At 68.9% G+C, this 54,962-nt stretch carries 53 protein-coding genes and 3 pseudogenes; 36 read left to right on the top strand and 20 right to left on the bottom strand.

Annotated elements, in window-relative coordinates:
* Positions 1-710: 710 nt before the first annotated feature.
* The 4 genes and pseudogenes from FVE89_RS23775 to FVE89_RS23760 all read left to right on the top strand — a co-directional run.
* Positions 711-896: pseudogene (locus tag FVE89_RS23775) on the top strand (hypothetical protein); the annotation flags it as partial.
* Between the two features lie 95 nt (positions 897-991).
* Positions 992-2,359, top strand: a complete 1,368-nt coding sequence (gene guaD, locus FVE89_RS23770) for a guanine deaminase (protein WP_160536740.1) — start codon at positions 992-994, stop codon at positions 2,357-2,359.
* Positions 2,360-2,455: 96 nt separating this feature from the next.
* On the top strand, positions 2,456-2,701 hold the full coding sequence (locus FVE89_RS23765) for a hypothetical protein (RefSeq protein WP_160536739.1): 246 nt from the start codon (positions 2,456-2,458) through the stop codon (positions 2,699-2,701).
* A 38-nt stretch (positions 2,702-2,739) separates the two neighbouring features.
* Positions 2,740-2,946 carry a hypothetical protein gene (locus FVE89_RS23760; RefSeq protein WP_160536738.1) on the top strand — a complete coding sequence of 69 codons (207 nt, stop codon included), beginning with the start codon at positions 2,740-2,742 and terminating at the stop codon, positions 2,944-2,946.
* Positions 2,947-3,481: 535 nt separating this feature from the next.
* Here FVE89_RS23760 and FVE89_RS23755 read toward each other — a convergent pair.
* From FVE89_RS23755 to FVE89_RS23740, 4 genes are all read right to left on the bottom strand, one after another.
* A complete protein-coding gene (locus FVE89_RS23755) occupies positions 3,482-4,669 on the bottom strand; it encodes an NAD-dependent formate dehydrogenase (RefSeq protein WP_160536737.1) in 1,188 nt (395 codons plus the stop codon).
* Between the two features lie 488 nt (positions 4,670-5,157).
* Complete coding sequence (locus FVE89_RS23750; RefSeq protein WP_160536736.1) at positions 5,158-6,075, bottom strand: LysR family transcriptional regulator; 918 nt, start codon at positions 6,073-6,075, stop codon at positions 5,158-5,160.
* A gap of 28 nt (positions 6,076-6,103) precedes the next feature.
* On the bottom strand, positions 6,104-6,472 hold the full coding sequence (locus FVE89_RS23745; RefSeq protein ID WP_210254068.1) for a hypothetical protein: 369 nt from the start codon (positions 6,470-6,472) through the stop codon (positions 6,104-6,106).
* Between the two features lie 196 nt (positions 6,473-6,668).
* Positions 6,669-7,013: a winged helix-turn-helix domain-containing protein gene (locus tag FVE89_RS23740; RefSeq protein WP_160536734.1), complete on the bottom strand. Its 345-nt coding sequence runs from the start codon at positions 7,011-7,013 to the stop codon at positions 6,669-6,671.
* Positions 7,014-7,576: 563 nt separating this feature from the next.
* On the opposite strand from FVE89_RS23740, the pseudogene FVE89_RS23735 reads away from it, so the two are divergent.
* Positions 7,577-7,915 (top strand): annotated as a pseudogene (locus FVE89_RS23735) (hypothetical protein); the annotation flags it as partial.
* Here FVE89_RS23735 and FVE89_RS23730 read toward each other — a convergent pair.
* From FVE89_RS23730 to FVE89_RS23720, 3 genes are read right to left on the bottom strand one after another with little or no spacing between them, the layout of a single operon-like run.
* On the bottom strand, positions 7,864-9,045 hold the full coding sequence (locus FVE89_RS23730; RefSeq protein WP_160536733.1) for an ABC transporter permease: 1,182 nt from the start codon (positions 9,043-9,045) through the stop codon (positions 7,864-7,866). The pseudogene FVE89_RS23735 and the gene FVE89_RS23730 overlap by 52 nt on opposite strands.
* A gap of 1 nt (position 9,046) precedes the next feature.
* Positions 9,047-11,776 carry a ribosome-associated ATPase/putative transporter RbbA gene (gene rbbA, locus FVE89_RS23725; protein WP_160536732.1) on the bottom strand — a complete coding sequence of 910 codons (2,730 nt, stop codon included), beginning with the start codon at positions 11,774-11,776 and terminating at the stop codon, positions 9,047-9,049.
* Positions 11,773-12,792, bottom strand: a complete 1,020-nt coding sequence (locus tag FVE89_RS23720) for an HlyD family efflux transporter periplasmic adaptor subunit (protein ID WP_160536731.1) — start codon at positions 12,790-12,792, stop codon at positions 11,773-11,775. The genes rbbA and FVE89_RS23720 overlap by 4 nt, the downstream gene beginning before the upstream one ends.
* A gap of 455 nt (positions 12,793-13,247) precedes the next feature.
* On the opposite strand from FVE89_RS23720, the gene FVE89_RS23715 reads away from it, so the two are divergent.
* From FVE89_RS23715 to fabI, 4 genes are read left to right on the top strand one after another with little or no spacing between them, the layout of a single operon-like run.
* Entirely contained in the window at positions 13,248-15,080 is a 1,833-nt protein-coding gene (locus tag FVE89_RS23715; RefSeq protein WP_160536730.1) for an alpha/beta fold hydrolase, read from the top strand.
* A gap of 5 nt (positions 15,081-15,085) precedes the next feature.
* Positions 15,086-16,528: a bifunctional enoyl-CoA hydratase/phosphate acetyltransferase gene (locus FVE89_RS23710; protein ID WP_160536729.1), complete on the top strand. Its 1,443-nt coding sequence runs from the start codon at positions 15,086-15,088 to the stop codon at positions 16,526-16,528.
* Positions 16,525-17,730 carry an acetate/propionate family kinase gene (locus FVE89_RS23705; RefSeq protein WP_160536728.1) on the top strand — a complete coding sequence of 402 codons (1,206 nt, stop codon included), beginning with the start codon at positions 16,525-16,527 and terminating at the stop codon, positions 17,728-17,730. Before FVE89_RS23710 ends, FVE89_RS23705 begins: the two co-directional genes overlap by 4 nt.
* Entirely contained in the window at positions 17,727-18,500 is a 774-nt protein-coding gene (gene fabI / locus FVE89_RS23700) for an enoyl-ACP reductase FabI (RefSeq protein WP_160536727.1), read from the top strand. Before FVE89_RS23705 ends, fabI begins: the two co-directional genes overlap by 4 nt.
* Here fabI and FVE89_RS31355 read toward each other — a convergent pair.
* Positions 18,463-18,817, bottom strand: a pseudogene (locus FVE89_RS31355) (hypothetical protein); the annotation flags it as partial. The gene fabI and the pseudogene FVE89_RS31355 overlap by 38 nt on opposite strands.
* Here FVE89_RS31355 and FVE89_RS23695 point away from each other — a divergent pair.
* From FVE89_RS23695 to FVE89_RS23650, 10 genes are all read left to right on the top strand, one after another.
* A complete protein-coding gene (locus FVE89_RS23695) occupies positions 18,780-19,457 on the top strand; it encodes an aldehyde dehydrogenase family protein (RefSeq protein ID WP_160536726.1) in 678 nt (225 codons plus the stop codon). The pseudogene FVE89_RS31355 and the gene FVE89_RS23695 sit on opposite strands and share 38 nt — an antisense overlap.
* Positions 19,458-19,580: 123 nt before the next feature.
* The gene (locus FVE89_RS23690) at positions 19,581-19,877 is read left to right on the top strand and encodes a helix-turn-helix transcriptional regulator (protein WP_161392733.1); all 297 of its coding nucleotides are present in this window, start codon (positions 19,581-19,583) and stop codon (positions 19,875-19,877) included.
* A gap of 68 nt (positions 19,878-19,945) precedes the next feature.
* Positions 19,946-21,067 carry an alkene reductase gene (locus tag FVE89_RS23685; protein ID WP_160536725.1) on the top strand — a complete coding sequence of 374 codons (1,122 nt, stop codon included), beginning with the start codon at positions 19,946-19,948 and terminating at the stop codon, positions 21,065-21,067.
* Between the two features lie 185 nt (positions 21,068-21,252).
* Positions 21,253-21,852, top strand: coding sequence for a TetR/AcrR family transcriptional regulator (locus tag FVE89_RS23680; RefSeq protein WP_160536724.1), 600 nt, complete (start codon positions 21,253-21,255; stop codon positions 21,850-21,852).
* A gap of 348 nt (positions 21,853-22,200) precedes the next feature.
* A complete protein-coding gene (locus FVE89_RS23675) occupies positions 22,201-22,428 on the top strand; it encodes a hypothetical protein (protein ID WP_160536723.1) in 228 nt (75 codons plus the stop codon).
* Positions 22,429-22,488: 60 nt separating this feature from the next.
* On the top strand, positions 22,489-22,902 hold the full coding sequence (locus FVE89_RS23670) for an organic hydroperoxide resistance protein (RefSeq protein WP_160536722.1): 414 nt from the start codon (positions 22,489-22,491) through the stop codon (positions 22,900-22,902).
* A 128-nt stretch (positions 22,903-23,030) separates the two neighbouring features.
* Positions 23,031-24,086, top strand: a complete 1,056-nt coding sequence (locus FVE89_RS23665; RefSeq protein WP_160536721.1) for an NAD(P)-dependent alcohol dehydrogenase — start codon at positions 23,031-23,033, stop codon at positions 24,084-24,086.
* A 631-nt stretch (positions 24,087-24,717) separates the two neighbouring features.
* Positions 24,718-24,978 (top strand): hypothetical protein, encoded by a 261-nt coding sequence (locus tag FVE89_RS23660; RefSeq protein WP_160536720.1) that lies wholly within the window; start codon positions 24,718-24,720, stop codon positions 24,976-24,978.
* Positions 24,979-25,043: 65 nt separating this feature from the next.
* Entirely contained in the window at positions 25,044-25,409 is a 366-nt protein-coding gene (locus FVE89_RS23655; protein ID WP_160536719.1) for a hypothetical protein, read from the top strand.
* Entirely contained in the window at positions 25,409-25,657 is a 249-nt protein-coding gene (locus FVE89_RS23650) for a hypothetical protein (RefSeq protein WP_160536718.1), read from the top strand. The genes FVE89_RS23655 and FVE89_RS23650 overlap by 1 nt, the downstream gene beginning before the upstream one ends.
* A 242-nt stretch (positions 25,658-25,899) precedes the next feature.
* Here FVE89_RS23650 and FVE89_RS23645 read toward each other — a convergent pair whose 3' ends face one another.
* On the bottom strand, positions 25,900-26,559 hold the full coding sequence (locus FVE89_RS23645) for a TetR/AcrR family transcriptional regulator (protein WP_160536717.1): 660 nt from the start codon (positions 26,557-26,559) through the stop codon (positions 25,900-25,902).
* Positions 26,560-26,737: 178 nt separating this feature from the next.
* Here FVE89_RS23645 and FVE89_RS23640 point away from each other — a divergent pair, with 178 nt between their 5' ends.
* The 9 genes from FVE89_RS23640 to FVE89_RS23600 all read left to right on the top strand — a co-directional run bounded on the left by FVE89_RS23640 (position 26,738) and on the right by FVE89_RS23600 (position 36,167).
* Complete coding sequence (locus FVE89_RS23640; protein WP_160536716.1) at positions 26,738-28,012, top strand: HlyD family secretion protein; 1,275 nt, start codon at positions 26,738-26,740, stop codon at positions 28,010-28,012.
* Positions 28,009-29,574 (top strand): DHA2 family efflux MFS transporter permease subunit, encoded by a 1,566-nt coding sequence (locus tag FVE89_RS23635; RefSeq protein WP_160536715.1) that lies wholly within the window; start codon positions 28,009-28,011, stop codon positions 29,572-29,574. Before FVE89_RS23640 ends, FVE89_RS23635 begins: the two co-directional genes overlap by 4 nt.
* 9 nt (positions 29,575-29,583) lie before the next feature.
* Positions 29,584-31,092, top strand: coding sequence for an efflux transporter outer membrane subunit (locus tag FVE89_RS23630; protein ID WP_160536714.1), 1,509 nt, complete (start codon positions 29,584-29,586; stop codon positions 31,090-31,092).
* Positions 31,093-31,294: 202 nt separating this feature from the next.
* Entirely contained in the window at positions 31,295-32,443 is a 1,149-nt protein-coding gene (locus FVE89_RS23625) for a patatin-like phospholipase family protein (protein WP_246731159.1), read from the top strand.
* Positions 32,440-32,871: a hypothetical protein gene (locus tag FVE89_RS23620; RefSeq protein ID WP_160536712.1), complete on the top strand. Its 432-nt coding sequence runs from the start codon at positions 32,440-32,442 to the stop codon at positions 32,869-32,871. The genes FVE89_RS23625 and FVE89_RS23620 overlap by 4 nt, the downstream gene beginning before the upstream one ends.
* A 38-nt stretch (positions 32,872-32,909) precedes the next feature.
* Positions 32,910-33,341, top strand: coding sequence for a hypothetical protein (locus FVE89_RS23615; RefSeq protein WP_160536711.1), 432 nt, complete (start codon positions 32,910-32,912; stop codon positions 33,339-33,341).
* A gap of 1,304 nt (positions 33,342-34,645) precedes the next feature.
* Entirely contained in the window at positions 34,646-34,873 is a 228-nt protein-coding gene (locus FVE89_RS23610; protein WP_160536710.1) for a hypothetical protein, read from the top strand.
* Between the two features lie 675 nt (positions 34,874-35,548).
* A complete protein-coding gene (locus FVE89_RS23605; protein ID WP_160536709.1) occupies positions 35,549-35,710 on the top strand; it encodes a YqaE/Pmp3 family membrane protein in 162 nt (53 codons plus the stop codon).
* 292 nt (positions 35,711-36,002) lie between these two features.
* On the top strand, positions 36,003-36,167 hold the full coding sequence (locus FVE89_RS23600; RefSeq protein ID WP_342389759.1) for a Flp family type IVb pilin: 165 nt from the start codon (positions 36,003-36,005) through the stop codon (positions 36,165-36,167).
* 62 nt (positions 36,168-36,229) lie between these two features.
* Here FVE89_RS23600 and FVE89_RS23595 read toward each other — a convergent pair whose 3' ends face one another.
* Positions 36,230-36,481 carry a hypothetical protein gene (locus FVE89_RS23595; protein ID WP_160536708.1) on the bottom strand — a complete coding sequence of 84 codons (252 nt, stop codon included), beginning with the start codon at positions 36,479-36,481 and terminating at the stop codon, positions 36,230-36,232.
* 263 nt (positions 36,482-36,744) lie between these two features.
* Here FVE89_RS23595 and FVE89_RS30660 point away from each other — a divergent pair, with 263 nt between their 5' ends.
* Entirely contained in the window at positions 36,745-36,903 is a 159-nt protein-coding gene (locus FVE89_RS30660; RefSeq protein WP_202131034.1) for a hypothetical protein, read from the top strand.
* Between the two features lie 135 nt (positions 36,904-37,038).
* Here the strand turns inward: FVE89_RS30660 and FVE89_RS23590 are convergent, their stop codons facing one another.
* Entirely contained in the window at positions 37,039-37,341 is a 303-nt protein-coding gene (locus tag FVE89_RS23590) for a hypothetical protein (RefSeq protein WP_160536707.1), read from the bottom strand.
* Positions 37,342-37,501: 160 nt separating this feature from the next.
* Positions 37,502-37,783, bottom strand: a complete 282-nt coding sequence (locus FVE89_RS23585) for a hypothetical protein (RefSeq protein ID WP_342389760.1) — start codon at positions 37,781-37,783, stop codon at positions 37,502-37,504.
* A 517-nt stretch (positions 37,784-38,300) separates the two neighbouring features.
* On the opposite strand from FVE89_RS23585, the gene gpmI reads away from it, so the two are divergent.
* The 3 genes from gpmI to FVE89_RS23570 all read left to right on the top strand — a co-directional run bounded on the left by gpmI (position 38,301) and on the right by FVE89_RS23570 (position 42,718).
* Positions 38,301-39,806 (top strand): 2,3-bisphosphoglycerate-independent phosphoglycerate mutase, encoded by a 1,506-nt coding sequence (gpmI, locus tag FVE89_RS23580; protein WP_161392730.1) that lies wholly within the window; start codon positions 38,301-38,303, stop codon positions 39,804-39,806.
* Positions 39,807-40,062: 256 nt separating this feature from the next.
* Positions 40,063-41,478: an oligosaccharide flippase family protein gene (locus FVE89_RS23575; protein ID WP_160536706.1), complete on the top strand. Its 1,416-nt coding sequence runs from the start codon at positions 40,063-40,065 to the stop codon at positions 41,476-41,478.
* Between the two features lie 10 nt (positions 41,479-41,488).
* Entirely contained in the window at positions 41,489-42,718 is a 1,230-nt protein-coding gene (locus FVE89_RS23570; RefSeq protein ID WP_160536705.1) for a GNAT family N-acetyltransferase, read from the top strand.
* 54 nt (positions 42,719-42,772) lie between these two features.
* On the opposite strand, the gene FVE89_RS23565 is transcribed toward FVE89_RS23570, so the two are convergent.
* The 4 genes from FVE89_RS23565 to FVE89_RS23550 all read right to left on the bottom strand — a co-directional run bounded on the left by FVE89_RS23565 (position 42,773) and on the right by FVE89_RS23550 (position 47,355).
* Complete coding sequence (locus FVE89_RS23565) at positions 42,773-43,000, bottom strand: hypothetical protein (RefSeq protein WP_160536704.1); 228 nt, start codon at positions 42,998-43,000, stop codon at positions 42,773-42,775.
* Between the two features lie 365 nt (positions 43,001-43,365).
* On the bottom strand, positions 43,366-44,787 hold the full coding sequence (locus tag FVE89_RS23560; RefSeq protein ID WP_160536703.1) for a protein adenylyltransferase SelO: 1,422 nt from the start codon (positions 44,785-44,787) through the stop codon (positions 43,366-43,368).
* 141 nt (positions 44,788-44,928) lie between these two features.
* Positions 44,929-46,608, bottom strand: coding sequence for a methyl-accepting chemotaxis protein (locus FVE89_RS23555; protein WP_160536702.1), 1,680 nt, complete (start codon positions 46,606-46,608; stop codon positions 44,929-44,931).
* A 276-nt stretch (positions 46,609-46,884) separates the two neighbouring features.
* Positions 46,885-47,355 (bottom strand): tRNA (cytidine(34)-2'-O)-methyltransferase, encoded by a 471-nt coding sequence (locus tag FVE89_RS23550; RefSeq protein ID WP_160536701.1) that lies wholly within the window; start codon positions 47,353-47,355, stop codon positions 46,885-46,887.
* A gap of 177 nt (positions 47,356-47,532) precedes the next feature.
* On the opposite strand from FVE89_RS23550, the gene FVE89_RS23545 reads away from it, so the two are divergent.
* The gene (locus tag FVE89_RS23545; protein ID WP_160536700.1) at positions 47,533-48,033 is read left to right on the top strand and encodes a PRC-barrel domain-containing protein; all 501 of its coding nucleotides are present in this window, start codon (positions 47,533-47,535) and stop codon (positions 48,031-48,033) included.
* A 109-nt stretch (positions 48,034-48,142) separates the two neighbouring features.
* Positions 48,143-48,724 carry an SCO family protein gene (locus FVE89_RS23540; RefSeq protein ID WP_160536699.1) on the top strand — a complete coding sequence of 194 codons (582 nt, stop codon included), beginning with the start codon at positions 48,143-48,145 and terminating at the stop codon, positions 48,722-48,724.
* A 101-nt stretch (positions 48,725-48,825) separates the two neighbouring features.
* On the opposite strand, the gene FVE89_RS23535 is transcribed toward FVE89_RS23540, so the two are convergent.
* A complete protein-coding gene (locus tag FVE89_RS23535) occupies positions 48,826-49,437 on the bottom strand; it encodes a PilZ domain-containing protein (protein ID WP_246731156.1) in 612 nt (203 codons plus the stop codon).
* 170 nt (positions 49,438-49,607) lie between these two features.
* The gene (locus FVE89_RS23530) at positions 49,608-50,210 is read right to left on the bottom strand and encodes a PAS domain-containing protein (RefSeq protein WP_160536697.1); all 603 of its coding nucleotides are present in this window, start codon (positions 50,208-50,210) and stop codon (positions 49,608-49,610) included.
* Positions 50,211-50,543: 333 nt separating this feature from the next.
* Here FVE89_RS23530 and FVE89_RS23525 point away from each other — a divergent pair, with 333 nt between their 5' ends.
* On the top strand, positions 50,544-51,365 hold the full coding sequence (locus tag FVE89_RS23525; protein WP_160536696.1) for a rhomboid family intramembrane serine protease: 822 nt from the start codon (positions 50,544-50,546) through the stop codon (positions 51,363-51,365).
* Positions 51,366-51,496: 131 nt separating this feature from the next.
* A complete protein-coding gene (locus FVE89_RS23520) occupies positions 51,497-51,928 on the top strand; it encodes a CBS domain-containing protein (RefSeq protein ID WP_160536695.1) in 432 nt (143 codons plus the stop codon).
* Between the two features lie 96 nt (positions 51,929-52,024).
* Here the strand turns inward: FVE89_RS23520 and FVE89_RS23515 are convergent, their stop codons facing one another.
* A complete protein-coding gene (locus tag FVE89_RS23515) occupies positions 52,025-53,593 on the bottom strand; it encodes an alkaline phosphatase D family protein (protein WP_160536694.1) in 1,569 nt (522 codons plus the stop codon).
* A gap of 171 nt (positions 53,594-53,764) precedes the next feature.
* Positions 53,765-54,856, bottom strand: a complete 1,092-nt coding sequence (locus tag FVE89_RS23510; RefSeq protein WP_160536693.1) for an ISAs1 family transposase — start codon at positions 54,854-54,856, stop codon at positions 53,765-53,767.
* Positions 54,857-54,962 lie beyond the last annotated feature (106 nt).

The following is a 54,962-nucleotide window of genomic DNA, read 5'->3' as shown; positions in this document are numbered from 1 at the left end:
CGGATACAGAGCAGCAACCGTTATGCCAGGGCGCTGGCGAGCGGCGTCGACTTGAACGTGAGTCGCAAAAACACAACACCCTCGCGTGGGTGCGGACCGGTATCTTCGACCGTGCGGAAGCTGCAGGCGGCCGATTCCGTCGTCCAGCCTGTCCCCGCGGCGGCGCGCCGGTCGCGGTTCGCGCCCCAGAGGGCGGATCGATGCGGCAACCCTGACCGGTCTGAGCGATCTTGATCCCGGTGCCGGTCAGGCTGCACCGCGAATACGGTTTGCGCGCGCTCGGCGCCGGGAGCCGCGCATGGACTTTTCCGGCGGCGCCGGGATCATCCGCGCGCGGGCCTTCGGCGCGGCAGGTCTGCGGCAGGCATATTGCGTCGGGTGTCCGGCGCCGAACCGTCTGACGAGGGGGCATGGACTTCAACACGATCGAGACCGTCCTCCCGCCCCGCGGCCGGGCCGATCGGCCGGATCGGGCGGACGGCGATGCGTTCCTGGCCGGCGGGACGTGGCTGGTCCCTGTGCTGCGGCCTGGAGCATGCCGGCTCGTCGACTTGGCGGGTTCCCGGCGGGTGCCCGCACACGGTCGACGCGCATGGTCTGACGCCCGCAGCGACCTGCACGGCAGCGACCTGCACGATCGCGCGACCCGACCGGCTCGAACTGCCGGGCGACCGGATCGCCCCGCCTCTCGTCGCGCAAAGCTGCCGGGCACCCACACGGTGGCGGCGTGGGCCTGCCGCGGCTACGGCCGGAGCCAGACCATCTTCGCCCTCGCATCGGCCCTGGATCCGTTCGCGCTGCGCCGCCGGAACGCGGTGAGAACCCGGGACGCGCGGGTGGCGAGCCGCTTGAAGCCGCACGACGTCGTCGGCAGCTATGGGCTCGATCAATGCCTGACCCCGGCGGAGTTCGGCACCGGCACGGTGCATCGGCAGGGCGCGGCCGCGGCGCTGCCCGTCGCTCCGGCGTGCGTGCGCATCGTGCACGCGGCATGTCTGTGAGGCCCGACCCCACGCCCAAGCCCGCGGGATCGGCGTGCCGCGCCCTGCGCGGCCGCGCGGCGAGCCTGTCCGGAAACCCGTTCCTGGCCGAGGGATGCCTGGACCATGTCGAGGACGCGCTCATCCTGATCGAGGACGGGCGGATCACGAGTTTCGGATCTTACAGCGACACGGTCGATCGGGTTCCGCCCGGCGTCCCGATCACGCATTACGAGAATGCCCTGATCCTGCCGGGGCTGATCGACACGCATGTCCACTATCCGCAGCTGCAGATGATCGCCTCGTACGGCGAGCAGCTGCTCACCTGGCTCAGCAAGTACACTTTCCCGGCCGAGCTGGAATTCGCGGATCAAGTCCACGCGGAGCGGGTTGCGAAACTGTTCTTCCGCGAGATCCTGGGGGCGGGGACGACCACTGCGGTGGTCTACTGCACGGTCCATCCCGGTTCCGTGGAGGCCTTCTTCGCGGAGTCCGAGCGTTTCAACACACGGATGATCGCCGGCAAGGTCCTGATGGACCGCAACGCGCCGGAGGCCCTCCTGGACACGGCGCAGCGCGGCTACGACGAGAGCAAGGCGCTCATCGCGCGGTGGCACGGTCGCGGGCGGCAGCTCTACGCGGTCACCCCGCGCTTCGCGCCGTCCTGCACGGCGGCGCAGCTCGACGCCGCCGGTGCGCTCCTGCGCGAGCATGACGGGCTCTTCCTCCAGACCCATCTGTGCGAGACCACCGACGAGATTGCCTGGGTCATGGACCTGTTCCCGGACCGGGCGAGCTACCTCGACGTCTATGCCCAATCCGGCCTCGTCGGTCCGCGCAGCGTCTTCGGCCACGCGATCCACGTGAGCGAGGACGATTTCTGCACCTGCCACGCCGCAGGCGCGGCGATCGCCCATTGCCCGACCTCCAACGGATTCCTGGGCAGCGGCCTGTTCCGGCTGTTCGATGCCCTCGATCCCCGGCGGCCGGTGCGCGTCGGCCTCGGGACGGATGTCGGCGCCGGCACGACCCTGTCGCTGCTCAAGACGCTGGGCGACGCCTACAAGGTCGCGGCCCTGCGCGGGACCAAGCTCGACGCGCTGCGCGCCTTCTGGCTCGCGACGCTCGGCGGCGCCGAAGCCCTGCGCCTCGACGACCGGATCGGGCGCATCGCCGACGGCTTCGAGGCTGATCTCTGCGTCCTCGACCTCGCGGCTACCCCGCTGCTCGGATTTCGGACCGGAAGCTGCCGGGACATCGAGGATCTCCTGTTCGTGCTGATGACGCTCGGCGATCATCGGACGGTTCGGGCGACTTGGGTGGCGGGCGAATGCGTCTACGACGCACGCCGTCCGAACGATCCGCTCCGCTACCCCTGACGAAGCGCCGAGGCCCGGCCTCCCGCGCGCAACGCGGCGCCGGGCAAGCGACACTGGCGCGACGATTGCTTGGCCATAACCAGCATGCGGAGGGGTATGATGCGTCGGCTGGGTCTTGGGTTTGCTCTATCCGTTGCGCTGTCGACGACGGGTCTTGCGCAGAGCTACACCGCACCCTCTCCGACGGACGTGCCGTCCACGGGTACCAAGGAACTGAACAAAGCCGACCGCAAGATGGCCTGCACGCAGCAGGCCGACCGGCGCAATATGCACGGTCTCTCGCGCCAGCAATTCCGGGCCGCCTGCCGCGGACGTCCAATTCCAAAGCGCGTCAAGTCCTGATCACGCGTGTGCGACGAGTCGGCGTCTCGGCTACCCGGGTGCCGTCCGCCCATCTTTCGGAAGGGGGACAGGCGATCTCATCGCAGGCCGCGCAGGTGGCGAACTGGCGCAACCGGATCGAAATCCTGCGTGCCAGGATTCGCAACAGATTACGCTCGGATCCGAATGCCGCGTCGCAGAGCGTTGTTTTTGGCGGGCGCGGGCGCGAGGCGCGCATGCAGGGCAGTATCGGTTGGTCAACCTGAGCGATGATCCCGCCGGCATGTCGTCGGTCCGGCGTGAGTCGGGCCGCGATGTCATTGCCGCAACACGACACCACAGCTGATGTCCGCTTTCGAGCGTGATCGGTGGAGTTGGAGCTGACCCGGTCTCGTGGAGCCCTGCAGGCTTTCGGCACGAGGTGCGCTCCATGCCTCAGACACGCCCACCCTGCGCTCCCGAGTTCCCCCGCCCAGTGGTTGAGTTGTCCGCGCTGGACGCGACCCAACCGACCTCACCCGCGCCTTCGATCCCTCCGCCCAAGCCCGCCGCTTCATCGCGGGCATCTCAAACCCCGTGCGCCTGCCCCCCGCGCTCGGCTATCGCTCACCGGCCCGCTACGACCAGGAGAGGCTCGCCGAACCCTGACCCGCAACCGTTCCACCGCTCCACCAGAGCGGGACAACTCCAACGCCGTCCCGGCGAAGTCTTCGCGCTTCTTCGTCGGTTCCCGATCCCCGCGTGACGGTGGGGCAGCCGGCCGCCACGGCGGGCCGGCTGCTTGGCTTGGGATGCTGACCGTCAGGCCTTGGCCAACTGCTCCTTGCCGGCGTCGTTCACGCTGTAGGAGCGGGCGCCGACGCCAGCGAGCTTGCCGCCCTGAACGATCAGGTACTCGTCGCGGATGGGACGGCCCTCGAAGTAGCATTCGAGGATCTCGCGCGTGCCGGCCGCGTAGCGCGCCTGGGCGGAAAGCGAGGTGCCGGAGATGTGCGGTGTCATGCCGTGATGCGGCATGGTCCGCCAGGGATGGTCCTTCGGCGCCGGTTGCGGGAACCAGACATCGCCGGCGTAGCCCGCGAGTTGACCGGACTCGAGGGCGCGCACGATCGAATCGGTGACCGTGAGCTTGGCGCGAGCGGTGTTGACCAGGTAGGCGCCGCGCTTGAACAGCTTCAGGGTCTCGTCGTTGATCATGTGCTCCGTCTCCGGATGGAGCGGGCAGTTCAAGGTCACGACGTCGCAGACACCGTACATCTCCTCGCGGCTGGCGTGCCACGTCAGGCCCAGTTCCCGCTCGACGCTCTCCGGCAGCCGATGGCGGTCGGTGTAATGCAGGTGCATGTCGAACGGCTTGAGGCGCTTGAGCACCGCGAGGCCGATGCGGCCCGCGGCGACCGTGCCGACATGCATGCCCTCGACGTCGTAGGAGCGGGCGACGCAGTCGGCGATGTTCCAGCCGCCCTTCAGGACCCACTGGTAGGAGGGGATGTAGTTGCGGACGAGTCCGAGGATCATCATCACCGCGTGCTCGGCGACGCTGATCGAGTTGCAGAAGGTCACTTCCGCGACCGTGATGTTGTGCGCGTTCGCGGCATCGAGGTCCGTGTGGTCCGACCCGATGCCGGCGGTGACAATGAGCTTGAGCTTCTTCGCCTTGGCGATGCGCTCCTTCGTCATGTAGGCCGGCCAGAACGGCTGAGAGATTACGATCTCGGCGTCGTGCAGATGCTGATCGAGGACGGAATCCTCCCCTTCTTTCGAAGAGGTGACGATCAGCTCGTGGCCAAGCCCTTCGAGGTAGGGGCGCAGACCGAGTTCACCTGAGACGCTGCCGAGCAAGTGCCCCGGCTGGAAGTCGATGGCCTTCGGGGTCGGCAGTGTCTGGCCATCGGAGTAGCGCTCGATCTTCGGCAGGTCGTCGCGGGCGTAGGATTTCGGCATTCCATCGATGGGATCGTCGTAGAGGACGAGAACGATCTTGGCCATGATGCTTCCCTCTGCTCGAAGAAAAATGAGGACGACCGGCGAAGCGGCTTGAGGCCGCTTCTTCGCAGATTCGATGAGACCGGACTTTTCCCCGCACGCACTTCGTGAGAACGATTCTTGTCTCGACTGCAGCGGTGCAGAGACATCTGCCCGTTCGACCCAAGTCGAAGCAAATTGATTTTCCGAATTGCATGATCGAAACAGTCGATCATGCATTCCAGGCCCGGTCGGCGCCGGATGTCCGCCAATCGGGCGCGCTGCCAGACGGAATTGCGTTTGCGCTCAAGGCCTGGCCAGGGCGCGAAGATCTTGTGGTCTCGCCAGCGGATCCGCCAGATACTGTCGCCCGAGGCCGGGGCTTGCCTGCCTTCGGATCTTGAAGGCCGCATACAGGCGGCCATCATCCGGCGCGCGTCACGGTCAGGATCCTGTCCCGCACAGCCGTGATGTCGCGCTCGATCGGTTCGCGTTCGGTCTGAAGACGTCCTTCACGACGGTTCGGAGAGGTCCGCCAGGGCCATGTCGCAATCCGCATCGAGGACGATCCGAAACAGGGCGGCGGCCATGGGTGGCAGCGGGTCGCGCTCGGACAGGACGAGGCCGACCGACTGGCGGTGTGCGGGCTCGACCAAGTTGCGCATGACGAGGTCGGCCGTCCCGCCGAACAGATGGCGGAAGGTGTGCGGGACGATGCTGGCGAAGCCGCCCTGGCGCAGATGCGCGCAGATCCCGAGGAATGAATTGCTGGTCACCGCCGGCATCAGCCGAAGGCCGAGGGACGCGGCGAGGCCGTCGAGGATGCGGCGGTTCTGCATGTCCTCGCTTAGGAGGCAGAGCGTGCATCCGGCGGCATCGGCCCAGGTCACGGTTTCGCGCTGGGCGAAGGGGTGGTCGGCGCGCATGGCCAGGACGTAACCCTCTCGGTAGAGTGGGACACGCCGCACGCGTTCCAGAGGTTCGTTCTCGAGATAGGTCAGCCCGGCCTCGATCTCGAAAGTGTCGAGCGCGCGCTGGATCTCGCGCGAGGAGAGCGACCGGATCTCGACACCGGCCTCCGGATGGAATTGCCGGAACCGGACCGTGAGGAGGCCGACCGCACCCATCGCCGCCGGCACGACGCCGAGGCGCAGCACGCCGCGCAATCCCCCCCGCAGGCCGGAAAGGTCCTCGCGCAGGCTGTCGTAGTCGATCAGGATCTGCCGGGCCCAGGCGAGCAGATGTTCGCCCTCGACCGTGAGGCCGAGATAACGTTGGCTGCGCACGACCAGCGGAACCTGAAGATCTTCCTCCAGCTTTCGGATCGCGGCCGACAGGGTCGGTTGTGTGATGTTACAGGCCTGGGCGGCACGGGCGAAATGCTTCTCGCGGGCGAGCGCCACGAAGAAGTGAAGATGCCGCGCGAGCATGGAACGCCGCCTCCTCTTCCGTGCCAAGTCAGTTCACGAACTCGGCCGTCCGCGCGCTGGCGGTGAGGAATGTGCGCCCCGACTCCGCCAGCCGATCGCGCGCGAGATCGAAAGCCAGCGCCGGCGCCCCGACGCCGAAGACCGGGACGGGCCCGTCGCGCTCGTCGCCGCCGAGGGTGATGAGATCGACGGGGAGGATTCGGGCCGACGCGAGGGCCGGCGCCTGGTCCGAGCCGCGGCGAGTCAGAGCCTGTGCGCCCAACGCGATCAGCAACCCGGCCACGGATTGTACGTCGTCGCGGCACAGGACGATCGCGTTCACCTCATGATCGTCCACGATGATCTGGAGGCGGATGCGGTTTCCGTCCGCGCTCGTATCGCCCAGCACCTGCGTCACGAGCGGCATGTGACTTCCCCTCGGCCGCCGATCTCCGCCGGCACCGGCCCATGTCGAGCGGCAGATCGTCGGCAGGCGACTGGGTGATCCGGACCGCACCGATCGTTATATCCGATGTGATACATCGATCAACCATGAGGCCGGCCGAAAGCCGGCGCACGGACGGGCGTAGGGCACCGCTCGGCCGGGGAGGCGTTCAGGCCCCGCTGTGCGCCGATAGGGCGATGCGCGCCAGAAACGGCGCCGCCGCCCGCTCGGCCGCCCGCTCGATCGCGCGGTAATGCGCGACGAGATCGGCCCCGAAGGCCGACAGCCGGGCGCCGCCACCGGCCTTGCCGCCGATCTGCGCCTCGACCACGGGCTGACCAAACCCTTTGTTCATCTCCTCGATCAGCAGCCAGGCCCGGCGATACGACATGCCGAGTGCACGCCCGGCAGCGCTGATCGAGCCGTGCTCCGCTATCATCTCGAGGAGTTGCACCTTGCCCGGGCCGACGCGGTTGTCGGGTGCCAAGTCGATCCGAATGCTGAGCCGGGCCATCACGTCCTTCCTCGATCGCACCGCGTGCCTACCAACCCCCGTGCGCCACCCACATGCGCAAACGCGGTTGCCCCTCGCGGAACCGGTATATCCGATTTTATACACCGCACAGAGGCGGCGGCCTCGCGGCTTCGCCCTCGCTCCGGTCGACGATGAAAACGGGAAGACACCGAGCCATGAACGTCCGAGCCGACATTCCGACCATCCCGCCCACCATGAGGACATTTTCCGCCCGCGGCCCCCTGCTGTTCCGGATCGGAGACCTGATCCTGGAGCATGCCGATGCGCTGGCCGCGCTCTGGAGGCCATCGACAACGGCGAGCCCAAGGTGGTCGCCAAGGCGGTCGTCAAGGCGGCAGACCTGCCCCTCTCGGCCGATATGTTCCACTCCATGTCCGGCTGGGCCACCAAGATCGCGGACCGTTGCGACCCTTGATCGCTCACCTGCGCGCGCCATTCGAACCGCTCGCGCAGCGCGGGGGAAAACGGGCTCGTTCTCTTCGTCGCGGCTCCATCCTCTCAGAAATTGGAGCCTCCGGGAAACCCGGAGCGGTTCACAGACGACGATCGAGCATCACCTGACCAAGCCGCGCTGCCCATGGACGAACGGCGACGTCGAGAGGATGAGCCGCACCATCAAGGGCGCCGTGGTCAAGCGCTGCCATGACGAGCTCCCGCTGCACCTGCAACTGTTCGCGGATGCCTCCAACGCCGGCCGCCGGCTCAAAACCCTGCGCGGCCTCACACCCGACGAGTTCATTTGCCGGACCTGGACGAAAGAGCCCGAACGCTTCAGGTTCAATCCGTCACACCCCACACCGGGACCGAACACGGATTTTTCCACCCCAGGTCAGTCCCCGAAGATCACGTTGCGGAAGCGGGCGAGCGCGACCGTGAAATAGACGCTGCCCAGCGCCGCGAGGGCGAGCAGTGGCGGCCATACGATGGTGAGATCGGCGCCGCGGTAGAGCACGCCTTGGGCGAAGGCGACGAAGTGCGGCGTGGGGCTGACAATCTGCACCACATACTGAAGCCAGACCGGCATGCTTTCCATGGGCGTGCTGCTGCCCGATAGCAGTTGCATCAGCAGCAGCACGGGGATCGCAAGCAGGCCGAACTGCCCCATGGAGCTTGCGATGGTGCCGAGCAGGATGCCGAGCGCCGCCACGGCCAGGGCGTAGAGGCCGGTTCCGACCAGGAAGAGGGCGAGAGAGCCGGCAATCGGAACTCCGAGCCACCATTCCACGACGAGCACCAGTGAGAGTCCCGCCGCGACCAGGATCACGAGCCCGTTGGCCGCCACCTTGGCGAGCATGATCTCGATAGGCAGAAGCGGCATTACGAGCAGATGCTCCACGGTGCCCTGTTCGCGTTCCCGGATCAGCGCCGCCCCGGTCAGAATGACCGTGAGGAGCGTGATGTTGTTGATGACCTGCGTCACGGAGGTGAACCAGCTCGACTCGAGGTTCGGGTTGAACTTGGCGCGCATCACCACTTGCATCGGAGCAGAGATCGGGAGGTCGCGGCCGGCTGCGAATTTGGCGACCTCCTGGGCTATGATGGATTGGATGTAGACCGCGCCGTTGCCGGCCTGGGTCATGGCGGTGGCATCCACTTCGAGCTGAACGGCGGCCGGCCGGCCGGACAGAAGGTCCATTTGCAGCTGCGGTGGGAAGTCGAGCACGAAGACGATTCGGCCGGAATTCATGGCCGCGTCGACTTCGGCGGGTGCGAGGGACACGACCTGTTTGAACAGCGGCGGCCTGAGGGCGCTCGCGATCTGCCGCGACAGATCGGACCGATCCTCATCCACCACGCCGACCGTCAGGTCTCTGGCTTCCATGGGTACGTTCGAGGACACCATGTAGATGGCGAGCGAGAAGGCATAGATGACCAGGAACAGCATGACCGGGTCGGCCCGGATGCTGCGCAATTCCTTGATGACGAGGCGAACCACGTTTCCGGCATGGGTGCTGAACCGTGAGCGGAACAGCGGGGTGACGGCCGAGGCAGCCCCAGCGATCTGGGTCATCCTATGCCTCCTGCTTGCGCAGGAGGATCTGCGACAGGATCAGGAACAGAAGCGCGAAGCCTGTCAGCACCAGCATGTTGGGCCCGAGTTCCAGGAACGACAGCCCCTTGGCGAGGGTGCCGGTCGTGACCGGCTGGTACCAGGCCGGCGGCAGCCCGAGCCCGATCAGCCGCGCTCCTCCCGAGAGCGATGAGACCGGAACCAGAAGCCCGGAGAAGTTCACAGCCGGGATCACCGACAGGAGCGCCGTCGCGAAGACGGCCGCGACCTGAGTGCGCGTGAACGTCGAAATGAGTTGGCCGAAGCCGGTTGTCGCCGCGGCATAGAGGAGCGTGCCGAGAACGAGGGCGAGGAGCGACCCCTTGACGGAGACATCGAATATGAACCGCGAGATCAGCGCCAGCAGTACAAAGCTGATCATGGCGATGCCGATGTAGGGCAGCTGTTTTCCGACGAGGAACTCCAACTTGGTGACGGGCGTGGACCGGAAGTTGGCGATCGATCCGGTTTCCTTCTCGCGCACGACCGCAACGGCGGACATGACGGCGGGGATCAGGACGAGCAACAGCATGATGATGCCGGGCACCATGGCATTGACGCTTTTGAACGCTTGATTGTAGCGGAATCGCGTCTCCACGTTCACGCTGGCGCCGGCCGATCGGGTCTCCCGTCCGTCGCGGGACAATTGGTCAAGGTATTGGGTCGCCAGCCCGGTGACGTAGCCTCTGGTCGTCTCGGCCCGGAACGGCATCGCGCCGTCGAGCCAGATGGCGACGTCCGGCACCCGGCGTGCTTGGAGATCGGCGCCGAAGCGGGGGGGGATCTCCACGGCGATCTGGACGCTGCCGCTGCGGAAGCGCTGGTCGAGCTCGCCCTGACTGTGGATGAGCGGCTGCGCGCTGAAATAGCGCGAGCTGGTGAAGGCGTCGATCAAGTGCCGGCTTTCCGGACTGTTGTCTTGATCGAAAGCCGCAAAACGCAGGTTCTCGACATCGAAGGAGATGCCGTAGCCGAAGGCCAGCATCAGCATGACGGGGCCGATGAGCGAGAAGGCGATGCGGATCGGGTCGCGCAACAGCTCCATCGTCTCACGCCGCGCATAAGCCCAGAGCCGACGCGGATCGAATCCGCGCCGGTGCGGCGCGATGCGGGCCGGAGGTGGGTTGGTCGTCGTCTCGGCGGGCGCCTGCCGGTCGATGCCGGCTGCCTCGGCCAAGTAGTCGATGAAGCAATCCTCGAGCGACGCGCTGCCGCGCGCCCGGACCAGCTCGGCCGGGGTACCGACGGCCAGGACCTTGCCGGCATGCATCAGCGAGATGCGGTCGCAGCGCTCCGCCTCGTTCATGAAGTGGGTGGACAGGAAGATGGTGACCCCTTCGTTGCGCGAGAGATCGATCAAGGTCCTCCAGAACGCGTCGCGGGCGATGGGGTCGACGCCCGAGGTGGGCTCGTCGAGGATCAGCATGGCCGGCCGGTGCAGCACCGCGACCGCCAATTGCAACCGCTGCTTGATCCCGAGCGGCAGGCTCTCGGGATGCGCATGACTCACCGGGCGGAGTTCGTAGCGGTCGAGGAGCTCCGCAATCCGGACCGGGATGTCCTGCGGCGGCAGATGGTAGAGCTGAGCATGCAGCTCGAGGTTCTGCAGGACCGTCAGCTCGTTGTAGAGCGAGAAGGCCTGCGACATGTAGCCGACGTTGCGGCGTGTCTCCATGTCGGTCCCGCCGACGGGGCGGCCGAACAGGCGCGCGGTTCCCGCCGAGGCGGGCAGGAGACCCGTGAGCATCTTCATGACCGTGGACTTGCCGCAGCCGTTCGAGCCGAGGAATCCGAAAATCTCGCCACGGCCGATCCGGAAGCTGACGTCGTCCACGGCCGTGAAGCTGCCGAAGCGCCGGGTGAGGTGCTCGGCCTCGATGGCCGGCGCCGTGCCGTGTTCGGGCGGCCGCGGGCGCAGCACGACGGGCTGGTGCTGGGATTGCTTCTCGGCCGGCAGAAGCGCGATGAAGGCGGCTTCGAGATCGGGCTTACCGGTCTTGGCGAGGAGTTCCGCGGGGGTGCCGGAGGCGATGACCGTGCCGCCGTCCATGGCGACCAGCCACTCGAAGCGCGAGGCCTCGTCCATATAGGCCGTCGCGACGAGGACGCCCATGCCGGGCCGCCGCGCCCGGATCGACCCGATCAGGTCCCAGAACTGCCCCCGCGAGAGCGGATCCACCCCCGTGGTCGGCTCGTCGAGGATCAGAAGGTCGGGATCGTGGATCAGCGCGCAGCAGAGGCTGAGCTTCTGCTTCATGCCGCCCGACAGTTTCCCGGCCGGGCGATCCTCGAAGGCGCCAAGTCCCGTCGCGCTGAGCAACGCGGTGATGCGCGCGCGCCGCTCGGCCGAACCTTGGCCGAACAGCCGGCCGTGGAAGTCGATGTTTTCGAGGACGCTGAGGGTCGGGTAGAGATTGCGGCCGAGACCCTGCGGCATATAGGCGATGCGCGCGCAGGCGGCGCCGCGGTGGCGCGCCTCCGCCATGTCGCCGTCGAGCGCCAGCACGCGGCCCTGCTGGATCCGGCGCACGCCGGCGACGAGCGCCAGCAGCGTCGACTTGCCGACGCCGTCGGGTCCGATGATTCCCACCATGCGGCCGGCAGGCAACGACAGCGACACGTCGTCGAGCGCGACCGTGTCGCCGTAGCGATGCGAGACGCGGTCGAGCCGGGCGGCGGCCTCCGCCGTCATGGCAGCCTCACGGCGAGGTCGTCCGGCCATGGCACGTCGGATCGGGTCCGGACGAAGCCCATGCCGCGGACGCCCGTCTTCACGCGGTCGTGGTAGGTCTTCAGAACTTTCGGGTCGATCTGAAGCTTGACGCGGAAGGTGAGCTTCTCGCGCTCGTCCGCGGTCTCCACCGTCTTGGGCGTGAACTGGGCATCGGCCGCCACGAAGCTGATGGTCGCCGGCACGACATAGTGCGGGACCGGATCGAGGATGAGGCGGGCTTCGTCGTTCAGCTTGAGCGGGCCGGCCTGGCCCGCCGGCAGGTAGATCGTCATGTAGACGTCGCTGAGATCCAGGAGCGTCAGGATGCGGGTGCCGGCACCCACCACCTCGCCCTCCTGCGCGAGCTTGTACTGCACGCGCCCATCGCGCGGCGCCCGCAGCACGAGATCCACCAGCATGGCTTCCAGCCGCTGAACTTCGGCCTCCGCGCTCTGCACGGAGGAATCGGCCTGTTCGCGCTGCGCCACGGCTGCATCGAGCCCCGCCCTGGCGGCGTCCGCCCTGGCCTGGCGCTGGTCGAAGATCTGTTTGGTCATGAAGCCCTTGCCGACCAGCTCCTTGCCGCGATCGAGGTCGGCGGCGGCGAAGATGAGGTCGCTGTTGCGCTGAGCGATCAGAGCGACGGCTTCCGCGCGGCTCTGCTTGGCATGCAGAACCTGGGCCTGGGCGCCCCGCAACTGTGCCTCCGTCTCGGGCGCCGAGATGACGGCGACGACCTGGCCCGCCCGCACCTCGTCGCCCTCGTTGACGAGCACCTTGGACAGCCGCCCTGCATACTTCGCCGCGACGTCGACCTGGGTCGCCTCGATGCGCCCGTTGGTCTTGGCGATGCCCTCCGGCATCGTGGCACCGCGCAGCCTGTCGATCAGCTGCATGAGGCGCGATTGTCCCAAGGCGGGCAACGGGGGCGATGATGTGCCGGCGGCGACGCCGGCGGCGAGCACGATCGCGCAGAGTGGGCTGGTCCGGCTCATGCCACCGCTCCTGGTGCGCGCCGCATCGGTGGGCGCGTCGTGTGCCTCGCGTTCATGGGCTCTTCTTCGATGGGAGATGACCCGGTTCCGCCCCCGGTGCCGGCTGCGTCGATCCTTGTCAGGCCGGCGCGGTTCGCTTCATTGATCAGGATCAATCCGGCCCGTGAAGGGAGGACGCCGTATCCGCCCGCCGCACGCGCGCGTCTCTGTGCGGGAGCCGGTCCGTGCGCAGGGCCGTGGCGGTCCCGGCGGCGTTGCCGGGACGACCATCCGCGGATGTCCGACAGCGCCGCCCGCCCACGTCGCGGCGATAGCCGCCCCGCGCCTGACAGCATACGGCGCGGAGGTCCGGCAGATCGGAGGGCTCCCGAACGGGCGGCCGTTTGATCTCCGTCAAGGCTTTGCCTCGGGCGGACGCCTATCGGATCGCCGTCAGCCACGAGGGATCGCACCAGATGGACGATGGCGGCCACCCTTCCCAGCGGGATACCGCGCCGATCGAGGTCGCAGGCCCGGATGTCCCAAGGCCGCTCGGACGAGCGTTCGATGCCGCCGCTATCGCTGCGGGCATCGTGCCACCCGGCCTCGCTTCATCATGCGCCGCGTTGGACCGCCCCTTCCATGCCGCGGAGGGTCGGCTGACCCAGGGTTGCTCGCCCAACGCGCTGTGGCTGGCCTCGGTGGATTGGGCCGTGCACATGGCCAATGCCCCCTTTCACCGGGTGGAACTCGCCTCCGACGCTGCCAGAACAGTGCTGCGATTCTGGACAGGCTTGTTCGGTGACGCGGCGGTGCAGCCCGGTCCGGGCGATCACCGCTTCGCCGACCCGCAGTGGAAAGCGGCGCCCTTCGCCGCCTTGGCGCAGGCCTTCCTGCTCGCGCAGGGCTGGGTGGAACGAGCCACGACCGGGCTGCAGGGGGTCAGCCCGGAGAGCGAGCGCATCGTGAACTTCGCCGCCCGCCAGTGGATGGACGTCTTCGCCCCGTCCAACCTGCCGTGGACGAACCCCGAGATCCTGACGGTCACGCAGGCGAAGCGCGGCAGCAACCTCGTGGACGGGGCCGGCAACTATCTGCGCGACCTCGCGAAGCTCTGTGGTTGGGCGGCTGAGGGCGGTGACCGCGGCCTCAAGGTCGGCCGCGACCTGGCGATCACCCCGGGCAAGGTCGTGTTCCGCAACGCGCTGATCGAACTGATCCAGTACGCGCCCCAGACGGAAACGGTTCATCCCGAGCCGGTGCTGATCGTGCCGGCCTGGATCATGAAATACTACATTCTCGACTTGTCCCCGCACAACTCTCTGGTCCGATATCTGGTCGAACGGGGCTATACGGTGTTCTGCATCTCCTGGCGCAACCCCGGCGCGGAGCTGCGCGACACGGCCTTCGATGCCTATCGGTCGAACGGCCTGATGGCGGCGCTCGACGCGGTCAGCGCGATCCGGCCCGGCGCGAAGGTTCACGCCTGCGGTTACTGCCTCGGCGGCACGCTGCTCTCTGTCGCCGCAGCAGCGATGAGCCGCGACGGTGATACCCGGCTGAAGGATGTGACTCTGTTCTGCGCCCAGACCGACTTCACGGAAGCCGGCGAGCTGCAGCTCTTCACCACCGAAGACCAAGTGTCCTTCCTGGAGGACGTCATGGGTTCCAAGGGCTACCTGGATGGCAGGCAGATGGCCGGCGCATTCGAGCTTCTGCGCTCGCGCGATCTGATCTGGTCGCGGGTCGTGAGGAGCTACTGGCTCGGCGAACAGGAGCACGCCAACGACCTGATGACCTGGAACGAGGATGCCACCCGCATGCCTGCGCGCATGCACGCGGAGTATCTTCGCAAGATGTTCCTGCGGAACGAGCTGGCCGAGGGCCGCCTGCTTGTGGCGGGTGCCCCGGTCTCCGTCGGAAACATTCGGCTCCCCTTCTTCGTCGTCGCGACCGAGACCGACCACGTCGCGCCCTGGCGCTCGGTCCACAAGATCAACCTCCTGAACGAGGGCGAGATCACCTTCGTGTTGACCACGGGCGGCCACAATGCCGGCATCGTCAGCGAGCCCGGCCACCCGCATCGGAGCTTCCATATTCAGCGGCGCCCCGCCGGTGGCCACTATGTCGGCCCCGAGCAATGGCTCGCCTCGGCCGAGCGGCGGGAGGGATCCTGGTGGCCCGCGTGGCTGGCGTGGCTCGACGCCCAGTCCGGTCCCCGAGACCAGCCGCCGCCCGCCATGGGTGCGCCGGAGCAGGGCTACGCGCCCCTTCAGGACGCCCCCGGCACCTATATCCTGGAGCGCTGAGCCTCATGACCTCCGCCGCCGATGATACTTACGTCGAGAACCATACCTTCGACGAATTGAAGGTCGGCGACAGCGCCGGCATCACCCGCACCGTCACCGCTGACGACGTGCAAGTGTTCGCCGCTGTTTCCGGCGATGTGAACCCCGCTCACCTGGATCCCGCCTTCGCCCAAAGCGACATCTTCCACCGGGTGATCGTGCACGGCATGTGGGGCGGCGCCCTGATCTCCGGCGTGCTCGGCGTCAAGCTGCCGGGGCCGGGCACGATCTACCTCGATCAGAGCCTCAAATTCAGCCACCCGGTGGACATCGGCGACACCATCACGGCCACGGTCACGGTCGCGGAGAAGAAGCCGCCCCACCAGATCGTGCTGCTCGACTGCCGCTGCACCAACCAGCGCGGCGAGGAGGTCATCAGCGGTCAGGCGGTGGTCAAGGCCCCGACCGAGAAGGTCCGCCGCCCGCGCATTGCCCTCCCGGAGGTGCGCCTGACCCGCCACGACCGTTTCCGCACCCTGCTGGCGCAGGCGCATGCCGGCGGAGCGCCGGCGGTGACGGCGGTCGTGCATCCCTGCGACGCCACGGCCATCCTCGCGGTGAGCGACGCCGCCGCGGCCGGCCTGATCGCACCCGTCCTGATCGGGCCGGAAGCGAAGATCCACGCGGCAGCCGAGGCAGCGGGCGTGGATATCGGCGCCTTCCGGCTGATCGCGACCCCCCACAGCCACGCGGCGGCGGCCCAGGGCGTGGCGCTGGCCCGCTCCGGCGAGGCCCAGCTCCTGATGAAGGGCTCGCTGCACACGGACGAGCTGATGTCGGCGGTGGTGGCGACGGAAGGCGGCCTGCGCACCGAGCGGCGCATCAGCCACGTCTACCTCATGGACGTGGCGAGCTATCCGCGTCCCCTGCTCATCACCGACGCGGCGATCAATATCGCGCCGGACCTGGAGGCCAAGCGCGACATCGTCCAGAACGCGGTGGAACTGGCGCACGCCATCGGCACCGCCACGCCGCGGGTCGCGATCCTGGCGGCGGTGGAGACCGTCAATTGCAAGATGCGCTCCACGCTGGAGGCCGCAGCTTTGTGCAAGATGGCCGACCGGGGCCAGATCACCGGCGCGATCCTGGACGGTCCCCTGGCCTTCGACAACGCCGTCAGCCCCGAAGCCGCCAAGGAGAAGGGCATCGTCTCGCCCGTGGCCGGCCAAGCCGACATTCTGCTCGTGCCCGACCTGGAGGCCGGCAACATGCTGGCCAAGCAACTGAGCTTCCTCGCGGGGGCCGATGCGGCTGGCGTGGTCCTGGGCGCGCGCGTGCCGATCATCCTGACCAGCCGGGCGGACTCGGCGCGCACCCGCATCGCCTCTTGCGCCCTCGCCGTGCTGGTGGCACGCGCCGGGGTCGCCGCCGCGCCGGGCGGCCTTCAGACCGATGCGGTCGCCGCATGAGCGACGCTGTCCTCAGCCTGAACGCCGGCTCATCCAGCCTCAAGTTCGCCCTGTTCGAGGTTGCGGCCGCCGGGGATCCCCAACCCACGGTCCGGGGTGAGATCGAGGGGATCGGCACCGCGCCGCACCTCGTCGCCCGCGACCATACCGGCCGCGTCCTGACCGAGCGGCGTTGGCCGGACGGCGCGAGCATGGCCCACGAGGCGTTCTTCGGCGCGTTGTTCGACTGGATCGAGCATCACCTGGGCGGTGACGAACTGATCGGAGTCGGGCACCGGATCGTGCATGGCGGCGCGCGGTTCGATGGCCCCGCGCTGGCCAGCGATGCGGTCATGACCGAGCTTGCCGCGTTGTCGCCCCTCGCGCCTCTCCACCAGCCGCACAACCTGGCGGCGGTGCGCGCCGCTCAAGCCGTCCGACCGCACCTGCCCCAAATCGTAGCCTTCGATACGGCCTTCCACCGCACCCAACCGGTGGTCGCCACCCGCTTCGCCCTGCCGCGCGCCCTCACGGACGCGGGCGTGCGGCGCTACGGTTTCCACGGCCTGTCCTATGAGTATGTCGCCCGCACCCTGGCGGGCCTCGATCCGGAGATGGCCCGGGGACGGATCGTCGCCGCACATCTCGGCAATGGCGCCAGCCTCTGCGCGCTGTCCGGCGGGGTGAGCCTGGACTCCACTATGGGCTTCACGGCTGTGGACGGCCTCGTGATGGGCACGCGCTGTGGTTCGCTCGATCCGGGTGTCCTCCTCTATCTGATCCAGAGCCACGGCTACTCGGGCGAGGCGATCGAGGATCTGATCTACCGCCGCTCGGGCATGCTCGGCGTCTCCGGCCTGTCCAGCGACATGCGGACCCTGCTCGCGAGCCACGATCCGCACGCCGCCGAGGCCGTCGAGCTGTTCGTCTATCAGATCGGCCGCCAGGCGGCCGCACTGGCGGGCTCGCTCGGTGGTCTGGACGGCCTGGTCTTCACGGCGGGGATCGGCGAGCACGCGGCGGCGATCCGGGCGGCGGCCTGCGCCCGGCTCTCCTGGCTCGGCGTGGAGATCGCCGCGGACGCCAACGCCGCGGGTGCGGCGGTGATCAGCGCCCCCGCGAGCCGGGTGAAGGTCCGCGTCCTTCCCACCGACGAGGAGCGGATGATCGCGATCCACACGCTCGAAATCCTCGACAACTCCGAATTGCGGCAGATCCGATGACGCCTCTGTTTGACCTCACCGGAAAACGCGGGCTGGTGGCCGGCATCGCCAACGCGCACAGCATCGCCGCCGGCTGTGCCCAGGCCTTCCACACCGGTGGCGCCCAGCTTGCGGCCACCTATCTCAACGACAAGGCCTTGCCCTATGTGCGGGCGGTCACCGATCCCCTCGGTGTGGATCTGCTCGCGCCCTGCGACGTGCGCACGCCCGGCGAACTCGAAGCCGTGTTCGCGCGCATCCGGGCGGAATGGGGCGGCCTCGACTTTCTGCTGCACGCCATCGCCTTCGCGCCGAAAGAGGACTTGCATGGGCGGGTGACGGATTGCACGGCGGCGGGCTTCGCCACCGCCATGGAGGTTTCCGTCCATTCGTTCATCCGCATGGCCAGATTGGCGGAGCCGCTGATGCCGAATGGCGGCTGCCTCCTGACTGTCACCTTCTACGGCTCCGAGCGCGTGGTCGAGCACTACAACCTCATGGGCCCGGTGAAGGCGGCCCTGGAGAGCGCCACCAAGTACCTCGCCGCGGAACTCGGGCCCAAGGGCATTCGCGTCCACGCTGTCTCGCCCGGTCCGATCCGAACGCGAGCGGCCTCGGGCATCGACCGCTTCGACGCGTTGATGGAGCGCGCTGCGGCCTCCGTCCCCGAGCATCACTTGGTGGACATCGCTGATGTCGGGGCGCTGGCCGCCTTCCTGGTCAGCGACGCTGCCCGCCGGATCACCGGCACGGTTATCCCTGTGGACAGCGGCCAACACCTGGGCGCCTGATGACCCACGGCCTCACGCCCTCGGCGGTGACGGGCGGGCCGGTGGCGCGGAGAGCGATGACCCGCTTCAGGGCGTAGGCCAGGCTGTGCGGGCTCATCCCGGTGGCCCCGTTTCTCAGGCGCCGCGTCTGGAAGTGCGTCGCGCCCATCCAGGCTTGATCGTCCCGAACACAGGCTCGACGGTTTGCCGCCGCACCCGCATCGCCGCGGGATCCACGTCGGGACGGCGTCGCGCCCTGTCCCGTGCTCCCAGCGCGTCACCCGTCGATCCGGGGCCGGCATGCCGCGCGCCTTGATCGCACACCTCCCGCAAGCCGTCTGCCGCCTCGCAACCGATCCCCGCCTGCGGCGCCTCAGCTTCACCGCGGGCTTGGCGGCCGGCAAGGAACCGACGGCGCTCTGCGCGGGCTTGATGAAGCGCATGGTGAAGGACCTCGCCGGTCATCGCCTCGTCATGGCCGACACGGATGCCGAGGCGATGGCCGCCAGCGCCGTCACTGCGCCATACCGGAATACCGGGCAGGTCTGCCTTTCGCCTGCCTGCTTCCTCGTCGAGGCGTCGGCCTATGACCGGTTCGCCAGGGTGTTTCAGGCGGCTGCCCGGACAATCGCCGTCGGCGAAGCCTTCGACGCCGGCACACAGAGGGGTCCGCTCCGGAATGGCCGCCGCGCCGCGATCGGCGCGCCCGTGGAGGAGGCCCGCGCCCACGGCACGGTCGTGGAAGGCTCTGCCCCATCCGGCCCGGGCTCCTGGCACGCATCTGCCGTCCTCACCGGGCTCGCCCCCGCTGCCCGCGGCGGGGACGCGGAGCCGTTCGGCCCCGTGGCGCTGATCGAGCCCGTCATGGATCTGGAGGCCGCCATCACCGAAGCGAACCGGCTGAGCTTTGGGCTGGCGGCCTACGCCTCGACCGGCAGCCCGCGTCGTCCGAGCCGTTATCCGACGATGGGTTTGTGAGAGGCGTTTCGGAACGCGGCTGCCCGCGAAAAAAGGCGCGTTCCGACTGGAAAGGCCTTGCTGAAGCGGCCGCAGCACGCTACCAATTCGTCAGTTCGCGAACCGGGGAATTTACGGTGCCGTTTGCTTGAGCAATTCAAAGCGCTGTCCAACGACGTAAGGCTCCAGATTCTGGAGTGGCTCAAGGAACCAGCCAAGAACTTCCCGCCGACGCATGCGCCCAATGGCTGGGTTGAAGGCGTTTGCGTGACGCATATCCAGCAAAAGGCCGGGCTGTCGCCGTCCACCGCGTCCACGCATTTGGCGGTGCTGCAGCGGGCCGGTCTCGTACAGTCGAGCCGCATCGGCGGCTGGACCTACTACCGGCGCAACGAGGAGGCGATCGCGGCGTTTGCGAACCGTGTCGGTCGCGAACTGTGACCTTTTTTCGGCTCTAAAATTTCGCAGTTTTGCGAAATAGAGAATACACGAACGATGACGAGCGAGGTATGACCTTGACCGAAGATGTCCTTTTCACGCCTGTCCAATTGGGCAAAATCGACATCCGAAACCGGGTCGTCATGGCGCCCCTGACTCGCAGCCGCGCCGACGATGCCACCGACATGCCCTCGGAATTTGCGGCCCAGCACTACGCACAGCGCGCCAGTTCCGGCCTGATCATCACCGAGGCCACGCAGGTCAGCCTCATGGCCAAGGGCTACGTCGCCACACCGGGGATCTACAGTTCCGATCAGGTTCGCGCCTGGGCGAAGGTGACCGATGCGGTTCACGCCGAAGGCGGCAAGATCGTCATACAACTCTGGCATGTCGGGCGCAGCAGCCATCCCGATGTGCTGCCCAACAAGGCCTCCCCCGTCGCGCCCTCGGCCGTTCGCGCCGAGTCGATCGTCTTCACCGCCGATGGGGCCAAGCCGTGCGCGGTGCCGGTGGCGCTCGACCATGCCGGCATCCGCGAAACGGTCGCGGACTTCGCCAGAAGCGTCGCCAACGCGCGCGAGGCCGGTTTCGACGGGGTCGAGATCCACGCCGCCAACGGTTATCTGATCGATCAGTTCATCCGCGACCGCAGCAACCGGCGGACCGACGAATACGGCGGCTCCGCCGCCAACCGCGCGCGCTTCGCGTGCGAGGTCGTCGAGGCGGCTGCGCAGGCCTGGGACGCCCAGCGCATCGGGATCCGCCTGTCGCCCTTCGGCATCTATGGCGACATGGGCGACAGTGATCCGGAGACCACCTTCAGCACCCTGATCGGACGCCTCAACGGCTTCGGCCTGGCCTATCTGCACATGGTGGAAGAATTTCCCTTCGCCAACATCCAGATGGATTCGGGCCGTCCGCCCGACGAGCGCCAGCGCGCGGTCTTCGACCGCCTCCATGCGCTGTGGAAGGGCGCCTACGTGGCCAATGGCGGCTTCACCGCCGAGAAGGCCCGGGATTATCTGCAGCGGAATCGCGCCACCGCGATCTCCTTCGGGCGGCCTTTCATCGCCAATCCCGATCTGGCGGAGCGGCTGCGCCATGGCTGGCCGCTGGCGAGCGCCGACAGCTCGGTCTACTATGGTGGCGGCGCCAGGGGATATACGGATTTTCCGACGTATTCTGCGCCGTGATGTCCGGGATCGCGCGCTGAGCGATGGCGCGGTGTTCCAAATCCGCCGACACCCGCTTTCGGGGGCGGCCGGGCACGTGCGAGCGGCTTGAGCGGTTCCGGCAAGGCCGCTCGGCTGCCGCACGGGCAATCTTGGTTTTAATGCCTGTAGACAACTCGTCCGTTCGCTGCCATCCTGTGCAGATCATGAAAAGACTGCATAGCGGCTATGATGTAAGGCAGCACATCATAGAAACAGCCAAGGAAATCATCGGCGGAAAGGGATTTTCCGCAGTCGGCTTGAACGAGATTCTCTTGTCGGCAGGTGTTCCCAAAGGCTCATTCTATCACTACTTTGCTTCGAAGGAAGCCTTTGGCGAATCGCTGCTGGAGGCGTATTTTTCGGATTACATGCAGCAGCTCGATCTGCTACTGACGCAGCCGAATCTGTCGGCTGCGGCCGGGCTGATGCGCTATTGGGAGAACTGGCGTGAGGTCCAGGGCGATTGCGATCCCAAGGGCAAGTGCTTGGCGGTCAAACTGGCCGCCGAGGTGAGCGACCTGTCCGAAAGCATGCGCGGCGTGCTCCGGCAGGGCACCGACAGGATCGTCAGGCGATTGGCCCGGTGCATTGAGGAGGGCGTGGCGGAGGGCTCCTTGCCGCCGACGCTCGAGGCCAAGTCCACCGCGGAAACGCTGTACCAATTGTGGTTGGGGGCCAGCCTGCGGGCCAAGATCACGCGCGACAGCGTCCCACTCGAGCAGGCCTTGGTGTTCACACGCCAGTGGCTGGCGATCCCGTCGTAGGGTGAGGCATGACCACAGGCGGTCTCACTGTCGGCGGGAACTATACGACCGGTCTATTTATGACCGTAACGTATTGAAGGATATGGAGTTCATGACGGCCAACACGCCGAGGTTCGTGTCGGGTGCCCAGCCGCACGGACTTGCCCGACCCGGCGACGTCCGCCTCGAAGTCGCCACCCTGTCCCGGCCTGCCAAAGGCCGGGGGACGTTGGGTCCGTTCTATCCTCCCCAGGCTTTCGGCCCGCGCCGAGATCCGGACCACGCCGTGGCTGATGCGTTCCCCATCCCCGCCGGCGCTCACGTGTTCGCCGGCGACGCTTCGGCGATCGAGCCACTACGGGCGTCGCGATGATCGACGACATGTTGATCGGCTCTTTCACCGAGGACCCGCCGGTCTGCCGTGTGGGGCATTCCAGAACGAGTGCCGACCAAGGCAGCCCGGGTTTCCGGCGCTCCGGCGATGCCGTCGAATCGGCGGCCCGGAGTTCAGATGCCGCCTTCAGCCCCGCGTTGCGCGCACCGTGGGCCGAGAGGCGCACAGCCGGTGCGGCGTGGCTCGCCGAAGGCGCGGCATGAGCTTGTCGAAAGCGGTGCGCGGTGCGCCGCCCTTCAGCACATGAGAGAGAGAACCATGCGATGAAGATCTTCTACAAGACTCGCGCCACCGCCATCGGCGGCCGTTCTGGCCGTACTGCGCTGGATGATGGCAGCTTGGCGCTGGATCTGGCTCTGCCGGGGTCCGGCAAGAGCGGCGCAAATCCCGAGCAATTGTTTGCGCTGGGCTTTGCCGCCTGCTTCGACAACGCATTACCGGTGGCGGCCAAGCAACTGAAGCTGGAACCCACCGCCACCAAGACTTCGGTCGAGGTCGGTATCGGTCAGACCGACGCCGGCGGCTATGCCCTGGACATCGACCTGTACGTGGAAGTCCGGGGCCTGAGCGAGGGCGACGCTCTCAAGCTGGTGGAGGCCACGCACCGCGTCTGCCCGTACTCCAATGCCACCCGCGGCAACGTCGACGTGCGTCTGCACACCAGCGTCGCCGCCTAGAGCCGAGCCCGATCGCGCTGCCATCCAGCGCGGCTCCAAACCTTCGTTTCAACGCGCGCTCTTGCGCCGAACCGGCCTCCGTTCCGGCAGAGAGCGCCCCAACAGCACGTCAGAGCAAGGAGAAGACCATGACCGTGAAAGCTTATGGCACCCGCGCCGCCGACACCCCGCTGGGCGCACTCGAGATCACCCGGCGCGCGCCGCGCGCGCATGACGTGAAGATCGACATCGCCTATTGCGGCGTCTGCCATTCCGACCTGCACCAGGCCCGCAACGAGTGGGCCAATACGGTCTATCCCTGCGTCCCGGGCCACGAGATCGTCGGCCGTGTCTCGGCGGTCGGCAGCGCCGTGACGAAGTTCAAGGTCGGCGATACCGTCGGCGTCGGTTGCCTGGTGGACAGCTGCCACCATTGCCCGGCCTGCAACGCCGGCTTGGAGCAGTATTGCGACGACGGTCTCGTCTGGACCTACAACGGCCCGACCGAGGATGCGCCGGGCCACACCCTGGGCGGCTACTCGCAGCAGATCGTGGTCAGAGACGACTTCGTACTGAAGATCTCTCACCCCGAGGCGCAGCTCGCCGCGGTGGCGCCGCTGCTCTGTGCCGGCATCACCACCTATTCGCCGCTGCGCCGCTGGAAAGTGGGGCCCGGCATGAAGGTGGGCGTGGTCGGCATCGGCGGGCTGGGCCACATGGGCATCAAGCTCGCTCACGCGATGGGCGCGCACACCGTCGCTTTCACCACCTCGGAGGGCAAGCGCGGGGCCGCCAAGGCCCTGGGTGCCGACGAGGTCATCGTATCGCGCAACGCCGAGGAAATGGCCGCGCATGCCAACAGCTTCGACTTCATCCTCAACACGGTCGCGGCCAGCCATGACCTGGATGCCTTCACCAGCCTGCTCAAGGTGGACGGGACCATGACCCTGGTCGGCGTGCCCGAGCATCCGCACCCGTCGCCGAACATCGCCAACCTGATCTTCAAGCGCCGTTCGATCGCGGGTTCGCTGATCGGTGGCATCGCCGAGACCCAGGAGATGCTGGATTTCTGCGCCGAGAAGGGCATCGTCGCCGACATCGAGCTGATCCCGATTCAGAAGATCAACGACGCCTACGAGCGCATGCTGAAAAGCGACGTGAAGTATCGCTTCGTGATCGATAACGCGAGCCTGGCGGCCGCTTAGAGCGGGGCCTGTTCGGTTCGCGACGCGTTCTCATCCGACGGGTCGGTGGGCTGATGAGCCTGCCGACCCGTCATCCGTGTCGATCGATCTGCGCGAGCGCGTTGCCGCAGAGTGGGCCTCCTGCCACGGCTCGGCGGCCCCGGCGAGCCGCAAGGGGAAGCTCAACGCGGTCGACCCGTCCGGGGCCTCGACGCGTGCGGCGGTGGGCAAAGGCGCCCCGCCGGTCCGAACCCGACTTCCAGGACGGTTCCCTCCCTGGCGATGCGGACGTGAACGTCGGCGGTCCGGGTTTTTCGCCTCCCCGGCACCACCCTGTCCGCCATTCATGCCCGGGCGGCGGCGACGGCCTCCCTCGCAGAGCCCGAGGTGGTCAGGCTGGCAAGGCATAGGATGACTGCCAAGGTCCGTGCCGGCTTGGGTCCGGACCCATCCTATCCGATAACCCGATCGGTTCCGCATGGCACTTCCGGGAGCGTCATCCCGGCGGGGAGGGTCGTACGTCTCGGGCCGTCCGGAGCGGTCCGCATCGGGGCCGTGGCGGCCGTAATGGAACTGTTGGTTTTCTTTAACGTTCCCGGTCAGTCCCGACCCGCGGCGAACGCCCGACCTTTCGTCAAGCAGGAACGATATAATGGCGAAGCTCCCTTTCCACTGCGGCCTGGCGCTGATCGTCCTCGGCGCCGGCCTGACCTCTGCCCAGGCCGGCGAAGAGCAGCAGGCGGCTTTGTGCCGCGACGACGTCATGCGGCTCTGCCTGACGTCGATACCGGACCGCGGTCGGATCGTGAGCTGCATGAAGGCCCAGCGGGCCAGCCTCAGCCCCGGTTGCAGGGCCGTCTTCGACGGCGGCTCGCGGGGCGGCGACGCGCGGCGCTCGGCCAGCCTGCGCTGAGTCTCCCGTCCGCCGCGTAGCCGGAGGCCCCGATCGAGTTCCGTTGATCCGGAGACAAAAAGCTGATGACCCGATTGCCCCTCGTCCTCGGACTCCTCGCGACGTTCGCGGCGCCGGCACTCGCCCGGGAGGTGCCCGACGCCGGGCGGCCGGCGCTGCTCCTGCACGGCAATTATTGCGGCCCCGGGAACAGGGCGCCCGCCGCCCCGACCGACGCGCTGGACGCGGCCTGCGCCCGCCATGACGTCTGCACGCCGGATGGGGGCCTGCCGTCGAAGGCGTGCAACATGCGGCTGCAGGCGGACGCCGAGCGGGTGGCCTCCGACCGCGACCAGCCCGAGGATCTCCGCATGATGGCCGGGCTCGTGGCTTCCGGTGCGGCCCTGATGCCGTCGGCCCCGGCCGCCCCCGTCGCGGCCGTCGGGGAGTGATGCCGACCCGACGCTCGCGGCACGGACAGGGAGCGGACGGGCGAGCCGTTCGGCGACCGGAGGCGGACGCCTACGCGCGCCGCGCCATCCGCGAGGCGCTCGAAATCGGCTTCACGACCGATGAGCTCGACCACGTCCTCGGGCCGCACGGCCTCACCGATCTGGTCCGGCCCTATCGTGGCGAGGACGTTCCGGAATACGGTCGCCGGGCCGCCGGTGAGATCATGGTCCGCTATCTCCGGTCGTGAGCGGGCCCGCACGGAGGCGAGGCCCGGTCGTGGCGCGTCCGCCGAAGCGCTCTCCGCCAAGGTGGGCACCGGTCCAGCGCAAGAGAGCGCGCCTCAAGAACTTGGAGCCGTGCCCGATTGCAGCGCGATCGGGCACGGCTCTAGAGCGATCTCCGCCGAGGTGGGCGCCGGTTCGGCGCAAGAGAGCGCGTTGAAACAAAGGCTTAGAGCCGTGCTCGATTGCAGCGCGATCGGGCACGGCTCTAAGCGCGCCCCCGGCAGGCCGCCATGAAGAAGTCGACGGACCGCTTCAGGGTCTCCCGCTTGACGTGCGACAGGCCGGGGCGCTCCAGGCCGAGCTCCGCCTTGTCGATGAAGCCGCGGAGGGTGAGGCTGACGAACATCTCGCGGGCGTGCGTGACGTTCTCGACCGCGATCTCGCCCGAGGCGTTGCCTTCCTCCAGACACCGCTCGATCAGCGGGGCGACCCGGGCGACGCCGAAATCATGAAGCAGCCGGGCAAACTCGGGGAAACGCACGGCCTCCGCGATGATGATGCGGCGCACCGCGATGCCGTCCCCCGTGAGGGCGACCTCAAGCATGGCCAGCGCGATGCGGTGGAGCCGCTCGCCGACCGGGCCGTCCTGGGCGGCTGCCTGCTCGACGGCGGGGACGTTCTCCTCGATGAACCGGACGATCACGGCCTCGAACAGGTCCTCCTTGGACGCGAAGCGCGCGTAGATGGTCTTCTTCGAGATGCCCGCCGACCCGGCGATGGCATCGATGCTCGCCAGCTCGTAACCCTCCTTCAGGAAGATGGGCTTGGCCGCCGCCAGGATGCGCAGCGTCGCCTCGCCCTCGGAGCCGCGTGGCGGCCGGCCGAGGCGGCTTGGTGGCCGCGGCGGCGTTTCCTTGCGGTTCACTGCGGCCTCGCGGCTTTTTGGAAACTCGTTCGGGCTATTATGCACGAAACCGCAGCGCGAGCATAGGCGCCGGGGATACACCCTGTGCGAACCGCCGTGACAGCGCCCGGGTCCCGCATTGCGGCCCTTCGACGAAGCATATAAGGAACTGTCCGGTTTCCTTGTTGGATCGGCCCGGATGGCACGCGCGGAAGAGGATGAGAGCCGGGCGCCAGCCGGCGGGGCCGAGCCCCAGGAGGACAGCGCTTCCGATGCGGGCCGCTCTGAGGGGGGCGAGCGATCCGGCGAGGACAGAAAGCCCTCCGCGCTGAAGAAGCCCTGGGTGAAGGGCCTGCTCGCCATAGCCGGCATCGCCGTGCTCGTCGGGGGCGGGATCTGGGGTTGGCATTACTGGACCGTCGGGCGCTTCATCCAGGAGACCAACGACGCCTACGTGCAGGCCGATCAGGTGGCGATCTCGCCCCAGGTCTCCGGGTATCTCGCGACGGTGCCGGTCGCAGCCAACCAGATCGTCGCCGCGGGGCAGGTTCTCGTGACGGTGGACGACGGGCAGTACCGTGCCAAGCTCGCCCAGCAGCAGGCGCAGGTCGACGCCCGGCAGGCCGATCTGGCGCGGGCGGAGGCCGAGGTCGTCCGCCAGCAGGCGCAGATCGACCAGGCCAAGGCCCAGCTCGCGGCCTCGCAGGTGACCGCCAAGTTCTCCGCCGAGCAGGTCAAGCGCTACAAGCCGCTGGCCGCTTCGGGCGCCGACACGGTCGAGAAGCTCGACCAGTACAAGAGCCAGGCCGAGCAGAATCAGGCTCAGGTGGAAGTCAACGACGCCCAGGTTCAGTCCGCCCAGAAGCAGGTCGCGTCCCTCAAGGCCGCCGTCGCACAGGCCAAGGCGGCCGTCGACCAGGCCCGGGCCGGGGTCGCGCAGGCCCAGCTCGACCTCGACCACACGGTCGTGAGAAGCCCCATTGCCGGCCGCGTCGGCGACCTCACCGCCCGCATCGGGCAGTACGTCCAGGCCAGCACCCGGCTGATGGCGGTGGTGCCGGTCGAGGATCTCTACATCGAGGCGAACTTCAAGGAGACCCAGATCGGGCTGATGCGGGTCGGCCAGCCCGTGACCGTCAGCGTCGACGCCCTGTCGGGCCACGACCTGAAGGGCCGCGTCGCGAGCTTCTCGCCCGGAACGGGGGCGCAATTCGCCCTGATCCCGCCCGAGAACGCCACCGGCAACTTCACCAAGATCGTCCAGCGCGTGCCGGTCCGCATCCGCTTCAAGGCCGGCAGCGAGGCGCGCAAGGTCCTGATCCCGGGCCTGTCCGTCGTCGTCTCCGTCGACACCCGCGGGGCCCGGGACGACGGCGACGGCGAGGACGAGGATGCCGACGAGCCGAAGGTCTCGGAAGCCGGACCCGGGGCCCAGCCGGTCGAGCGGACGCGCAGCGCGAGAGCCCGTCCATGAGCGCGCGCACCCCTTCCTCGCGAAAGCCGCAAGGGGGCGAGAAGGCCGACGCCGCCGCATGGCTCGCGGTCGCCGCCGGCACCATCGGCGCGCTCATGGCGACGCTCGACACCTCGATCGTCAACGCGGCGCTGCCGACCATCCAGGGTGAGATCGGCGCCTCCGGCTCGGAGGGGACCTGGATCTCGACCGCCTATCTCGTGGCCGAGATCATCATGATCCCGCTATCCGGGTGGCTGGAGAAGGTCTTCGGCCTGCGCAGCTTCCTCCTCGTGATGACGGTGCTGTTCGTCGGCTTCTCGATGCTGTGCGGCGTCTCGGGCAACCTCGGCACGATGATCGTCGGACGCGTCGGCCAGGGCTTCACCGGCGGCGCCATGATTCCGACCGCGCTCAGCATCGTCTCGACGCGGCTGCCGCCGGCGCAGCGCCCCGTCGGCGTCGCCCTGTTCGGGCTGACGGCCGTGCTCGGCCCCGTTCTCGGACCCCTGATCGGCGGCTGGCTCACCGAGAACGTGAGCTGGCACTATTCGTTCTTCCTCAACCTGCCGATCGGCATCGGCCTCGTCGTGCTCCTGCTCGTCGGGCTCCCGCACAAGCCGGCGCAGCTCTGGCGCATCGCGCAGGGGGACTGGCTCGGCATCGTCGGGCTGGCCGTCGGGCTCGGCTGCCTGACCATCGTGCTGGAGGAGGGGCAGCGCGAGCAGTGGTTCGAATCCTCCTTCATCGTCTGGTTCAGCGTCGCCTCCGCCTGCGGCTTCGTGCTGATCGTCATCGGTCAGGTGACGGCGCGCGAGCCGGTCATCGACATGAGCATCCTGTTCACGCGCAGCTTCGGCAGCGTCTTCCTGATGAGCTTCGCCATCGGCGGGGCGCTCTACGGCATCCTGTACCTGATCCCGCAGTTCCTCAGCGAAGTGCCGCACTACAATTCCGAGCAGTCGGGCTACATCGTCCTGATCTCGGGTATCCCGACGCTGGCCTTCATGCCGTTCTTCCCCCTGCTGGTGCGGCTCCTCGACATCCGGGTCGCCATCGGCTTCGGCATCCTCTGCTACGCCGTGAGCTGCTTCATGGAATCGGGGCTCACCACCGAGGATGCGGGCCAGCAATTCGTCGCCTCGCAGCTGCTGCGCGGGGTGGGTCAGGCCTTCTCCCTCCTGTTCCTCAACCAGGCCGCGGCCACCGCGGTCGAGCGCGACAAGGCCGAGGACGCCTCCGGCCTGTTCAACGGCGCGCGCAACCTCGGCGGCTCCTTCGGCCTCGCCCTGATCTCGACCCTGCAGCAGCGGCGCGACGACTTCCACAACGCCCGCCTGGAGGAATCCGTGCGGGCGAACTCGGTGATCGTCCAGGACCGCATCGACGCCATGGTCGGGTCCGGCGGCCCGGAGGCCATGCGGCTGGCGCTGCGCGGCTTGAAGCAGATGATCGGCGCACAGGCGACCGTGATGACCTTCTCGGACCTGTACCTCGTGTTCGGCTGGATCCTGCTCGCGGTCCTGCCGCTCGTCCTGTTCCTCCGCCCGTCGCCGAAGGGCGGCCCGGTGGCGATGCACTGAGGCCGCGCGATGCTCCCCCTCACGCCTCGCCCCGGCCTCGCGCTGGTGGTCGCCGGATTGCTCGGTGGCTGCGTGGTCGGCCCCGACTACGCCGGACCGCCGGTCGCCGCGCCGCGCGCCGAGACCGGTGCTCCCTTCGTCCGTGCGAACGCCACGCGCACGGTGCCGGTCGACCCGCCGGCCCGGTGGTGGACGTCGCTGCGCGACCCCATCCTCACCGAGCTCGTCGAGGAGGCCCTGGCGACCAACACGAACGTGCAGGTCGCCGCCGCCCGGCTGCGCCAGTCGCGCGCCATGCTGAGCCAGCGCACCGCCGACCTCGCGCCGAGCATCTCGGCCAATACCGTGGCCCTCAACAACCAGTTCCCGGTCAAGGACTTCATCGGGAGCGGGCTCACCCGCGGCCTCGGTGCCGCCGCGGCTTCTTCCGGCGCCGTGACGATCCCGAAATCGGTCAATACCGACCTCTACGACGCGAGCTTCGACGCGACCTGGGAAATCGACATCTTCGGCGGCAAGCAGCGGGCCATCGAGCAGGCGGCCGCGCAGGGCGAGGCCGCGGAGGCCGCGGTGGCGGACGCCCAGGTCCAGGTCGCCGCGGAGGTCGCGCAGGCCTACGTGACGCTGCGCGGCGCGCAACGCCGCCTGGCCCTGACGCTGCGCGCCGCCTCCCTCCAGCGCGAGGCCGTGAACCTCAGCCAGCAGCGGCTCGCCCAGGGGGCGGCCTCGACCCTCGACGTCGAGCGCCTGCGCACGCAGTTCGAGACCACCGCCTCCCAGGCGCCGGCCTTCCAGGCGCAGATCGACCAGTCCCTGAACCAGATCGCCGTCCTCGTGTCGCGCGAGCCGGGGGCCGTCGACGCCTTGCTGAAGCCGCCGCGCGCGATCCCGGTGCCGCCGCCCACCCTGGCCGTCGGCGACCCGGCGAGCCTGATCCGCCGCCGTCCCGACATCCGTCGCGCGGAACGTCAGGTCGCCGCCGCCAACGCGCAGGTCGGCCAGTCGGTGGCCAAGCTGTTCCCGAAGGTGACCCTGCTGGGCAATGCCGGCTGGGTGTCGCCGAACATCGGATCCATCGGCACGCTCGCGGCCTCGACCTATTCCGTCGGCCCGACCCTGTCGTGGAACATCCTCGATTTCGGTCGGACGCTGGCGCAGATCCGGCAGTCCGAGGCCGGCACCGACGAGGCGCTGGCGCAGTACGAGCAGACCGTGCTGCAGGCGCTGCAGGACGCCGAGACGGCCCTGTCGCGCTACGGACACCAGCGTGCGACCGTCGCGCGGCTCGCGCGGGCGAGCGCGTCGGCGGGCAAGGCGTCGATGCTCACCGACCAGCGCAACACCGCCGGCACGGTCAGCACCATCGACGTGCTCGACGTCGAGCGCCAGCGCCTGCAGGCCGAGCAGGGCCTCGCCCAGGCGCAGGCCGAATACACCAACGACTACGTCGCGCTCCAGAAGAGCCTCGGTCTCGGCTGGGGCCTGCCGGACGAGCGCGTCGCGATGGTCCGGCGATGAGCCGTTCCCCCGCCCCGACGAATTTCCAGGATCGCGCGAGAGTTCCCTCATCGCGCGGTGCGACGGCCGGTCCGATCCTTCCCGATCAACATCGGGCCGGCCGCTTGCCATCCGCGGGGTCTTCCCGACCCCGGCAGGACTCACGACAGGACCAGATCCGATGACGGCGCCACAGCGGTCCATCTCGCCAGCCAGGGTCTTCATGCTGGCGACGACACTGGCATTGGGCGCATGCGCCTCGGTGCCCAGGCAGGCCTACACGGCCGCGGAGGCGCAGGTCGCGGAGATACCCGGCATCCCGAATGCCCGGGTCTTCGCGGATGCATCGACGGAGGCGTTGTCTGCCCTCATAGCGGCTCCCGCCACGCGCGCCCGGCCGTTGTCGTACCTCGCCCTCTCGGGCGGCGGCGGTGACGGCGCCTACGGCGCGGGCGTCCTCCGCGGTTGGTCGGAGACCGGGACGCGGCCGGAATTCAGCCTCGTGTCGGGCGTGAGTACGGGCGCCCTGACCGCGCCCTTCGCGTTCCTCGGCCCGGCCTACGACCCGGTGCTGGAGGATATCTACACCAGCGGCGTCGCCGCCACCTTGGTGAAGGATCCGAGCCTCGTGAACGTCGTGTTCGGGTCGGGGCTGTTCGGGGACGGGCGCCTGCGCGATCTTGTCGGGCGCTACGTCACCCCGGACCTGCTGGCGGCGGTCGCGGCGGAGCACGCCAAGGGGCGCCGGCTGCTCGTCGTCACCACCAATCTGGACTCGAAACGGGCGATGATCTGGAACATGGGCGCCATCGCGGCGAGCGGCGCTCCCGACGCAGCGGCGCTGTTCCGCGACGTGCTCACGGCCTCGGCCAGCGTGCCTGCGGTCTTCCCCGCGCAACTCCTCGACGTCCAGGCGGCCGGCCACGCCTTCCAGGAACTGCACGTCGACGGCTCGGTGGTCACGCCGGTCTTCACGGTCCCGCAGGGCATGATCGCCAACGGTCGCGGCCCGAGCGCGGCGCCGCCGAAGGCCGACATCTACGTGCTGATGAACGGACGGATCGAGCCCGATTTCGAGTTGGTCCAGAACGACACCCTGTCCATCGTCGAGCAGACGGTCGCGACCGGCAGCCAAGCCCGCAGCCGCGCGAGCCTGGCCGCGACCTACGCGTTCGCCCGGGCGAACCGGATCGGCTTCCACCTCGCCTACATCGACGACACCGCCCCGCGCACGACGACCGCGAAGGGGTTCGACACCGCCTATATGCGCAGCCTCTACCGGGTCGGCTACGAAAAGGCCCGCGCGGGCGCCGCGTGGCAGGGGACGGTCCCGGTCGCGCCGGCCGTGGCGCGGACCCTCGCGTCGCGATGACCGGGGCCGGAGGCATGGGGAGGGGCCGGGCCCCCTCCCGGGCCCTGCCGGCGTTGCTCCTTGCGGGCTGCCTGGCAGGCTCCCTGGTCGGCTGCGCCGCCATCGACGAACGCACGGCGCAGGCGGCCAAGGTCGATCTCGTGGGGATGTCGGCGCTCGACGTGCAGACGTGCCTCGGCCTGCCGGACCAGCGCCTGGTGAGCGGCAAGACGACGTTGCTGACCTACTTCGCCAATTCCACGCGAACCTTCGGGATGTCGGCTGGCTTGGTCAGCCTGTCGTTCGGCGGCTATTGCCACGCGACCGTCCGCATCGAGGGCGGCCGGGTGGCCGGCGTCACCTTCAGCGGCGACACCTCCTCGCTGATGAGCCACGACGCCGCCTGCGCGCCCATCGTCCGGAGTTGCCTGCGTCGCGTGCCCGAGTAGCGGACTTCCGGTCTCCCGCACGCGAAGAGGACCCATCGATGAACGCAGGATACGTCTCCGCGCTCGCCGCACTGGCCGGCTCGGCCATCGGGGCCCTGGCGTCCTTCGCCACGACGTGGATGACCCAGCGCTTCCAGGACCGTGCCCAGCGCCTGTCGCAGACGCTCGCGCGGCGCGAACGCCTGTATGGCGACTTCATCGACGAAGCCTCCCGCCTGTTCGGCGACGCGCTCACACACCAGCTCGAGGACCCGTCGAAGATGGTCGCGCTCTACGCGATCCGGAGCAAGCTCCTGCTGTTCGCCTCGCCGCCGGTCATCACGGAGGCCGACCGGGTGATGGAGCGGATCGCCAAGGCCCACCACGCCGACCTCGACGAGCTCGCGGCGGCCGAGCAGGCCGCCCGCGACCGGCTGGACGTGCTTCGCGGATTCGCGGAAGCGTGCCGCGAAGAGCTTTCCCTGGCCTGAGCAGGGAAGGGGGCGCCATGCCGGTGACATGGACTGACGGCGGTTCGTTCGACGCCTCGGAGCTGATGCGCAACGTCGCTGACGCTCAACGTCGTCGCGACGGCGACACCGCTGGCCACGCAGATCGAGGTGCCCGATCCGGACGACAAGCTCGATCCTGCCGGTCCATCCGGGCGTGGCCGCCTAGCTTCCGGTGCTCCGCCTGCGGCCAAACCCCAGCCGGACCCGGCGGCTCGTGAGTGCCTGCGGAAAAGCCTTCGCGTTGCGGCCGTAAATCTAGACCTTCCAAAGCGCAAGACTAATGAACTGGCTCGCCACGAGGGCCATGAACAAAAACAAGAGCCCGTAAGACGCCCATACGGCCAGCCAATCAAATATATATGTCGTGACGTCGCGGGCTGTCATCAATCCGCAGGATAGACATAAGGTCGTTCCCATGTCGATTTCGCGACCGCACTCCTGACAGACACAGAGCGGCATCGATCGGCTCCGATGTATCTCCAGTGAATATAGGCTTCAGACAGGATTTTGCCCCGTCTGAAGTATGCATAATGGGGTTTTGGAGCCTTGGTCAAGCCGATAGACTGTCGATAATTGCACATTCAAAATGTTGCGCGGGCCTGGGCGGCAATCGAGCCATGCGACGCATGTCCGTTCTGATCGGAGACCGGTGAACAGGTCGATCCCTCTTGCATGTCTGCCGAACGCCCCTGCGTTCGCCCGTGCCCGCTATGGAGGTGGCGTCCGGGGCTGATCCGGTGTGGGGGGCTTGCGAAGATTTCACTCCGCCCTGTCGCTGTCCGGCAGCATATGTAACGGGCGCATCGCTGAGCGTTGAAGTCGAACCGGGATTGTTCTCGGCCGTTGCATTTTTGGTCCTGTGCAACGTGCGATTTAGTGCATTCAGTGTATGCAAAGCCGGGTCGCGGAGCGTAACTGGCTCACGGGTAACCCCATTCTCTCGCCCGCCGAAATGGTGACGCGGTCATGATCGATAAGAAGAGTCTGCCACTGATCAGGCGGCGAAGAGTGCTGCGCGCACTCTGGCAAGCGTCAGTCTCCACCATGGCGTCAGCTCCGCTAACCATTCGGTCTCTTGCTCTTATCGTTTGGACCTTAATTTTGACAGCATTCTCTTACGCTTTGGCGGTGCTTGTTCTGAATTAAAGCTATTGAATAGACCTCATAAGGTTTGAGACATCGAACTGCGCCGGGCTGAATTGCCTCTTTCCAGGCGCGTTCAGCATCCGTAGTTTCATCCCAAAATGATTCGCCCTGGGGGGGATGGGGATATGGTTTTTATCTTGGCCGCAGCGATGGGACTAATAACGGCGCGCTGGTTGGGCTGGGGCAGCGTTGTTGTCATTGCCCTCATTCTCGCCGTCGCGGTGGGTCTGGAGGGCGCAGTCGAGTCGCGAACTCTGTTCAAGGTCATGAAGCGAGGGCTGGAGATCAATTCGACCTTCCAGGGCAGCTACCTCGCGATGCTGTGCGTGCTGCACGGCAAACGGCTTCTCGATGCACGGAAGTAAGCTTGCCGGCGTGTGATAGTGAGCGTTCGCCGAAGGGCGCAATGCCGTTGCTTTCTGTCGGCCCCACCTGCTCTCGAGGCCGTGACGCCGCCCCGGTCGAACAGCGAGGCCACCGTCACGCGGACGGAAGCTTCGTGCCGCCTTCGGTGGATCCGGCGGCACTGCCGGGTTCCATGCTGGGGCCACGGCGGGTCGCCTGCTCGTGGCCCATGCCCTGGTCGAGCCCGCGGCGGCGGGGCGCCTGCGCCCGCTCATCGAACGGTTGCTGCACGAGGTCACCATCGCGCGCCGATCGTCGGGAAACGCCGGTGCAGACCGAGACCGGCCGTATCCGGGCTGTGGCCAGCGCGCGGTCATCGGCGCACAGGGCGTCCGTCCGCTGAGCCCGAACGCGCGCAGATGCGCGGTCAGGAGCGGGTGCAGCGCGCCCGCCGCGACCGCCTCCCGTGGCTCCGGGGCGCGTCGGGTGATCTCCAGCGGGAGCGGGGGGGCACCGCATGCGCGGCCGAGGGAGGCGGAGATGTGCCGCCATGTCCACGCGTCCCGTTCGACGCGATCCCCGAGCCGGGTTTGGTCGCTCAAAGATCCGGCCGGGCCGCCCCAGGCTCCTGAAACGGAGGGGCTACCGGACGTGCTGCCGGCGCCTATGTCGCTGACAAAGGAGCTGTCCCACCCATGATCATGATCATCATCTGCTTCCTGGCGCCCTGGCTTGCCATGTTCCTGCGCGGGAAGGTGCTTCAGGGCATCCTCTGCATCATCCTCCACCTGACGATCATCGGCTGGATCCCGGCGACCATCTGGGCGCTCGTCGTCACGCGGCGGGAGGCTGCCTGAAGCGCGCTCATCCGAACGCGAGGCCGGTTCGGAGTCATGGGGCGCGACGAGACGAGCCTTCGCGCCGTGCATGGCATTCAACGCGTGGTCCCGCTGTCCGACCCGGGACCACCGTACCGGTCCCGGGGAGGACGGCTTGACGGATCTTCATGCGATCAATTCCATCGCGCGCGATTTTTCTCTTGTTTTTCTGTAGCAATTTGTTTGTAAAACGAGCGGGTTATTGCCTGTCTTCAGGGTTTTTTAAGATCGGGAACTGTATTTGAGATAAGGTATGATGGGAGTTCGCGCAGTGAAAAACGCCATCCTTCGTCTGATCATCGAAGAAGACGGTGCCACAGCTATAGAATATGGAATGATCGCCGCTCTTATAGCGGTCGCCATCATCGCCTCTCTGCAACTCGTCGGGTCCTCGCTGAGCACGAAGCTTTCCGCGGTCGCCGGCAACCTGAACTGAAGGCTGTAGCCCGGTTCATCAGGACAGGGGCCGCCAGCCCGCGCGGTCGAGGGCAGCCTGTGTCAGTGGGCGCCGTGCTGCGGGCGCCCGCCGGGCAGCGCTGTGATCGAGATCATGAAGGGACAGTCCGGCTCCGGCGATCCGAGGCCGGACAGGGGCAGCGCCGCGCCATGGGCGCGCGGGTCGCGGGTCCGGCGGCCAAGGCGCTGAACCGCGATCCGGAGCGTCTCCTCGTAGGCGGCCTCCGCCGTATCCCCCGCAGACATGTCGGCGCACAACTGGGCGAAGGCGGTACGGAGATCGAGATCGGGCATGGGCACATCCAGGTGAGGCGCACATGCAGAGGAAGGCGGCGTGGTTAACGGAACGTTAATTCGCCCCCTGGGGCCGCGTGACGGCGGGCTACGCCGCGCAGGCCCGCGTTCCGCGCGCTCGGTCACCGAGTGACGCGCATCGGGGCATCGGCTCACGTGTCGCCTGCAGGCGGATCCGAAGAGTCTTTCTTAAGGGGCCGCCCACATCCTTGGCAGCCCGATGTCGTCGTGGGCGTCCCTCGGGCGCCGGAGTCTCCGACCCCATGGCCTTTCTCAGCGCAATCTGCCTGTTCTCCGGTGTGACGCTCGCCGGTATGGCCCCGCAGCGCCCGGTCCGTCAGGCGACGTTCGAGGGCGCGGGCGGCGGACTGATCATGCTGGGCCTCGTCATCATCGGCGCCGGGCTGCCGCTGTTCCGGTAACCGCACGGAACCGAATCCGCATCGCGCCCGGGAACAGGATGGAGCGTAAGCCGCACCGGGCCTGTGAGCCGGACGAGGGGCTGCAAGCCGGTTCGAAGGCCGCACGAACCGGCGCCCATTTCGGCGGAGGCCGCTCTAGCCGGTTCCCTCATCCGCGCAGGCCCGGACGGCGGCGACATCGGACCGGATACCGTCCAGCGCGCAGCGGACCTGTTCCAACGCGGAAGAGACCCGTTCGGCGGCGTGAGAATCGACGGGGTCCTGCGCCTGAAGGGCGAACCCGTCGCGCAGGTAGGGCATCATCTTGCCGTGAAGCGCCGCATAGGCGCCGGGGTTGGACAACTCGTAAAAGACCGCGAGGGCATGGTAGGCCCGGACCAGCATCTCCAGCGCGACATCCGCAATGCCTGCGGCCCCCTCACCATCGTCGCTGTTCATGTCGCGCTTGTAACTTTATTGCTGTCCAAGCGCCAGTTAACATGCCCTGTTAAGACTGTCGACGTTCCGAGCTATTGTTATTGCGGCGCTTCAAGGCGCGGGAACATTTATCGGGGGCTTATGGCTCGACTGCAACACGTGCTGATGCCCGCAGTCGATATCAAGTCACGATCTGGCTTCGCCCGTGTCGGGAGGGCCGAATCATCGTGGCGATCTTGTTCTCCGCCTCGGACAGGACGCTGTTCACAAGGTGAGCCGCACTTTCGACGGTCCCGTCGGCGAGAGTTCCGCTCCGGCTGGTTTCCTGGGCAATGCGGAAATTGTCCTCGACGAATGAGCGGATCTTTCGCTGAACATCGTCGAACTCGCCCGGGTGGGCCATTTCGTAGAGAAGTGCAAGGGCCAAGTAAGCGCGGCCGACCATGTCGAGTGCCAGATTCACGCTCGTCTCGGAACTTATGATCTCGGTCGACGCCACGGCAGATCAATCCCTGTCAAGTACATGCGCTCAGGCTAGCACAGCGTGGATGCGTTGCAATCAGCCAAGTTGTACCCTGATGGTGTTTCCTGAGATATCTTAACTCTGCCCTTGGGGTTCTGATTCCATCAGGTTGCCCACCGGCGGACGGTCGGAATGACTGGCGGGCCGTCCCCGGGCTTCGATGGCGTGGCTGTCTCGCCCACGGCATCGGCGCGGCTGCGGCCCTTGAAGGCGGGTCCCCGCGCGCCGAACCGTCACCCGCCTCGGCAAAGCGCGTCCCTGCGTCATCGACGCTGTCAGAATCCGGACGCTTTCATCGGGCCATGGCTGGATCCGTCCCCGCGGCTGTGGCCTCACGCGGCCAAGCCGACTATCGACACGCGCGAGGGGGGCGGCCTCGCCCGGCCCGCAGGATCCGACCGCGCGTCGGACGTCCAGGAGAATCAGAATCGTGCCCGACAGTACCCCGCGTCCCGTGATGCTCGTGATCCTCGACGGCTGGGGCCTCCGGGAGGAGAGCGCCGACAACGCCGTCCTTCAGGCCCGGACGCCGGTCTTCGACGGGCTGATGCGGGAGCGGCCCCGGGCGCGGCTCAGGACCTTCGGCGCCGATGTCGGCTTGCCGGAGGGGCAGATGGGCAATTCCGAGGTCGGCCACCTCAATATCGGCGCGGGCCGCGTGGTGCTGCAGGACCTGCCCCGCATCGACGCCGCGATCGCGGACGGCTCGCTGGCCACGAACCCCGCCTTGGTCCGGTTCATCGCGGCGCTGCGGGCCTCGGGCGGCACCTGCCACCTGATGGGCCTGCTGTCGCCCGGCGGCGTCCACGCCCATCAGGACCACGCGGTGGCGCTGGCGCGCGTTCTGGTCGAGGCCGGCATCCCGGTCCGGCTCCACGGCTTCACCGACGGGCGCGACATGCCGCCCCGCTCCGCCGCCGCCTGCGTGGCCGCCGTGGAGCAGGCGCTGCCGCAGGGCGCGCGCCTCGCCACCCTGTGCGGACGCTATTTCGGGATGGACCGGGACCGGCGCTGGGAGCGCGTCCGGATCGCCTACGACGCCCTGACCGAGGCGCAGGGGACCCGCTTCGACGGGGCCGGGCAGGCGGTGGCAGCCTCCTACGCGGCGGACGTGTCCGACGAATTCATGAAGCCCGCCATCGTCGGCGACTATGCCGGCATGCGGGACGGGGACGGCCTGCTGAGCTTCAACTTCCGCGCCGACCGGACCCGGCAGATCCTGGAGGCGCTCCTCGATCCGGACTTCTCCGGGTTCTCCCGTCCGCGGACGATCCGCTTCGCCGCCGCCCTGGGCATCGTCCAGTACAGCGTCGAGATCGACGCCTTCGCCGACACGCTGTTCGGCCCCCTCGACCTGCCGAACGGTCTCGGCGAGACCGTGGCGCGGGCCGGGCGCACGCAGTTGCGCATGGCCGAAACCGAAAAATATCCGCACGTCACCTACTTCATGAACGGCGGCCGCGAGGCTCCGTTCGAGGGCCAGGACGCGATCCTCGTGCCCTCGCCCAAGGTCGCGACCTACGATCTGCAGCCGGAGATGTCGGCGCCGGAACTCACCGACCGCGCCGTCGCGGCGATCGGCTCCGGGCGCTACGACCTGATCATCCTGAACTTCGCCAATCCCGACATGGTCGGCCATACCGGCAGCCTCGCCGCGGCCGTAAAGGCGGTCGAGACCGTCGATGCCTGCCTGGGCCGCGTGGTCGAGGCGGTGATGGCGCAGGGCGGGGCGCTCCTGGTCACCGCCGACCACGGCAATTGCGAGACGATGCGCGACCCCGAGACCGGCGAGCCCCACACCGCCCACACGCTCAACCCGGTCCCGGTGACCCTGGTCGGCGTCGATCGCGTGTCGCTGGCCGATGGCCGGCTCGCCGACGTGGCGCCGACGCTCCTCGACCTGATGGGCCTCGACCAGCCGGCCGAGATGACCGGCACGTCCCTGATCCGCCGGGCGGGCTGATGATCCGGCATGGCGGCTGCACCGGTCGGGCCGTCATGCCGCAGGCCCCTGCCATACGTCCCGCCGCGGGATTGGACCGTGCCAGGGCGGGGCGGGGCGCTTCCCGGTCCCGCGCTGGGTGGGGCAGAGTCTGGCTCGGTCCAGACACGCGTGCGCTCCCTCCCCCCTCTGCGGGGGGAGGGGGCGTCGCGCGTCCGGCGCTTCTGCTGATCGGGCGGAAACCTCCTCCACCCATCCGCTCGCCCCGGTGCCGGTCATGATCGCCCGGCACAGCCTGATCTATGTCGGCTCGCGCGGTTTCGCGGCTGCCCTGAACATGGCCTCGGTGGCGGTGTTCACCCGGCTCGCGCCGGCGGCGAGCTACGGCACTTACCTCTACGTCCTGTCCTGGGCGCTGGTGCTCTACGGGGCGACCTGCCAATGGCCGAAATTCGCGTTCTTCGCCCTCTACGACGAGGCCCGCGAGCCGGCCCAGGTCGGCACCGTGGTGCGCATCCTGGGGGGCACGCTGCTGCTTGCCGGGCTCGGCAGCGCGCTGGCGGCGGGGCTCGGCCTCATCCCGGGGCGGATGGCCGCCGCCATCCTGGCGCTCGCCTGCGGCACCACCCTGTTCGAGGGCGCCACCGAGATCGCCCGCACCCGCCTGCGGGTCGGGGCGGTGGCGGCCTCGGTGATGAGCCGGGCGATCCTGATCCTCAGCCTCGGCAGCCTCGCGCTGCACCTCTCGGGCGATCCGCTCGACCTCGCCTTCGCGGTGGCGGCCGCCAACGCGGTCGCCGCGCTGCCGGCCGCCGCCACCATCGCGCCGATGATGCCCGGGCGCGGCAGCCGGGCCGAGGCCCTGCGCCTGTTCACCTATGGCTGGCCGCTGGTGCTCTCCTTCGGCACCGCGGCCCTGGCCCAGAGCCTCGACCGGCTGATCATCGCCAAGACCGTGGGGCCGGCGGGCCTCGGCGCCTACGGGGCGCTCGCCGACTTCCTGCGGCAGAGCTTCATCGTGTTCGGCGAGGCGATCGCCCTGTCGCTGATCTCCCTCGCCAAGCGCGAGGCGCGCCTTGGCGGCATGCCGGCGGCCGAAGGCGTGCTGAGCGATGCCGCCCGCGCCATGACGCTGATCGCGGCCTTCGGCGCCGTGTTCTTCCTCTGCTTCGACGACCTCGTGGTCACGGTGCTGCTCGGGCCCGACTACCGGGCCGAGGCGCGCCACCTCGCCCCGGTGCTGATCCTGGCGAGCATCCTGATGATGTTCCGCGCCTATTATTTCGGGCAGGTGATCTACTTCACCCGGACCAGCGGCCTGGAGGCGGCGGCGGCCTTCGCGACGCTCGCGACCGTGGCGGCGCTCGCGCTCCTGCTGATCCCGACCTTCGGCGCCCCCGGGGCGGCGCTCGCCTTCGCGGGGGGGCAGACGACCGCCTGCCTCGTGCTGGTGTTCGGCGCCCGGCGGGCGGGCACGACGATGCCGCTGCCGCTGGCCGACATGGCCGGGATCGCGGGGATCGCGGCGGCCTGCGGCGCCGTGAATGCCGGGATCGGGCTGATGCCGGGGGGCTTCATGGTGCCGGGGCAGGTGCTGCGCATGGTGCTGCTCGCCGCCGGGGCGGGGGCGGCGGCCTGGCGCTACAACGTCCTCGGCTTCGCCGGCGCGATCCGCCACCGGCTCGCGGCCTGACGGGCTCGCCGTGCCGGAGACCGCCACGCTCCCGCAGGGCCTCGTCGCGGCCATCCGGCCCCTCGATCCGGCGGCGCCCTGGATCCCGGCCTGGCGGGCGCTGGGACCCGCCTCCGCCATCCCGAACCCGTTCTACGGGGCGGGCTACGCGCTCGCCGCCCGGGACGCGTTCGGCGCCGGGGTGCGCCTGCTGATCGTGGCCGACTCGGCTCCCGAGGCGCCGGGAACGCGGTTCCTCGCGGTCTGGCCGTTCCGGGTGTCGCGGCGGCGCTGGGGCCTGCCGCTGCCGCTGCTGATGGGCTGGACCCACGGCTACGGCCCGTTCGGCGCGCCGCTCCTCGACGGGGCCGACCCGGCGAGGGCGCTGGCGGCCCTCCTCGCGGCCCCGCGGGCGCTCGGCCTGCCGCCGCGGCTCCTGCTGCCGAACGCCCCCGCGGACGGGCTCCTGCCGGATCTCCTGGCGGCGCGGGGGATCGCCCGTGCCGCCTACTGGCCGCACGCGCGCGGCCTGCTCGACCTGAGCGCCCGCCCGCCGGAGGCGCGGGCGGGCTATCTCGGCCACCTCTCGGGCCAGCGGCGGCGCAGGCTGCGCCGCGCCCGCACGCGCCTGGGGGCGGCGGGTGCCGTGGCCTTCGAGCTGCTCGACGCGCCGGCCGATCTCGACCGGGCGCTCACCGAACACGTCGCCCTCGAAGCGGCGGGCTGGAAGAGCCGGGCCGGCACCGGGCTGGGCCAGCGCCCGGCCGAGGTCGCCTTCCTGCGCGCCGCCCTGGCCGATCTGGGGGCGGGGGGCGGCGTGCGGATCGCGCGCCTGCGCCGGGCGGGCCGGACGCTCGCCTCCCTGATCCTCCCGGTGACCGGCTCCGAGGCCTGGGTGCTGAAGATCGCCCACGACGAGGCGGAGCCCGAGGCCGCCCCCGGGATCCAGCTGGTCCATCGCCTGACGGAAGCGGTGGTGTCCGGTGAATGGGCGATCGACCGGATCGATTCCTGCGCGCCGCCGGATTTCGCCCTGGGCTCGCTGTTCTGGACCGAGCGGCGGACTATCGCCCACCTTCTGGTCGCGGCGGAGCGCGATCCCCTGTTCCCGCTCGCCCGCGCCCTGGAGCGTGCCCGGGAGCAGGTCGCCCGCATGCGCCTCGTCGGCCGGCATCTTGCCAGCCGAAGCGCGCGATCGGCGCCGGCCGCGCCTGCGTCCGCGTCCCGTCCCATGACGGCGATGCGGCCGGACAGGTCGTAGCAGGTGGGGAGCTGAGCCAGGGGAATCCCGCCGTCGCGGGCGCCCGCAGCCGCCTCAATCCCCCTCGTCGAATCGCGTGCGATAGAACACCTCGCGGCCGGCCCCGTCGATCACCCGGACGGCCGCGGCCGGCTCGCCCGCGCGCTGCGGCACCCGGGCGCGCGCGAACAGGCGCAGCGCCCGCTCCTGCGCGCTCTCCAGGCTGGCGACCCGTACCGAGATCCGCGTCTGGATCTCGTCCGGCTCCGGTCCGAGGACTTCGATGTGGAAGGTCTCGCGCAAGGGAATCCGCCTGATCGAGGGTCTTCAACCGCCGGATGATGCGTTCCGGCCCGGGCGCCATAGCACGTTCCCGCGCCGTGGCGGCCCGGTTTGCCGCGCTCCGACCGCCAGGATCGGCGCAGCACGACACCGTTATCGGAGCGAAGTCCAATTGCTCCCCGCCCGGCCGCGGCTCTATGAGGGCTGCTCCACCCGAGGAGACACCGCCGGAGAAACCCCGTGGACCCGCTCAAGGCCGCCGCCGCGACGCTGCTCTGCCTCGCCCTGTTCTGGCTGGCCTTCCGGCTGACCCGGCGGCTGGTCGATCTCGCCATCGCGGGGGGCTACGCCGAGGAGCGCCGCCGGCTCGCCGAGGAGGAGGCCGCTCAGGCCGAAGCCGTGCCGCAGGCCTCGGCCATCCGGGCCATATCGGCGAGCTTGGCCTCGAACAGGGACCAGTCGTCGGCCTCCGCGATCGGTGCCCACAGCCCTTCGACCTCGTCGATCAGCAGGGTGCAGGGCGCCGCCGCGAAATAGGGGTGGTCGAGCCTCGCGCCGGGCGCGGGCGCGACGGGCTCCAGGGCGGCCCGCACGGGCGCGAAGGCCTCGGTCGCGTAATGGCCGGCGGATGGGCTGGCCTGCGCCCGCCCGGCGCTCGCGAGGCCGCCGTACCAGTCGAAGAAGAACCGCTCGAAGGGGGCCCGGCTCTCGCCGAGGAACCGCCAGATTGCGGCGACCAGGCGGTCGGTCTCGGGCCGCGGCGCCGGCGCGAGGCCGAGCCGGCGGAACAGGGCCTGCGCAAAACCCTCCTGCAGGGCCGGACCGAACCCTGAGAGGGCCGCTTCCAGGCGTGCCTGGGGCGCCAGCGCCAGCAGGCAATCGGCCAGCCGGGTCAGGTTCCAGAACAGGGCCTCCGGCTGGCGCCCGAAGCTGTAGAGCCCGGTCTCGTCGAAATAGGCCGCGGTGAAGTCCGGGTCGAAATGCGGCAGGAAGCGCCAGGGTCCGTAATCGAAGCTCTCGCCGGTGACGTTGATGTTGTCGCTGTTGAGCACCCCGTGGACGAAGCCGGCGGCCGCCCATTGCGCCCCCATCCGGGCGACGCGGACGACCACGTCCTCCAGGAAGGCGACCCCGCGATCCTCCAGGCTGTCGCGCCAGAGCTCCGGCCGGTGGGTCTCGATCGTGTGGTCGAGGAGCCGGGCGATGTTGTCGGGCTCGCCCAAAGCCAGGAAGCGCTGGAAGCTGCCGATGCGGATATGCCCGTGGGACAGGCGCACCAGCACCGCGGAGCGGGCAGGCGACGGCTCGTCGCCGCGCACGAGGTCCTCGCCGGTCTCGATCAGGCTGAAGCTCTTGGATGTATAGACGCCCTGCGCCTCCAGCAGTGCGGTCGCCAGCACCTCGCGCACGCCGCCCTTCAGGGTGAGCCGCCCGTCGGCGCCCCGGGAATAGGGCGTGGTGCCGCTGCCCTTGGTGCCGAGATCGAGAAGGCGCCCGTCCTTCAGATCGCGGAGCTGCGCGAACAGGAAGCCGCGGCCGTCGCCCAGTTCGGGGTTGTACGAGCGGAACTGGTGGCCGTGGTAGCGTAGCGCCAGCGGGGTCTCGAAGCTGCCGGGCAGGGGCTCGAACCGGCCGAAATGGGCGATCCACGCGGCTTCCGTGAGCCCGCCCAGGCCGACGCGCTCCGCCCAGGCCTGATTGCGGTAGCGCAGGATCGTCCGCGGGAATCGCGCCGGGGTCACGGGATCGAAGAAGGCCGGTCCGAGCTCGGCATGGCGCCGGGAGGGCCTGTAGGCGGTGTCGTCCATGCGGCGCGTCTCACGAGGCGGGGATGAGCCCCCGCCGTACCAAGCTTGCGGGACGGGATCCGTTGCCCCGGTCCCGCCCTTGCGCGCGGGCGGACGCCGCGGGCGCGGCAGAACCACCCCCGACTTGGCGCCGCATGGCGGTCAGGCGGCGCGAACCGTGGCCAGAAAACGCGCGATCTCCGCCGTGAGATGCTCGGATTGGCGCGACAGCTCGGAGGCTGCGCCGAGCACCTCGCTCGCTGCCGCCCCTGTTTCCTCGGCGGCCCCGGCCACGCCGGCGATGTTGCCCGTTACCGCGCTCGTGCCGGTCGCCGCCTGGGCGACGTTGCGCACGATCTCCTGCGTGGCCGCCCCCTGCTGCTCGACCGCCGCCGCGATCGAGGTCGCCGTCGCGCTGATCTCGCGGATGCGCCCCGTGATCCCGCCGATCGAGGCGACGGCCCGCCCGGTCGAAGCCTGGATCTGGAGGATCTGCCCGGAGATCTCGTTCGTCGCCTTGGCGGTCTGTTCGGCGAGCGCCTTCACTTCGGAGGCGACGACGGCGAAGCCCTTGCCGGCCGCCCCGGCCCGCGCGGCCTCGATCGTCGCGTTGAGCGCCAGGAGGTTCGTCTGCCCCGCGATGGTCGAGATCAGGCCCGCCACGTCGCCGATCCGCGCGACGGCGGCGCTCAATTCCTGAACCAGTGCGCCGGCCTGATCGGCCTCCGCGACGGCGTGCCGGGCGAGCTCCGCGGAACCGTCGACCTGACGGCCGATCTCCTGCACGGACGAGCCCAGCTCCTCCGCCGCCGCCGCGACGGTGTTGACGTTGGAGGCGGCCTCCTCGGCGGCCGCAGCCACGGCCGTGGACTGGCTGGCGGTCTGGCTGGCCGTCGACGTCATCTGCTGCGCCGTCGCCTGCAACTCGGTCGCCGAGGACGACACCATGCCGATCACATCGCCGACCGCCGCCTCGAATCCGTCGGCCATCTCCCGCACGGCGCGCTTGCGCTGCTCCTCCGCCGAGGCGCGGGCCAGGGCAGTCTCCTCCTCGAGCTTGCGGGTGCGGACAAGGTTGTCTTGGAACACCTGAACGGCGGCGGCCATCTCGCCGATCTCGCTGCGTTCGCCGGCATTCGGCACCACGAGACCCGTCTCACCCCCGGCCACCCGCTTCATGACGCCCGCCATGCGGCGGACCGGAACCGAGATCGTGGAGACCGACATCCAGCTGATCGCCAGCGTGAGCGCGACGACGACGGCGAGCACCACGGCGATGCCGGTGCGGGCGCTCTCGCCCAGCGCGGTGGCGGTGGTGACGCTCTGCTTGCCGTGCGCATCGTTGAAGGCGATATCGGCCTTCAGCGCCGCCCGGGCCGCGTTGAGGGCCGGGAGCATCCCGTCCAGCAGGTAATCGGTCGCCGCCTTGGTCTCGCCCGCTTGGATCCGGCGCAGGAATTCCTCGCCCATCTGCGAATAGGCGGGGACCGTCGCCGTGATGGCCTTCCAGAGGGCCTCCTCGCCATCGCTGACGTAGGGCACGTATTCCTTCAGATCCGCCTCGATGTCGCTCATGCTCGCCCGCAGGCGCGGGAGGGACTGGGGTCTCCGCTCCTCGCTGGAGAGGAGATAGGCGAGCTGCCGGCTGCGCAGGGCTTCGAAATTCGTGGCCAGACGGCTGATGATCCGGGTCGACGGGAGGGCATTGCCGCCGAGTTCGTCGACGGACACGCTCAAGGCGTTCAGCCGCGCGTAACAGAAGCCGCCGAGGCCGAGCGTCAGGGCCAATAGGACCAGGAGTGACGTGATTAAGCGGGAACGCACGGAGAAGTTGAATTGCATGATCACACACACGGGTCGCACGACCAGCGTAGATTAGCATGCGCGTGTTAAAATTATGTTTCGAGACGTATTGCGCCAGTAATTTGAAACTGCTTTAGCCTATGTAAATGTACGGTATCGGGCGGGCCATGTATTCATGGAATGATTTAATCATCGCGGTCCGCGGTGCGCGAATCGCAATATCGATGTCCGCTTTTGAGCATCCTGCGGAGGCGCGCTGTCGCCGTCCCCCGACGCATGTCGCCCGTGTCGTGACCCTTTCGCCGAACGCCGGTCCTAAACGTCCAGCCGCGCCGACCCCGCCACCTGCCGCAGCGCCTCGCCGGTGATCATCGCGGCTGCCACCGCCACGTTGAGGGAGCGTAAACCGGGTCGGATCGGCACCACCACCCGGGCATCCGCCGCCGCGTGCACCGCCTCCGGAACGCCGGCGGATTCGCGCCCGACCATCAGGCAATCGTCCAGGCGGAAGGCGAAATCCGTGTGGGGCAGGGCGCCGGCCGTGGTGGCGAGCACAAGCCGGATCCCGGCCTCGGCCCGCCACGCCTCGAAGGCCGCGAAGGAGCGGTGCCGGGTGATCGCCACGTGGTCGAGATAGTCGAGGCCCGAGCGGCGCAGGTGCCGGTCCGAAACGTCGAAGCCCGCGGGCTCCACGATCTCGACGGCAAGGCCGAGGCAGGCCGCCATGCGCAGCATCGTGCCGGTGTTCTGGGGGATGTCGGGCTGGTAGAGGGCGAGGCGGAGCATGGCCGGCCCCTTGTGAGGGCCGGCCGCTGCGCCGTCAAAGGGCCGCCGCGCTGATGCTCAGCCGGCAAACCGCCACGCGTTCGGCGACGCCCGGCAGATCGTGCGGAACTTAAGCTCCGCCAGAGCCTTATGGCGGCGCCACCCGCGTCCGCGGCCTTCTTCGAAAGACCTGATCCGATGCGCAAACCGCTCCTCGCCTCGGCCCTCCTGCTGGCCGGCCTCGCCACCGCCTCGGCCCAGAATGCCGGCCCGAATTCCGGCAGCGCCGCGGCCCCGGTCCCGGGGCAGCCCGCCACCATGGCCGACAACCTGCGGCCGACATTCGTGGCCCAGAATCCCGACGACCGGGTCGCCAGCAGGCTCATCGGCACGAGCGTCGTGAACGGCGCCAACGAGACGATCGGGCAGATCGCCGACATCGTCCTCGACGAGAAGAACACCGTGAAGTCCTGGGTGATCGGGGTCGGCGGCTTCCTGGGGCTCGGCTCGAAATATGTCGCGGTCGACCCGTCCGTGCTCACGCTCAGCCGGACCGACGACAAGACGCTCCAGGCCCGGATCGACACCACCAAGGATCAGCTCCGCGCCGCGCCCGAATATATCTACCTCGGCAAGGAGCCGCCGAAGGGGGCCGCCCCCGCAAGTCCCGCGGGCGAGCCGGCCAACAAGAAGCCCTGACGGCAGCCCTGACGGGCGCGGCGCCCGGGCCGGCGACACCCGGCCCGCTTGCCTCCGCGCGCGGTTCCGTGCTGTGCCAGCCTCCGTCCTGAGGTCGGAGTCCGACACGATGCGCCGCGCCCTCATCCCGCTCCTCGCCTTCTGCCTCGGCCTCGTCGGCATCACGGGGGCGGCGGTGTTCGCCTTCATGCCCGAGAAGGCGCCGGTGGGCGTGCCCGGCGTCGGCGGCCCGTTCACGCTGGTCGATCAGGACGGCCGCACCGTCACCGAGCGCGACTTCGCGGGGGCGACGCACCTCGTGTTCTTCGGATTCACCCATTGCCCGGATGTCTGCCCCACGACGCTGCAGCAGGTCTCGGACGTGCTGGCCGCCCTCGGGCCCAGGGCCGAACACATGCGGGTAGCCTTCGTCACGGTCGATCCCGAGCGCGACGACCCGGCGAGCCTGAAGGCGTATCTGTCGAGCTTCGACCCGCGGATCACCGGGCTGACCGGCACGCCCGAGCAGGTCACGGCCGCCGAGAAGGCGTATCGCGCCTATGCCCGCAAGGTCCCGGCCAAGGACGGCGACTACACGATGGAGCACACCGCCATCGTGTACGTGATGGACGCGCAGAACCGCTTCCTCGGCGCCCTGGACCTCTCCCGGCCCGCCGCCGAAACCGCGGCGCAGCTCGCCAAGAAGATCTGAATCGGGAAATTCCAAAGGGATCATCCCTTTGGCGGGGTCTCGGGGCAGGCCCCGAGGATCTTGTCCTCAAGACCTGGAGCGAAGTCCGGCAGTGGCGCCGCCTACAGCGTCATCCCGGCGTGGAAGCGGTCGGCGGAGAGCGGCAGCAGGAACTGCACGCCGAACCCGCCCTCGAAGTAGCGCACCAGCCGCCCCGGCGTGCTGCCCACGGTCACGGCGATTCCGAGCGGCAGCGTCATCGGGCAGGCGATCGCGGCGCCCGAGAGGGAGATGTCGATGAGCCGCGCCTGGATCTCCTGATGGCCGTCGATGCGCAGGGTGACCCCGGGTTGCGTCGGCACGAGGCGTTCGTGCGAGCGCCCCTCCGGCAGGCCGAGCATCTCCCGGTTGGCGAGCCACGTCAGCTGGGAGGCGAGCTTGTCGCGCTTGCGCGGGGTGGCATTGAGCTGGACCGCGAACCCGTCGCTGCAGCGGCGGGCGATCCGTCCCTCGATCCGGCCGATATGCTCCAGATAGAGAACCACCCGCTCGCCGACCTCGCCCAGGACCGCGCAGGTCAGGCGGACGCCCCCCGGCGACATGTCCACGGTCTGGCAGGGATATTCGCGCCGGTCCGCCAGCATGTAGCGGCCGAGCACCGAGACCCGCACGCGCTGGTGCCGGCGCTCGTCCGAGGCGCTCCGCACCGGGCCGGGCACAGCCCGCGGCTCCATCTCGGCGGTGAGGTCGACCGCGATCATCCCGGGATTGATCCTCCTCCGCGATCAGCAGAGTCGGAGACTAGACCGGGACCGTTACGAAACCCTTTTTTCCTCCCGGCGTTGTGGTCCTCTTCTATTAACGCGCGTCGGGTGACCAGACTTGAAGAGTCTCGGTGGGCGCCTCAGACGCCCCGTCCGCCGGCATGGACGAGGAGGTGGCCGCGGCGCACCGGCACCGGGTAGCCGGCACTCGACCGGACGGCCGGGCGCGGCGGCGGCAGGGTGTCCGGCCGGCGGCTCGGCAGGATGCGCAGCGAGGTGGTCTCCGCCGTCACGAGCGGGCGCAGGCCGATCCAGGGGGGCGTTCCGTCGAGGCTGAGGGCGCCGAGGGCGCGGACCTGCGTGCGGCCGCGATGGCGCAGGGGCAGGAGCAGGAGTTCGAGGGCGGCCGCCTCGCCGGCCGCGTTGGTGCCGTGCAGGCCCGCCACGACGCCGAGGGTGTCGCTGGCGACGATCTCGACGATTCGCCAGGGGTCGGCCCCCTGGGCCCCCCACAGGACAGAGAAGGGGTGCCCCTTCAATTCCCGGCCGTACAGGGCGCAGACCCGCGTCCCCGCGAGCCGGATGGTGGCCGTGCAGGCCGCCATGTCGAGTTCCAGGATCAGGCTGTCGGCCAGAAGGTGGCGGATCTCCCCGGGCTCGATCTCGCCCCGCTCCGGCGCGGCGCGCTCGCCGCGCAGGCGCTCCCAGTAGGCGTGGAGCATACGGCTGGTGGGATGCTTCATCGGTGTCCCGACTCTAAACGCCTGTGGTTCATCCCTGGATCGTTCTGGTACATCCGCGAGGCTGTAGCCGGCCGTTCCGGGCGCTCACGGCGTCCCGGCGCACGCGCCGTGCCGGCGGTACCGCTTCGGCGCCGGGGAGACAATCGCAATGCGCGGCATCGCGGGCCGGCGGGCAAACGCAGTCGGAACCGCCGCGTGGGGAACGATCAGATCTGCGCCCGTCTCTACAGGTAAACTCGGCGTCACCTCGGGCGGTGGGCCGGTCCTCGTTCTCCGGATTCGATACGTCGCCGGGGCTTGCCCACCCGCCCCGAGCCCCGACATGGTGCCGCGATGGATGCCTCCCCCGAATTCCCGCGGCAGAGCCGCGTCCCGGTGTTCAACATGCCGGGGATCGTCACGCTCTCGATCGGGCTTCTGCTGGCGATCCAGGCGGTGCGCGAATTCCTTCTGCCGGACACCTGGGACATCAGCCTCGTCCTCGATCTCGCGCTGGTGCCGGCCCGCTGGACCCTGTGGTTCGATCCCGGTCAGGCCGCGGAGGTGATCCGCGCGGCCGGTGATTCGGGCGATCCGGGCCTCCAGGCGGCGCGCGAGGCCTTCGCGCGCTACATCGCGGGCGAGCACGCGGTCCAGCCCTGGACGCTGGCGACCTACGCGCTGCTCCACGGATCGTGGATGCACGTGATCTTCAACAGCGTCTGGCTCGCCGCCTTCGGCTCGCCGGTCGCCCGCCGCTGCGGCGCCTGGCGCTACGGGGTGATCGCGCTCGCGGGCACCGCGGCCGGGGGCCTGCTGCACGTGCTGGTCGATCCCCTGAGCGCGGGGCCGCTGGTGGGCGCCTCGGCGGGAATCTCGGCCCTGATGGCCGCCGCCGCCCGGTTCGTGTTCCAGCCGCCGGTCTCGGGCTACGCCGGCCCGCCCTGGCAATTGCCGCCGCGCCGGCCGGTGGAGACCATTCCCGAACTCCTGCGCAACCGGACGGCGGTGTCGTTCCTGGCGATCTGGCTCGTGACCAACCTGCTGTTCGGCCTCATCAGCGTGCCGTTCGTGGGCCAGAGCGCCGCCATCGCGTGGGACGCGCATCTCGGCGGGTTCATCGTGGGCTTCCTGATGTTCCCGTTCCTGGATCCGCGGGAGGCGGTGAAGGCCTGAGCACCTTGCCAACGGGGCGAAACGGCCACACACTCGCCGCATTGTGAAGGAGCCGGGGCCAACCCGGCCGACAGCGTAATCCAGGCGCCGCGGGCTGACGGCGCACCGGACGCGTCACAAGGGAGAGAGCCATGACCGTCGCACGCATCCTGGCCGAGAAGGGCAGCTCCGTCGTCACCGTGAGCCCGGACAAGACCCTCGAGGAGGTCATCCAGATCCTCGCCGACCGGCGCATCGGCGCCCTGGTGGTCGCCCATGCCGACGGATCGGTGGCCGGCATCATCTCCGAGCGGGACATCATGCGGGCGCTGGCCCGGCACGGCGGCTCGGCCTTCGACGCGCCGGTCTCGGCCCACATGACGGCAGACGTCACGACCTGCGGTCGGAGCGCGACGATCGAGGAGGTCATGACGCTGATGACCGACGGACGCTTCCGCCACGTCCCAGTCTGCGAGGACGGGCGCCTGATCGGGCTGGTCTCGATCGGCGACGTGGTGGCGCGCAAGATCGCCACCGTGGAGGCCGAGCATCAGGCCCTGCGGGATTACATCACGATGGCGTAGGAGGGCCGACTCTCCCTTCCTTTGGCCAAGCGGATTCACGCTTCGTGCGCCGAGATGCTCTCTCCTCCCCGCAAGGGGGAGGGGAAAAGCGTCCCTTCACGCCTTCACGGGATCGAGCGTCACGTGCCAGAGATCCGTGTCGGCCGCGTCCTTGAGCGTCACCGTCATCTGCTCGGTCCGGCCGTCGACCGCGACATGGCCGAAGAACTGGTAGCCGGCGGCCGGTGACAGGTTCACCTGCCCCTTCTCGGGCGCCTTCACGAAGCGCAACTGCGGCCCGAACGTGTTGTCCAGCGTGTTCGGCCCGAAGGTGCCGGCGTGCAGCGGCCCGGACACGAACTCCCAGAACGGCTCGAAATCCTGAAACTGCGCCTTGTTGGGATCGTAGTAGTGGGCGGCCGTGTAGTGCACGTCGGCCGTGAGCCACACCGTGTTGCGGATCCCCGCATTCTTGATGAAGCGCAGCAGGTCGGCGATCTCCAGCTCGCGCCCGAGGGGCGGCCCGTCGCCCTGCGCCACCGCCTCCGAGCCGAAGTTCCGATCGACGTCGTACGTCACCACGAGGCCGAGCGGCATGTCGGCGGCGATCACCTTCCAGGTCGCGCGGGAGTCCAGCAGCGCCCGCTTCAGCCACGCGATCTGCTGCGGCCCCAGGAAATAGGAATCCGGCCCGTACGCGGCCTGCGTGTTCTCGCCGTTCGGCCCCCGGTAGGAGCGCATGTCGAGCATGAACACGTCGACCAGCGGGCCGTAGCCGATCTTGCGGTAGACGCGGCCGGGCTCGGACGGCTCGAAGCGCATCGGCATGTATTCGTGGAACGCCTTCGCGGCGCGCAGCTGAAGGGCCAGGACGTTCGGGTCGGCGTATTTCTTCTTCAGGTGCTCGGCGCGGGTCAGCGGCTCGCCCGGCCACCAGTTGTTGGTGACCTCGTGGTCGTCCCACTGCGCCAGGATCGGCACGGCGGCGTTCATCGCCAGCACGTTCCGGTCGGTGAGGTTGTACTTGTGCCGGCCGCGGAATTCTTCGAGGGTTTCGGCGGGCTTGGAGACCGCCTCGGTCACCCGGTTCCGCCAGAGGCTGCCGTCGGGGAGCTTCACCTCGGACTGGATCGGCCCGTCGGCGTAGATCGTGTCGCCGGAATGGATGAAGAAGTCCGGCCGGTTCTTCAGGATGGCGGAATAGATCGTCATGCCGCCGCGGGCCTCGTCGATGCCCCAGCCCTGGCCGGCCGTGTCGCCCGACCAGCAGAACGACACCGAGCGCCGATCCGCCGGCGCGGTGCGGAACCGCCCCACCTGAGCCGGACCGACGATGGTCGGCGCGGCGCTATCCTGGAGGCGGACGCGATAAAAAATGTCCTGGCCCGCCGGCAGGCCGGTCAGCGCCACCTTGACGGTGCCGTCGGTCTCCGGGAGTGCGTCGGCGAAGACGCCCTGGATGTTGGAAAAGCTCTCGGTGGTGGCCCATTCGATGATCGCCCGGGCGGGCCGGTCGGACCGCGCCCAGACCACCGCCGAGTCGGTGCCGACATCGCCCGATTGGAGCCCGTGGGTCAGGAGCGGCCGGTCGGCGGCGCGGCTCAAGCTGGGGCGGGTGAGGCCGGAGGCCAGCCCGACGAGGCCCGCGCCTCCGGAGAGCAGGATCTGACGGCGACTCGCGGACATTGGAACCCCTCCAAATGGTGGGGCGCCCATGGCAGGTCGGCGCGACAGGGGGATGACGGGGGCGGTCTACGACCCGCAGCCTCATCCTGATGTTTTTCGATTCAGATATTTGCGTTGGAGAAGATGGGCCTCCGGCTCCGCGTCTCTCCCTCCCCCCTCTGGGGGGGAGGGCTATTGCACATGAGCAAAGGCATTGAAGAGGAAGTCTTTGCTCCAAGAAGCCTGCTTTATTTTCTTGCGGATCGGCAGGTCGGAGGGATGTGCTTCCCAGATGTTGCGGGCCAGCCGCCGCAGCAAAGCGAGGTTGTCCGGAGCGTTGTTCTTGCGCGATCGGGCGTCGTCCTCGTGGAAGATCACGTCGAGCGGCCAGTGCAGGTGGTTCTCGATGCCCCAATGCGCCCGCACCAGCAGGGCCAGTCGGCTCGGCGCCAGCCGGCGCGACAGCGCGAACAGGCGCGTGTGCTCCTCGCTCCGGCCATCGGCGGTCTGGCGCAGGCTGACGATCTGCCCGAACGCGGCCAGCCCCGGCAGCAGCGCCCGAGCCTCGGCCGGCGCCGCCACGACGCGGGCCGCACGCCGCACCAGCCGGCCATGACCCTCGTCCTGGTCGGCGTAGCCCGGCCCGGTCCTCGCCCGGGCGAAGCTGGCCTGGGCGAGGGCGTACAGCTTGGGCTGGTTCGTCTTCAGGCCGAGCACGTAGTCGGCGCCGGCCGTGCGGATCACCGCGGCGGTGTCGGGCCGGCAGTGCAGCGCGTCGGCCGTGACCGTGCAGCCCTTGGCCGTGAGGCTGGCAAGCAGGCGGCGGGCCATCTCGGCCTCGCCGCCGGCCTCCGCCCGGCCCTGGGCGATCGACAGGCGGGTGAAGCTGTCGAACACGCTCACCATCACCGGCGGCCTGTGGCTTTGGCCGGCCTCGTAGGCGCGCCGCAGCGTCTTGCCGTCCACCGCCAGCACCCGCCCGGCGCGCAGATGCCGACCCAGGGCCGACAGGCAGGCACTCAGGGCGCCCTCCAGGGCGCGCCGATCGAGCAGGCGCAGCACCCGAGAAACCGTATCGTGGCTGGGCGTCCCGTGGCGCAGCGGCAGAACCTCGCCGAACTCGGCCGCGTGGGCTGCGGCAAAGTCGGCGATGTCGACGCAGGTCTTCTCCCCGCACATCAGCCCGCACAGCGCCAGGAACAGCAGTTCGCCCAAGTCGTGACGGGCGGTGTAGTCGCGCGGGTCCCGAACCGCGCGCAGGATGAGCAGAAGATCCTCGACCATGACCAGTCCCTCCCAGGGGGAAGACGTGGTCAGAGTCGATCGCCGATGACAGAGCAACTGCCAATCTACTCATATGCAATCGCCCTCCCCCACAGGGGGGGAGGGA

Origin of the sequence: Methylobacterium sp. 2A, assembly GCF_009806555.1 — a bacterium.
Lineage (GTDB): Bacteria > Pseudomonadota > Alphaproteobacteria > Rhizobiales > Beijerinckiaceae > Methylobacterium.
This window is presented reverse-complemented; position numbering and strand designations above follow the sequence as displayed.

Excerpts from the sequence above, each read along its gene's own strand:
- guaD (WP_160536740.1), top strand. The coding sequence starts at position 992 with ATGTCTGTGAGGCCCGACCCCACGCCCAAGCCCGCGGGATCGGCGTGC.
- FVE89_RS23765 (WP_160536739.1), top strand. The coding sequence starts at position 2,456 with ATGATGCGTCGGCTGGGTCTTGGGTTTGCTCTATCCGTTGCGCTGTCG.
- FVE89_RS23755 (WP_160536737.1), bottom strand. The coding sequence starts at position 4,669 with ATGGCCAAGATCGTTCTCGTCCTCTACGACGATCCCATCGATGGAATG.
- FVE89_RS23750 (WP_160536736.1), bottom strand. The coding sequence starts at position 6,075 with ATGCTCGCGCGGCATCTTCACTTCTTCGTGGCGCTCGCCCGCGAGAAG.
- FVE89_RS23740 (WP_160536734.1), bottom strand. The coding sequence starts at position 7,013 with ATGGCCCGGCTCAGCATTCGGATCGACTTGGCACCCGACAACCGCGTC.
- FVE89_RS23730 (WP_160536733.1), bottom strand. The coding sequence starts at position 9,045 with ATGACCCAGATCGCTGGGGCTGCCTCGGCCGTCACCCCGCTGTTCCGC.
- rbbA (WP_160536732.1), bottom strand. The coding sequence starts at position 11,776 with ATGACGGCGGAGGCCGCCGCCCGGCTCGACCGCGTCTCGCATCGCTAC.
- FVE89_RS23720 (WP_160536731.1), bottom strand. The coding sequence starts at position 12,792 with ATGAGCCGGACCAGCCCACTCTGCGCGATCGTGCTCGCCGCCGGCGTC.
- FVE89_RS23715 (WP_160536730.1), top strand. The coding sequence starts at position 13,248 with ATGGACGATGGCGGCCACCCTTCCCAGCGGGATACCGCGCCGATCGAG.
- FVE89_RS23710 (WP_160536729.1), top strand. The coding sequence starts at position 15,086 with ATGACCTCCGCCGCCGATGATACTTACGTCGAGAACCATACCTTCGAC.
- FVE89_RS23705 (WP_160536728.1), top strand. The coding sequence starts at position 16,525 with ATGAGCGACGCTGTCCTCAGCCTGAACGCCGGCTCATCCAGCCTCAAG.
- fabI (WP_160536727.1), top strand. The coding sequence starts at position 17,727 with ATGACGCCTCTGTTTGACCTCACCGGAAAACGCGGGCTGGTGGCCGGC.
- FVE89_RS23695 (WP_160536726.1), top strand. The coding sequence starts at position 18,780 with ATGCCGCGCGCCTTGATCGCACACCTCCCGCAAGCCGTCTGCCGCCTC.
- FVE89_RS23685 (WP_160536725.1), top strand. The coding sequence starts at position 19,946 with ATGACCTTGACCGAAGATGTCCTTTTCACGCCTGTCCAATTGGGCAAA.
- FVE89_RS23680 (WP_160536724.1), top strand. The coding sequence starts at position 21,253 with ATGAAAAGACTGCATAGCGGCTATGATGTAAGGCAGCACATCATAGAA.
- FVE89_RS23675 (WP_160536723.1), top strand. The coding sequence starts at position 22,201 with ATGATCGACGACATGTTGATCGGCTCTTTCACCGAGGACCCGCCGGTC.
- FVE89_RS23670 (WP_160536722.1), top strand. The coding sequence starts at position 22,489 with ATGAAGATCTTCTACAAGACTCGCGCCACCGCCATCGGCGGCCGTTCT.
- FVE89_RS23665 (WP_160536721.1), top strand. The coding sequence starts at position 23,031 with ATGACCGTGAAAGCTTATGGCACCCGCGCCGCCGACACCCCGCTGGGC.
- FVE89_RS23660 (WP_160536720.1), top strand. The coding sequence starts at position 24,718 with ATGGCGAAGCTCCCTTTCCACTGCGGCCTGGCGCTGATCGTCCTCGGC.
- FVE89_RS23655 (WP_160536719.1), top strand. The coding sequence starts at position 25,044 with ATGACCCGATTGCCCCTCGTCCTCGGACTCCTCGCGACGTTCGCGGCG.
- FVE89_RS23650 (WP_160536718.1), top strand. The coding sequence starts at position 25,409 with ATGCCGACCCGACGCTCGCGGCACGGACAGGGAGCGGACGGGCGAGCC.
- FVE89_RS23640 (WP_160536716.1), top strand. The coding sequence starts at position 26,738 with ATGGCACGCGCGGAAGAGGATGAGAGCCGGGCGCCAGCCGGCGGGGCC.
- FVE89_RS23635 (WP_160536715.1), top strand. The coding sequence starts at position 28,009 with ATGAGCGCGCGCACCCCTTCCTCGCGAAAGCCGCAAGGGGGCGAGAAG.
- FVE89_RS23630 (WP_160536714.1), top strand. The coding sequence starts at position 29,584 with ATGCTCCCCCTCACGCCTCGCCCCGGCCTCGCGCTGGTGGTCGCCGGA.
- FVE89_RS23625 (WP_246731159.1), top strand. The coding sequence starts at position 31,295 with ATGCTGGCGACGACACTGGCATTGGGCGCATGCGCCTCGGTGCCCAGG.
- FVE89_RS23620 (WP_160536712.1), top strand. The coding sequence starts at position 32,440 with ATGACCGGGGCCGGAGGCATGGGGAGGGGCCGGGCCCCCTCCCGGGCC.
- FVE89_RS23615 (WP_160536711.1), top strand. The coding sequence starts at position 32,910 with ATGAACGCAGGATACGTCTCCGCGCTCGCCGCACTGGCCGGCTCGGCC.
- FVE89_RS23605 (WP_160536709.1), top strand. The coding sequence starts at position 35,549 with ATGATCATGATCATCATCTGCTTCCTGGCGCCCTGGCTTGCCATGTTC.
- FVE89_RS23595 (WP_160536708.1), bottom strand. The coding sequence starts at position 36,481 with ATGCCCGATCTCGATCTCCGTACCGCCTTCGCCCAGTTGTGCGCCGAC.
- FVE89_RS30660 (WP_202131034.1), top strand. The coding sequence starts at position 36,745 with ATGGCCTTTCTCAGCGCAATCTGCCTGTTCTCCGGTGTGACGCTCGCC.
- FVE89_RS23590 (WP_160536707.1), bottom strand. The coding sequence starts at position 37,341 with ATGAACAGCGACGATGGTGAGGGGGCCGCAGGCATTGCGGATGTCGCG.
- gpmI (WP_161392730.1), top strand. The coding sequence starts at position 38,301 with ATGCTCGTGATCCTCGACGGCTGGGGCCTCCGGGAGGAGAGCGCCGAC.
- FVE89_RS23575 (WP_160536706.1), top strand. The coding sequence starts at position 40,063 with ATGATCGCCCGGCACAGCCTGATCTATGTCGGCTCGCGCGGTTTCGCG.
- FVE89_RS23560 (WP_160536703.1), bottom strand. The coding sequence starts at position 44,787 with ATGGACGACACCGCCTACAGGCCCTCCCGGCGCCATGCCGAGCTCGGA.
- FVE89_RS23555 (WP_160536702.1), bottom strand. The coding sequence starts at position 46,608 with ATGCAATTCAACTTCTCCGTGCGTTCCCGCTTAATCACGTCACTCCTG.
- FVE89_RS23550 (WP_160536701.1), bottom strand. The coding sequence starts at position 47,355 with ATGCTCCGCCTCGCCCTCTACCAGCCCGACATCCCCCAGAACACCGGC.
- FVE89_RS23545 (WP_160536700.1), top strand. The coding sequence starts at position 47,533 with ATGCGCAAACCGCTCCTCGCCTCGGCCCTCCTGCTGGCCGGCCTCGCC.
- FVE89_RS23540 (WP_160536699.1), top strand. The coding sequence starts at position 48,143 with ATGCGCCGCGCCCTCATCCCGCTCCTCGCCTTCTGCCTCGGCCTCGTC.
- FVE89_RS23535 (WP_246731156.1), bottom strand. The coding sequence starts at position 49,437 with ATGGAGCCGCGGGCTGTGCCCGGCCCGGTGCGGAGCGCCTCGGACGAG.
- FVE89_RS23530 (WP_160536697.1), bottom strand. The coding sequence starts at position 50,210 with ATGAAGCATCCCACCAGCCGTATGCTCCACGCCTACTGGGAGCGCCTG.
- FVE89_RS23525 (WP_160536696.1), top strand. The coding sequence starts at position 50,544 with ATGGATGCCTCCCCCGAATTCCCGCGGCAGAGCCGCGTCCCGGTGTTC.
- FVE89_RS23520 (WP_160536695.1), top strand. The coding sequence starts at position 51,497 with ATGACCGTCGCACGCATCCTGGCCGAGAAGGGCAGCTCCGTCGTCACC.
- FVE89_RS23515 (WP_160536694.1), bottom strand. The coding sequence starts at position 53,593 with ATGTCCGCGAGTCGCCGTCAGATCCTGCTCTCCGGAGGCGCGGGCCTC.
- FVE89_RS23510 (WP_160536693.1), bottom strand. The coding sequence starts at position 54,856 with ATGGTCGAGGATCTTCTGCTCATCCTGCGCGCGGTTCGGGACCCGCGC.